The 56,401-nt window shown below is 63.9% G+C and carries 52 protein-coding genes and 1 pseudogene (2 of these 53 cut by a window edge); 31 read left to right on the plus strand and 22 right to left on the minus strand.

Annotated features, from left to right (window positions below; genetic code table 11):
* The 13 genes from CLU87_RS01510 to CLU87_RS01575 all read left to right on the plus strand — a co-directional run.
* Positions 1-178, plus strand: the 3' end of a protein-coding gene (locus tag CLU87_RS01510) for a MarR family winged helix-turn-helix transcriptional regulator (protein ID WP_099729263.1). Its footprint begins 284 nt before the window's first position; the window shows 178 of its 462 coding nt (coding positions 285-462); the start codon falls outside the window, past its left edge; its stop codon occupies positions 176-178.
* Positions 179-351: 173 nt separating this feature from the next.
* Positions 352-876, plus strand: a complete 525-nt coding sequence (locus CLU87_RS01515) for a DUF523 domain-containing protein (protein ID WP_099731985.1) — start codon at positions 352-354, stop codon at positions 874-876.
* A gap of 690 nt (positions 877-1,566) precedes the next feature.
* Positions 1,567-2,184: a TetR/AcrR family transcriptional regulator gene (locus tag CLU87_RS01525; protein ID WP_099729265.1), complete on the plus strand. Its 618-nt coding sequence runs from the start codon at positions 1,567-1,569 to the stop codon at positions 2,182-2,184.
* Between the two features lie 73 nt (positions 2,185-2,257).
* The gene (locus CLU87_RS01530; protein WP_199170778.1) at positions 2,258-3,235 is read left to right on the plus strand and encodes an alpha/beta fold hydrolase; all 978 of its coding nucleotides are present in this window, start codon (positions 2,258-2,260) and stop codon (positions 3,233-3,235) included.
* Between the two features lie 682 nt (positions 3,236-3,917).
* Positions 3,918-5,930: an ATP-binding protein gene (locus CLU87_RS01535; protein ID WP_158236054.1), complete on the plus strand. Its 2,013-nt coding sequence runs from the start codon at positions 3,918-3,920 to the stop codon at positions 5,928-5,930.
* Positions 5,931-5,968: 38 nt separating this feature from the next.
* Entirely contained in the window at positions 5,969-6,727 is a 759-nt protein-coding gene (locus tag CLU87_RS01540) for a response regulator transcription factor (RefSeq protein WP_099729267.1), read from the plus strand.
* Positions 6,728-6,931: 204 nt separating this feature from the next.
* A complete protein-coding gene (locus CLU87_RS01545) occupies positions 6,932-8,137 on the plus strand; it encodes an ABC transporter substrate-binding protein (RefSeq protein WP_099729268.1) in 1,206 nt (401 codons plus the stop codon).
* Positions 8,138-8,255: 118 nt separating this feature from the next.
* Positions 8,256-9,116 carry a branched-chain amino acid ABC transporter permease gene (locus tag CLU87_RS01550; protein ID WP_056058931.1) on the plus strand — a complete coding sequence of 287 codons (861 nt, stop codon included), beginning with the start codon at positions 8,256-8,258 and terminating at the stop codon, positions 9,114-9,116.
* A 5-nt stretch (positions 9,117-9,121) separates the two neighbouring features.
* Positions 9,122-10,132 (plus strand): branched-chain amino acid ABC transporter permease, encoded by a 1,011-nt coding sequence (locus CLU87_RS01555; RefSeq protein WP_056743892.1) that lies wholly within the window; start codon positions 9,122-9,124, stop codon positions 10,130-10,132.
* On the plus strand, positions 10,129-10,905 hold the full coding sequence (locus CLU87_RS01560; protein WP_099729269.1) for an ABC transporter ATP-binding protein: 777 nt from the start codon (positions 10,129-10,131) through the stop codon (positions 10,903-10,905). Before CLU87_RS01555 ends, CLU87_RS01560 begins: the two co-directional genes overlap by 4 nt.
* Complete coding sequence (locus CLU87_RS01565) at positions 10,902-11,603, plus strand: ABC transporter ATP-binding protein (RefSeq protein WP_056058922.1); 702 nt, start codon at positions 10,902-10,904, stop codon at positions 11,601-11,603. Before CLU87_RS01560 ends, CLU87_RS01565 begins: the two co-directional genes overlap by 4 nt.
* Positions 11,604-11,642: 39 nt before the next feature.
* Complete coding sequence (locus CLU87_RS01570; RefSeq protein WP_099729270.1) at positions 11,643-13,127, plus strand: M81 family metallopeptidase; 1,485 nt, start codon at positions 11,643-11,645, stop codon at positions 13,125-13,127.
* A gap of 24 nt (positions 13,128-13,151) precedes the next feature.
* The gene (locus tag CLU87_RS01575; RefSeq protein ID WP_099729271.1) at positions 13,152-14,408 is read left to right on the plus strand and encodes a Zn-dependent hydrolase; all 1,257 of its coding nucleotides are present in this window, start codon (positions 13,152-13,154) and stop codon (positions 14,406-14,408) included.
* Between the two features lie 79 nt (positions 14,409-14,487).
* Here CLU87_RS01575 and CLU87_RS01580 read toward each other — a convergent pair.
* The 3 genes and pseudogenes from CLU87_RS01580 to CLU87_RS01590 all read right to left on the minus strand — a co-directional run.
* Positions 14,488-14,754, minus strand: a pseudogene (locus CLU87_RS01580) (cytidyltransferase); the annotation flags it as partial.
* A gap of 31 nt (positions 14,755-14,785) precedes the next feature.
* Positions 14,786-15,202, minus strand: coding sequence for an SRPBCC family protein (locus CLU87_RS01585; protein ID WP_099729272.1), 417 nt, complete (start codon positions 15,200-15,202; stop codon positions 14,786-14,788).
* Between the two features lie 106 nt (positions 15,203-15,308).
* Positions 15,309-15,896, minus strand: a complete 588-nt coding sequence (locus CLU87_RS01590; protein ID WP_099729273.1) for an NADPH-dependent FMN reductase — start codon at positions 15,894-15,896, stop codon at positions 15,309-15,311.
* 34 nt (positions 15,897-15,930) lie between these two features.
* Here CLU87_RS01590 and CLU87_RS01595 point away from each other — a divergent pair, with 34 nt between their 5' ends.
* From CLU87_RS01595 to CLU87_RS01620, 6 genes are all read left to right on the plus strand, one after another.
* Positions 15,931-16,650 (plus strand): GntR family transcriptional regulator, encoded by a 720-nt coding sequence (locus tag CLU87_RS01595; RefSeq protein ID WP_099731987.1) that lies wholly within the window; start codon positions 15,931-15,933, stop codon positions 16,648-16,650.
* A 357-nt stretch (positions 16,651-17,007) separates the two neighbouring features.
* A complete protein-coding gene (locus CLU87_RS01600) occupies positions 17,008-17,868 on the plus strand; it encodes a fumarylacetoacetate hydrolase family protein (protein ID WP_099729274.1) in 861 nt (286 codons plus the stop codon).
* 97 nt (positions 17,869-17,965) lie between these two features.
* A complete protein-coding gene (locus CLU87_RS01605; RefSeq protein WP_056066526.1) occupies positions 17,966-18,937 on the plus strand; it encodes a tripartite tricarboxylate transporter substrate binding protein in 972 nt (323 codons plus the stop codon).
* A gap of 29 nt (positions 18,938-18,966) precedes the next feature.
* Entirely contained in the window at positions 18,967-19,545 is a 579-nt protein-coding gene (locus tag CLU87_RS01610) for an amino acid synthesis family protein (RefSeq protein WP_056066523.1), read from the plus strand.
* 8 nt (positions 19,546-19,553) lie between these two features.
* The gene (locus CLU87_RS01615; RefSeq protein ID WP_099729275.1) at positions 19,554-20,567 is read left to right on the plus strand and encodes a zinc-dependent alcohol dehydrogenase family protein; all 1,014 of its coding nucleotides are present in this window, start codon (positions 19,554-19,556) and stop codon (positions 20,565-20,567) included.
* A 19-nt stretch (positions 20,568-20,586) separates the two neighbouring features.
* Positions 20,587-21,147 carry a VOC family protein gene (locus tag CLU87_RS01620; protein ID WP_099731988.1) on the plus strand — a complete coding sequence of 187 codons (561 nt, stop codon included), beginning with the start codon at positions 20,587-20,589 and terminating at the stop codon, positions 21,145-21,147.
* A 241-nt stretch (positions 21,148-21,388) separates the two neighbouring features.
* Here the strand turns inward: CLU87_RS01620 and CLU87_RS01625 are convergent, their stop codons facing one another.
* The 9 genes from CLU87_RS01625 to CLU87_RS01665 all read right to left on the minus strand — a co-directional run bounded on the left by CLU87_RS01625 (position 21,389) and on the right by CLU87_RS01665 (position 32,769).
* A complete protein-coding gene (locus CLU87_RS01625) occupies positions 21,389-21,682 on the minus strand; it encodes a DUF4148 domain-containing protein (RefSeq protein WP_056746958.1) in 294 nt (97 codons plus the stop codon).
* Positions 21,683-22,001: 319 nt separating this feature from the next.
* A complete protein-coding gene (locus CLU87_RS01630; RefSeq protein WP_099729276.1) occupies positions 22,002-22,592 on the minus strand; it encodes a DUF2894 domain-containing protein in 591 nt (196 codons plus the stop codon).
* Positions 22,589-23,257, minus strand: a complete 669-nt coding sequence (locus CLU87_RS01635) for an OmpA family protein (RefSeq protein ID WP_099729277.1) — start codon at positions 23,255-23,257, stop codon at positions 22,589-22,591. The genes CLU87_RS01630 and CLU87_RS01635 overlap by 4 nt, the downstream gene beginning before the upstream one ends.
* Positions 23,254-25,923, minus strand: coding sequence for a DUF802 domain-containing protein (locus CLU87_RS01640; RefSeq protein ID WP_099729278.1), 2,670 nt, complete (start codon positions 25,921-25,923; stop codon positions 23,254-23,256). The genes CLU87_RS01635 and CLU87_RS01640 overlap by 4 nt, the downstream gene beginning before the upstream one ends.
* Positions 25,920-26,720, minus strand: coding sequence for a DUF3348 family protein (locus tag CLU87_RS01645; RefSeq protein WP_099729279.1), 801 nt, complete (start codon positions 26,718-26,720; stop codon positions 25,920-25,922). The genes CLU87_RS01640 and CLU87_RS01645 overlap by 4 nt, the downstream gene beginning before the upstream one ends.
* A 257-nt stretch (positions 26,721-26,977) precedes the next feature.
* Positions 26,978-28,255, minus strand: coding sequence for a benzoyl-CoA 2,3-epoxidase subunit BoxA (gene boxA / locus CLU87_RS01650; RefSeq protein ID WP_099729280.1), 1,278 nt, complete (start codon positions 28,253-28,255; stop codon positions 26,978-26,980).
* A gap of 151 nt (positions 28,256-28,406) precedes the next feature.
* A complete protein-coding gene (boxB, locus tag CLU87_RS01655; RefSeq protein ID WP_056746952.1) occupies positions 28,407-29,834 on the minus strand; it encodes a benzoyl-CoA 2,3-epoxidase subunit BoxB in 1,428 nt (475 codons plus the stop codon).
* Between the two features lie 41 nt (positions 29,835-29,875).
* Positions 29,876-31,546, minus strand: a complete 1,671-nt coding sequence (gene boxC / locus CLU87_RS01660) for a 2,3-epoxybenzoyl-CoA dihydrolase (protein WP_099729281.1) — start codon at positions 31,544-31,546, stop codon at positions 29,876-29,878.
* 281 nt (positions 31,547-31,827) lie between these two features.
* On the minus strand, positions 31,828-32,769 hold the full coding sequence (locus CLU87_RS01665) for a helix-turn-helix transcriptional regulator (RefSeq protein WP_099729282.1): 942 nt from the start codon (positions 32,767-32,769) through the stop codon (positions 31,828-31,830).
* 191 nt (positions 32,770-32,960) lie between these two features.
* Here CLU87_RS01665 and CLU87_RS01670 point away from each other — a divergent pair, with 191 nt between their 5' ends.
* Genes CLU87_RS01670 through CLU87_RS01685 form a run of 4 tightly spaced genes read left to right on the plus strand, consistent with a single transcriptional unit; the run spans position 32,961 to position 37,462 of the window.
* On the plus strand, positions 32,961-33,428 hold the full coding sequence (locus CLU87_RS01670) for a DUF4863 family protein (protein ID WP_099729283.1): 468 nt from the start codon (positions 32,961-32,963) through the stop codon (positions 33,426-33,428).
* Between the two features lie 54 nt (positions 33,429-33,482).
* Positions 33,483-35,033: a 3,4-dehydroadipyl-CoA semialdehyde dehydrogenase gene (locus CLU87_RS01675; RefSeq protein WP_099729284.1), complete on the plus strand. Its 1,551-nt coding sequence runs from the start codon at positions 33,483-33,485 to the stop codon at positions 35,031-35,033.
* 48 nt (positions 35,034-35,081) lie between these two features.
* Positions 35,082-36,635 carry a benzoate-CoA ligase family protein gene (locus tag CLU87_RS01680; protein ID WP_099729285.1) on the plus strand — a complete coding sequence of 518 codons (1,554 nt, stop codon included), beginning with the start codon at positions 35,082-35,084 and terminating at the stop codon, positions 36,633-36,635.
* Complete coding sequence (locus CLU87_RS01685; RefSeq protein ID WP_099729286.1) at positions 36,632-37,462, plus strand: alpha/beta fold hydrolase; 831 nt, start codon at positions 36,632-36,634, stop codon at positions 37,460-37,462. The genes CLU87_RS01680 and CLU87_RS01685 overlap by 4 nt, the downstream gene beginning before the upstream one ends.
* A gap of 59 nt (positions 37,463-37,521) precedes the next feature.
* On the opposite strand, the gene CLU87_RS01690 is transcribed toward CLU87_RS01685, so the two are convergent.
* Positions 37,522-38,214 carry a Crp/Fnr family transcriptional regulator gene (locus CLU87_RS01690; protein ID WP_056066474.1) on the minus strand — a complete coding sequence of 231 codons (693 nt, stop codon included), beginning with the start codon at positions 38,212-38,214 and terminating at the stop codon, positions 37,522-37,524.
* Between the two features lie 138 nt (positions 38,215-38,352).
* On the opposite strand from CLU87_RS01690, the gene CLU87_RS01695 reads away from it, so the two are divergent.
* From CLU87_RS01695 to CLU87_RS01705, 3 genes are read left to right on the plus strand one after another with little or no spacing between them, the layout of a single operon-like run.
* Positions 38,353-39,345 carry a Bug family tripartite tricarboxylate transporter substrate binding protein gene (locus CLU87_RS01695; RefSeq protein ID WP_099731989.1) on the plus strand — a complete coding sequence of 331 codons (993 nt, stop codon included), beginning with the start codon at positions 38,353-38,355 and terminating at the stop codon, positions 39,343-39,345.
* A 10-nt stretch (positions 39,346-39,355) separates the two neighbouring features.
* Positions 39,356-40,321, plus strand: a complete 966-nt coding sequence (locus CLU87_RS01700; RefSeq protein WP_099729288.1) for a 3-hydroxyacyl-CoA dehydrogenase NAD-binding domain-containing protein — start codon at positions 39,356-39,358, stop codon at positions 40,319-40,321.
* Positions 40,322-40,369: 48 nt separating this feature from the next.
* Positions 40,370-42,169, plus strand: coding sequence for a feruloyl-CoA synthase (locus CLU87_RS01705; protein ID WP_099729289.1), 1,800 nt, complete (start codon positions 40,370-40,372; stop codon positions 42,167-42,169).
* A 122-nt stretch (positions 42,170-42,291) separates the two neighbouring features.
* Here the strand turns inward: CLU87_RS01705 and CLU87_RS01710 are convergent, their stop codons facing one another.
* From CLU87_RS01710 to CLU87_RS23580, 4 genes are all read right to left on the minus strand, one after another.
* Entirely contained in the window at positions 42,292-42,768 is a 477-nt protein-coding gene (locus CLU87_RS01710) for an HU family DNA-binding protein (RefSeq protein WP_056066465.1), read from the minus strand.
* 207 nt (positions 42,769-42,975) lie between these two features.
* Positions 42,976-43,617 (minus strand): hemolysin III family protein, encoded by a 642-nt coding sequence (locus CLU87_RS01715; RefSeq protein ID WP_099729290.1) that lies wholly within the window; start codon positions 43,615-43,617, stop codon positions 42,976-42,978.
* A 10-nt stretch (positions 43,618-43,627) separates the two neighbouring features.
* Complete coding sequence (locus CLU87_RS23300; RefSeq protein WP_167514362.1) at positions 43,628-43,789, minus strand: hypothetical protein; 162 nt, start codon at positions 43,787-43,789, stop codon at positions 43,628-43,630.
* Positions 43,761-43,892, minus strand: coding sequence for a hypothetical protein (locus tag CLU87_RS23580; RefSeq protein WP_255342784.1), 132 nt, complete (start codon positions 43,890-43,892; stop codon positions 43,761-43,763). Before CLU87_RS23580 ends, CLU87_RS23300 begins: the two co-directional genes overlap by 29 nt.
* A 187-nt stretch (positions 43,893-44,079) precedes the next feature.
* On the opposite strand from CLU87_RS23580, the gene CLU87_RS01720 reads away from it, so the two are divergent.
* Together CLU87_RS01720 and CLU87_RS01725 are read left to right on the plus strand one after the other, a co-directional pair.
* Entirely contained in the window at positions 44,080-45,084 is a 1,005-nt protein-coding gene (locus CLU87_RS01720; RefSeq protein WP_099729291.1) for a M14 family zinc carboxypeptidase, read from the plus strand.
* A gap of 1 nt (position 45,085) precedes the next feature.
* Positions 45,086-45,871, plus strand: a complete 786-nt coding sequence (locus CLU87_RS01725; protein ID WP_099731990.1) for an alpha/beta fold hydrolase — start codon at positions 45,086-45,088, stop codon at positions 45,869-45,871.
* 5 nt (positions 45,872-45,876) lie between these two features.
* Here the strand turns inward: CLU87_RS01725 and CLU87_RS01730 are convergent, their stop codons facing one another.
* The 3 genes from CLU87_RS01730 to CLU87_RS01740 form a co-directional block, all read right to left on the minus strand.
* On the minus strand, positions 45,877-46,629 hold the full coding sequence (locus CLU87_RS01730; RefSeq protein ID WP_099729292.1) for an SGNH/GDSL hydrolase family protein: 753 nt from the start codon (positions 46,627-46,629) through the stop codon (positions 45,877-45,879).
* A 113-nt stretch (positions 46,630-46,742) separates the two neighbouring features.
* Positions 46,743-48,086 carry an SPOR domain-containing protein gene (locus CLU87_RS01735; protein ID WP_099729293.1) on the minus strand — a complete coding sequence of 448 codons (1,344 nt, stop codon included), beginning with the start codon at positions 48,084-48,086 and terminating at the stop codon, positions 46,743-46,745.
* A gap of 203 nt (positions 48,087-48,289) precedes the next feature.
* Positions 48,290-49,264, minus strand: coding sequence for a YcjF family protein (locus CLU87_RS01740; RefSeq protein ID WP_099729294.1), 975 nt, complete (start codon positions 49,262-49,264; stop codon positions 48,290-48,292).
* 263 nt (positions 49,265-49,527) lie between these two features.
* Here CLU87_RS01740 and CLU87_RS01745 point away from each other — a divergent pair, with 263 nt between their 5' ends.
* The 3 genes from CLU87_RS01745 (at position 49,528) to CLU87_RS01755 (ending at position 53,370) form a co-directional block, all read left to right on the plus strand.
* On the plus strand, positions 49,528-50,694 hold the full coding sequence (locus tag CLU87_RS01745; protein ID WP_099731991.1) for an acetyl-CoA acetyltransferase: 1,167 nt from the start codon (positions 49,528-49,530) through the stop codon (positions 50,692-50,694).
* On the plus strand, positions 50,691-52,199 hold the full coding sequence (locus tag CLU87_RS01750; protein WP_099729295.1) for an AMP-binding protein: 1,509 nt from the start codon (positions 50,691-50,693) through the stop codon (positions 52,197-52,199). Before CLU87_RS01745 ends, CLU87_RS01750 begins: the two co-directional genes overlap by 4 nt.
* Before the next feature lie 523 nt (positions 52,200-52,722).
* On the plus strand, positions 52,723-53,370 hold the full coding sequence (locus tag CLU87_RS01755; RefSeq protein ID WP_056066442.1) for a DsbA family oxidoreductase: 648 nt from the start codon (positions 52,723-52,725) through the stop codon (positions 53,368-53,370).
* Between the two features lie 125 nt (positions 53,371-53,495).
* On the opposite strand, the gene CLU87_RS01760 is transcribed toward CLU87_RS01755, so the two are convergent.
* Both CLU87_RS01760 and cphA read right to left on the minus strand, forming a co-directional pair.
* Positions 53,496-53,993, minus strand: a complete 498-nt coding sequence (locus CLU87_RS01760) for a CreA family protein (RefSeq protein ID WP_056746935.1) — start codon at positions 53,991-53,993, stop codon at positions 53,496-53,498.
* Positions 53,990-56,401, minus strand: the 3' portion of a protein-coding gene (cphA, locus tag CLU87_RS01765) for a cyanophycin synthetase (protein ID WP_099729296.1). Its footprint extends 168 nt past the window's final position; 2,412 of the gene's 2,580 nt are visible here — the last part of the coding sequence; the start codon falls outside the window, past its right edge — the gene reads right to left on this strand; the stop codon is at positions 53,990-53,992. Before cphA ends, CLU87_RS01760 begins: the two co-directional genes overlap by 4 nt.

Raw genomic sequence — 56,401 nt, forward strand, 5'->3', positions numbered from 1 at the left:
GGAACTCACGGAAAGGGGTCTTGCCGCCTTGAGCCAAGCCCGGTCTTTCCATCAACGTTACGAAGAGGCGTTGGCGCAGAGGCTTGGAGCGAAGCAGGTAGCGGCTACGCGCGTAGTTCTGGAGGCCGTTGTGGACGCCCATTCCAAACAGAGCGGAAGGCAGCCGCGCCCAGCGTAGTTGCTAAGTAGACAGCCACCCCATAGCTGTCAATAGATTGCGGCCCGATCATCTTTGTACGTCGTGCGCAAGTGGCGCAGCGCATTCCAAGTCCGCGTTCGGATTATTGATGGGGAAATCGGACAAGCGTCCGCGTGAGGGGCCAGCCCTCAAACCAGGTGAACAGGAAGATTATGGAACTCGTTCTCGTCAGCTCGTGCTTGCTCGGCAGTCCTGTCCGCTATGACGGCACACATAAGCGGCCGAGCAGCAACCTGCTGGAGCTTTGGGTGAAGGAAGGGAGAGTCGTCTCTGTATGTCCTGAGTTGGCCGGCGGACTGACTATTCCGCGTAACCCTGCCGAAATCACTGCTGGCTCAGGAGGCGACGCTGTACTTGCTGGACTTGCAAGGGTCATTGATTCGAAGACAGCCGATATCACTGCAGCGTTCACTGCTGGGGCGCGGTATGCACTGCACCAGGCAAGAGTCAAAAATGTTCGCATGGCGGTCCTGAAGGAGGGCAGTCCATCATGTGGTACCCGGCATACCTATGACGGCACATTCAGTGGGACGCGGGTGCCTCGCAGGGGAGTCACGGCGGCCATCCTTGAGAACGCGGGTATTCGTGTATTCAGCGAAGAACAGCTGGAGGAGGCGTCTGAATATTTGCGGGCGCTTGATGCTGGGCGGGCTATGCACATCAGCCCTGGTGAATAGCGAAAGGCACTCAGAGCACTCTGCTCGGACGATACCCGAGTTGCCTCTCGCGATACATCCAAACCTCGGAAGTGGTCCACTAAGCCCCAGTCAGATAACCTTCGACTTCATCCAAGAAATCTGCGGCTACTCTTTCAGCTTCTCGTCTCATTTCCATAGAAGAGTAGCGAAGCTTGCAGTACATCGCCACCGCCCTATTCAGCGCCTGCGCGAGCGAGTACGGGTCCAATGTCCCAACGGTCTCGGCCAACTGGCGAGCTATTGGGTAGGCTTCGACCTGACGAACTACCGCATGGATCGGCACCAAGCTTCTCAAAGCCGAGGTGTCAGCTTACCCGGTTGATGAGAAGTCTTTCGTACGCTTACCTCTCAGAGCGCTGCAGACGCGGTAGGAGCTGCACTAGCGCGTACGGCCCTATCGCGCCGATCCAGGCGCGCTTGACGTGCAGCCCGAATTCGTCCTACTCCACTTCGTGGTGCCACTAAAGGTGCCAGCACCGCGATTAGCACCGATAAACAACGAGCCGAGTCTCCGACTGAGCTTTGCTTTTGCCACGCAAATAGCGATTCCTTACCCAGACTTGGATTAGGCGACCTCTTGCGCAGGACTCCTTGACTCTTCGATAAATGAATTATATATTCACTTATAATTCGCGCTTCGATCAATAGTCTTGAACGAGAAAGAGAGCCGTGGCCCAGCAACTGAAACAGGACGTCTTTGACCGGATCTGCGAGGCTGCGATCGCTTCCTTTTCGACGCACGGCTATGAACAGACGCGACTTGCGGATGTGGCCCTCGCAGCGGGTATATCCGCGGGAAACATCTACCGGTATTTCGCCGACAAAGAAACCTTGTTTGCGGAGGTTGCACCGGCACGGAAGGCAACTCGATTGCGCACTCTGCTCAAAGCTAGGCTCGATACGTTTGCAGCTTCATCTGATTGGGAGTCCGAGCTGGTGCAGAAAAGCGGAGAAGCGAAAGCTCTCCTGGATTTCTTAGTGTGTGAGAAAGATTTCGTATTGATCGCCCTGGGTGATCATGGCGTATCCCCACTTGGCTCGGTGCGAGCGAGTGTCATCGATTCCTTCTCGAAGGCATCTCAGGAGTTAGCCGTTAAGAACGGTGTGGGCGACGTGCCATCCCTAGTGTTGAACCATGTTTTTGCTGGCACTGTGGACGTGATCGTCGCCATCCTTCGAGATGCTTGTGGGCGAGAAGAAATCGAGCAGGCATTCAGGGCGTTCTCTCTGTACCAGCTGGCTGGTTTGCAAGCGCTATTGACGCGAGGACCTGCGGGCGGTCAGTAGCACCAGCGGAATTCTGTCCTGAATTCCCTGCCGCCCATTTGTCTCCTGTGAGTTCTTTATTCGGCGAAAGTTGATGGGAGTTTCGTCTGCAGTTGAAGTCGAAATCAACATTGTTAGCGGCTCCCGCAACTACTTACACCGTCACCACTACCATTTTGAAAGAAGATCGATGATTACCCCACCTAGGACCGCTTACGACCAACTCACAGAAACCTCCCCAGTTCTTTCCGTGGAAGTGCGGGAAGCGAAGCTTGAGTATTGCGATAACAAGGTCGAAGGATCCGTGATCCTCTTCCTTCACGGTGGCCTCACCGATCTTCGGGTGTGGGAGCCTCACAGGGAGATCATCGGGGACCAGTACCGAACGATAGCCTATTCCCAGCGATATCACGGACGGGGTGCTTGGAGTGCAGACTGGCCACCCTACGGTGTTAACACGCACTCCCGCGATCTCATCGATTTTATTGAGGCTGTTGCGGCTCCGGTGCATCTGGTTGCGTGGTCCTATGCTGCACACATAGCGTTCGATGCTGCGCTGCGACGGCCCGATCTTTTTCGCAGCTTGTTTGTCTATGAGCCCGGCTTCGCGACATATGTTTCAGATCAGGCACAGCAAAGCGCAGCGCAAGAGGATGCTATGGCAGCCTTCGGTCCTGCCTTTTTGGCTGCGGGAAGCGGAGATGTAGAAAACGCCCTTAAGCTACTAGTGGACGCTTCAGGACAAATGAGTGGGTATTTCGATTCGCAGCCTTCCGCTGTCAAGGCTTTGCAAATAGACAATGCCAGGACTATCCCGGAACTTCTCTTCCGGCAGGAGCCGCCTCCTCATATCAGCTGTGCGCAGTTGGCCAGCTTAGAAGTGCCCACTCTGGTTGCACACGGTGCCAATAGCCGACCTATGTACAGCATCGTCAGCAAAGCGGCCCAAAGCTGCATCGGGGGTGCCGAGCACTTAGTGATCCCTGGTCGCAATCACATGTGGCCTGACGAAGATCCCCGAGGTTTTGTTGACGCATTATTGCGGTTCATCAACGTTCACGACGCCGATTGAGTTGAAGGCTACATCGTCTGGCGCCTAGCCTCCGCGCCCCGCGGAGTGATTCGCGTTCGACGCAGTTACCTTAGTTCATCTATGACGGTCGGTTTATTCAGAGATTTTTATTAGATTTCCCCGAGGGGAACAACACAAAATTGTTCACGAAACAGCTATTCAGAAAGATTGAAGGGAAGACTGCTTTGGCAACGGGCGCGGCCCCACTGCACCAGCATTCAGTACTCCATATCGCCGAGGACGGCCTGTACACAGCTTCCGAACAAGGCCTCAGTAGCCCGGATGACTTCTTATTGCCTATTAGCAGTCAGATGAGCACTAGTTTCTAGTGTCGGCAACCGCTGCGTAACTGGCATTCCTGATAGCAGTAGGCAGAGTCACTGCTGCACTGACAGAGGGAAGAAACAGACCCCATGTGGTCTATCTAAATGTCTGAGCAATTGCCGTTCTCGGCCAGGCAAGTGACTGAAGACGACTACGGCAGGTTCTACAGTACGTGAACTGAGCTTGGCATCCGAAGACACTGCGCGTAGGCGCACCGTAAGGTTGAGTCGCATGGGGGCGACAAGCAAAGGCTCAAGGCCCCGCGTTGAGTACATGTGATTGAATCCGAGGCAACGCGCCGAACCGCGCGCACAGGCGTGTCTCTGCGATGCATCGCCTGTACACCCTCGATCTCCCAATGTTCACTCGCCGTCTTGCCCTGCGCACTTTTCTGACACTCGCACTATTGGCGGTTTTGCTGCCCCTGGTGCTTGCCAGCAGCAGTTTGTTTTATCGCTCTGCTACGGGTGCCATGGAAGAGTTCGCGCTGCAATTGGCTGACGAGGTCTCGGGCAGAGTCCGCGAAAAGGTGGTCTCCTTCTTTGATGTGCCGCAGCGCGTAGTCGCTTTCAATGTCGAGCAAGTGCGCGCCGGATATCTGATGGTTCAGCAACCTGACGTGTTGATGCGCCAGTTCATGCTGCAGATCGACCAGCAACCCCAACTGACCTTCATATCCATGGGCATGCCTGATGGTCAGTACTACGCCGGCAGCCGTCCCCCTTTGGGGGAGGACCGCGCTTTGCGCATGCTGCGCGCACGGATCAGTGATGGCCGGGCCATGGAGGTTTTGCGTATCGACGCCGTGAGTCGCGAGCCAACGCTGATTTCCCGCAGCGAGGTGGGCTTTGATGCACGTACCCGTCCGTGGTACCAGTCAGCGATTGCCAATGATGGGGTCGCGTGGTACGCGCCTTATCGCTACATGATCAACGATGCGCAAGGCGCATATGCCGCAATTGGTATGGGGATTTCAGCTCCCGTCCGCTCACGCGATGGCAGTTTGATCGGGGTGGTCACCGCCGATGTGGCGCTGTCCCAGCTCAACGAATTTCTGGCCGCGCTGGCCTCCGAGTCCGGGGGCAGGGCGTTTCTGGCCGAGGACTCGGGAGAACTGCTTGCAATGTCCTCGCACCATCCGTCTGCAGGTGTATCGGCTTTGGTGGATGGGCAGCGTGTGCGCATCGACCAAAGCCACGACCCCGTGATGCGTGCGTTGGGGCAGCACATCCTGCAGAGCGGTCAACGCGAGGGAAACCGATTCATGGATGTGGACGGTGTGCGCCACCTGGCGCGTTGGTGGACGCATGCGCTGGATCGCGGTCCTGTGCTGACGATGGCGATCATCCTGCCTGAGAGCCGCTTCAACACGCCGTTGCGGGGAGTGCTACGCAACACGATCTACACCACGCTGGCCGTCTTGCTGGCTTCAGTGCTGTTTTCGGTGTTCGTAGCCAGCCGGTTGGTGAGACCCTTGCAGGTACTCAGTGACTGGGCAGTCAGACTGACCCAGTCCGACTGGAATGCCCAGGCGCCTAAATCCAGCCCTATTCGCGAGTTACGATCTCTGGCGGATTCCATGGGCTACATGGCAGGGCATTTGAAGGAGCATGCCGAAGATCTGGAGCAAATGGTCGCGCAACGCACCCAGGAGTTGGAGAGTGCTGTGGCCTCGATTGAGCAGACGCTGACCGACCAGCGCCATTTCATCGCCATGCTGTCCCATGAGGTACGTTCTCCACTGGCGGTGATCAACACCGCCGGGCAGTTGCTTGCGCTGCGCTCCAAGGATGTGCCTGCGCAGCTGGCATTGGCGCAACGCATCCTGCGGGGCTCGGCGCGATTGAGCTACTTCTTTGACAACTGCCTGACCCAGGACCGCATTGATAGCCACAACTTTGCGGTAGAGCCAGTACCCGTTGACGTGGGAGAGTTGTGCCTGTGGGTAACGGAAAACGGAGGCCAACTGTCTGCCGAGCACCCGCTGTACCTGGCGGTGGAACCCGGGTTGCCATCATTGAATGGCGACCCCGTGCTGTTGCGCGTGATGCTCATGAACGTGCTGTCGAACGCATTCAAGTATTCCGAGGTGGGTGCAACGGTGTCTCTTAGCGTGCACCAGCAAGAGGGCCAGTGCCGTTTTGTCATTGAGGACGAAGGTCCTGGCATTCCGCTGGAAGAGCAAACGCTGGTGTTTGAGAAGTACCGCCGCGGCCGTACGGCAGAGGGCAAACCCGGTGCCGGACTGGGGCTGGCTTTGGTAAAACGGATCGTTGACTTGCATGGTGGGGCTGTCCAGTTACAGGCCGTCCAACCCCAAGGCACTCGCTTTGTGATCGACATCCCGTTGAACGTGACACCGGTGGCCTGAATGTTGCATTCCGGACAGGTGCCGGAGGTATTCGCAACATGACCCAATCCAAGCCCAGCATTGCTATCGTAGAGGACGACTCCGATCAACTGCACAGCATCGAGGAATTCTTGCTCGACTCGGGCTATAGCGTTTGGGGTGCGGGTAGCGCCGAGGCGTTTTACAAAGGTTTCACCGTTCAGCCGGTCGATGTGGTTCTCTTGGACCTGGGGCTTCCCGGTGAGGATGGCCTCAGCGTGGCGTCGCTACTCAAGTCCAGACCCGAGGTGGGGGTGATCATCCTCAGCGCCCGAGATTCACTTGACGATCGTCTGGCGGGAATGCGTGCTGGGGCAGATCGTTACTTGGTCAAGCCGGTCAACCTGCTGGAGTTGGCCGCCAATATTGACGCTACGGCGAGCCGACTTGCCCCCAGGACAGCCATAGACCCCGCAGGATCGCTGGTTGCTGCGACCATACCTGTCGCAAAGGCGGCGTGCTGGGTGCTGGCCATGAAGGACTGGGTACTGTCATCGCCGCAGGGCAAGTGTCTGCAACTGACGACCCACGAGTTCATGTTCTTGCAGCAACTCCTGCGAGCGGATGGTCAGCCCGTGCCCAAGCGCGACCTCAGCACTCACCTGTTTGGTGCTCGTGCCCAAAACGGGGCTGAACGGCTCAACTTGCTTCTCACGAGGCTGCGCAAAAAGGCAGCGGAAGCGTTTTCTGAACCTCTGCCAGTCAAGACGCTGCACCAGATCGGCTACGCCTTTACAGCCTCAGCACAGCTCGTGCAGGACACTCAACGGCTGCATTGACACTCCCGTGATCATGTTGAAGCGGCGCTAAACCCGACGGGGGGTGCGCCGCGGCTTGGCCGCGCCAGCAACGAAAGCGTGCTGGGTTAACCCTGTGCTTGCATGAATCCAAATGAAAGATTTGGAAAGATCAGGAAGGTGGTTTCTTGGACACCATGGAGGTGGCAACTCTTGATCTCCCACTTCTACTCACTGGAGTCCTCCATGCAACGTCGTCATCTTCTGCAAGTCTCGGCACTGAGTGCGCTGTCCGCCTCTATCGGCCTGACCCGCAGCGCCTTTGCGCAGGCCCCGGGCGCCATTCAGTTTGGCTGTCCGGTACCGATGTCCGGTCCTTTTGCGGCCAACGGAAAGTTCGCCGACATGGGGATGCGACTGGCCATTGAGCAATATGGCAAAGCCCTCAATCGCCCGCTGGCCTACACACTCCTGGACACGGAAGGTAAGCCCGCTACAGCCGTGCGCAAGGTGCAGGAAGCAGCGCAGCAGCAAGGGGCTCGATTCTTCGCGGGCGGCATCCTTTCGGGCGAGGCCCTGGCCATGGGCAAGGAGGCCGAGAAGGCTGGCGGCCTGTTTGTGACCACGGCTGGGGCCGATGAAATCACTGGGTCGGACTGCAATGCTGCGACCTTCCGTTGGTCGGTACCCACTTTCGGCGCCATCGAGCAGACGGTGCGTCCGCTGATCGATTCCATGCCTAAGGCCAAGCGCTGGTACACCATCACACCGCAGTACGTGTTTGGCGATGGCCTGCTGTCCGCGGCCAAGAACATCTTCAAGGAAAAGGGGATCGAGCATGTGGGTAACAGCTACCACTCGCTGACCGAGAAGGAGTTCAGCGGCTACATCACCAATGCTCTGGCCGCAAAGCCCGATGTCCTGCTGCTGCTGAACTTTGGCGCGCAATGTGCCGACACGCTCCGCCAGGCCGTGAGCTTTGGTATGCACAAGAATATGACGATCCTGGTGGCCTGGGCCTCTGGTTTGGAGCAGTTCGAATCGCTGGGCGCTGACCTGTGCGACGGTATCTACTTTGGTGCCCAGTACTGGCACACGGTGGATTCCGAACTCAACCGCGATCTTGTCAAACGCACCAATGACAAGCTCAAGATGAACCCCAACTACAGCCTGGCGGGCTCCTATATCTGCACAAAGCTGCTGATCGACGGAATCATCAAGGCCGGGTCCGTGGAGCAAAAAGCCGTGATCGCCGCACTGGAGGGCCACAAATACCAGGGTCTGACCGGTGAGGAGGAGGTGCGAAAGGCGGACCACCAGGTGCTCAAGAACTACTACCTGCTTAAGGGCAAGGCCAAGTCCAAGATGAAGAACAAGGACGACTACGTGGACGTGCTCAGTTCGGGCAAGTCGTTCCTGCCCATCGACCAGACGGGCTGCAAGCGCGCCTGACCCTCGCGGCGTCCGCCGGGCTGGGCATAGCCCCATGCGGGCGCTGTGGCCGCCCCTTTTTTGAGAACCCCAGCGGCACCGACAGGATGCGGCTGGTGGTCGTTCGGCCGAGCACTTTATGAACATTTACCTTCTACAGGTCATCAATGGAATCGGCATTGGCATGCTGTATTTCCTGTTGGCGGTGGGCCTGTCCATTGTTTTTGGTTTGCTGCGATTCGTGAACTTCGCGCATGGGGCGTTCTACCTGATCGGAGCGTATTTTTGCTACCAGATGACGCGATGGGGCATGAGCTTCTGGTTGGCTCTGGTAGTGGTGCCGCTGGTGGTGGGGGCGATTGGCTGGGCCACGGAAAAGCTGGTCCTGCGCCACGTGTATGCCTCGGACCATGAGTTTCACATCCTCGTGACGGTGGGCCTGGCACTCGCAGTCCAGGAGCTGGTGATCCTGCAATGGGGCCCACTGGGTGACAGCGTGGCGGTTCCCGACGCGCTGCAAGGAGTGGTGATGTGGGGCAGTTTCATCTACCCGAAGTACCGCCTGTTCGTGATCGGCTTCACTTCGGTGCTGGCAGTGCTGCTGTGGTGGGTTCTTGAGGGCACGCGACTCGGTAGCGCTGTGCGAGCAGGCAGCGAGTCGACCGAGATGGTCTCGCTGCTCGGCATCAATGTGCTGCGTATTTTCAGCCTGGTATTTGGTTTGGGTGCAGCCACCGCTGCACTGGCCGGCGTGCTTGCATCCCCCATTCGTGGAGCAGAACCCTTCATGGGCATTGAAGCCCTGGCGGTAGCCTTTGTTGTGGTGGTCGTGGGGGGGCTGGGCAGTTTCAGCGGCGCACTGCTGGGCGGATTGATGATCGGCATTGTACAAAGCGTCATGAGCACGCTATGGCCAGAAGGGGCCCGCCTGATGATCTATGTTGCCATGGCCGCCGTGCTGCTACTGCGTCCCCACGGCCTGCTGGGCCGCAAGGAGTGAACCCCATGAAGAAATACACGCATTTTCTGTTTGCAGCAGTGGTGGTGGTGGCCATGCCGTTGCTGATGCAGTCGGGCTCCTTGGCTAGCGAGGTACTCATCTTTGCGCTGGCGGCTATGGGTTGCAATCTGCTGCTCGGCTTCACCGGCTTGCTTTCGTTCGGGCAGGGCATCTTCTTTGGTCTGGGCAGTTACACCGTTGCCTTGCTACTCACCCGCTGGCCTGTTCCCATGCCGCTTGCGTTGCTGCTCGCCACAGTCATGGGAGCGCTCGGGGCGGCCGTGGTGGGCTGGGTGGCCATTCGCCAGCGTGGCACCTACTTTGTGATGCTGACCTTGGCCTTTGCGCAGATGTTCTATTTCATTGCCTATACGGCTACCGGCTTGACGGGGGGGGACAACGGGTTGATGGATATCCCTCGTCCCAATGTGTCCATCCTGGGCTTTGACCTGTGGACGTTGGCGTCGCCTTGGCAGTTCTATGGTTTTGTTTCGCTGATTTTTCTGGTGGTGTTCTGGCTGCTGCTCAAGGTGTCACGCTCGACATTCGGGCGAACCTTGCTGGCAGTGCGAGACAACGAAGAGCGTGCGGCTGCCATTGGCTACAACCTCAGGCTGCTCAAGCTGCAGGCGTTTGTGATCTCGGGTGCTGTCACCGGTCTCGCGGGGGCGCTGCATGCCATGATGACCGGCCTGGCTCCGCTGTCCAACGCGGAGTACCACACCAGTGAAATGATCCTGGTGATGACAGTCATTGGCGGGACGGGCAACCTGTTTGCCTCGCTGCTGGGATCAGCGTTCTATCTGCTGCTGGCCGACTGGCTGTCTCAACTGTGGCCGCGTTGGCTCTTGCTGCTGGGCATTGCATTGATGGCCGTGAGCCTCTGGATGCAGCGCGGGCTGTGGGGCTTGGGTGAAACGGTCTGGAATCGGCTGCAAGGTCATCGCAAGCAGTCGGCTGACACGGTGGTGACGCCATCGGCAGCAGCAGTTCCTGCGAAAGGAGAACAGGCATGAGCCCAAAGACCCCGATCTTGTTGGAAGCCATTGATGTCGAGAAGCACTATGGCAAGTTTGCAGCGCTGGGCGGTGTAAGTCTCCAGGTGCGTGCGAATACCGTGCATTCGGTGATTGGCCCCAACGGTGCTGGCAAGACCACGTTGTTCCACATGCTCACCGGCACCAAGGCAGTCAGTGGAGGCCGGATTTTTTTTGATGGACAGGATGTCACGCATGAGCCAGACCATCGGCGGGTGCAGCGAGGCATTGCGCGTTCATTCCAGGTGACCAGCCTGTTCTTGAGCTTGCCCGTGCGTGAGAACCTGCGCCTCGGCGCACAAGGCGTACAGCCTGCACGCGCCCTGAATCCTTGGCACGAGCCGGTAGGGGCGCGTGCGCAGTCGCAGGTGGTTGACGCCGTTCTTTCCAAGGTGGGACTGGAGAACCTCGCAGACACCCCCGCTGGCAACCTTTCGCATGGCCAGCAGCGCCGGCTGGAAGTGGGCATGGCCCTGGCTGCACGGCCCAAGGCCATCTTCCTGGATGAGCCCACGTCGGGCATGGGCATCGATGACCTGGACGACATGAAGCGCTTGATCAAGAGCCTGCGCGACGAACACACCGTGGTCTTGATCGAGCACAACATGAACATCGTGATGGATATCTCGGACACCGTGACGGTGATGCAGCTGGGGCGTGTGCTGGCCGAAGGCATGCCACACGACATACGCAGCGACGAAAGGGTGCGGACTGCGTACTTGGGCAACATGATCACGGGGGGCAAAGCATGATTCTCGATGTTGACAACCTGCATGCCCACTACGGCAAAAGCCATGTGCTTCAGGGTGTGTGTTTCACGGTGGGTAACGGCGAACTGGTCACCCTGCTGGGGCGCAACGGCGCAGGCAAGACCACCACACTCAAGAGCATTGCCGGGGTAGTCGCTCCCACGCAGGGCCGTGTGGCATTTGCCGGCAAACCGCTGCAGGGTCAGGCTTCGCATGTGATCGCCCGGCAGGGGGTGTGTCTGGTACCGGAGCACCGGGGCATCTTCAAGCTGCTGACGGTGGAAGAGAATCTGATGCTGGGCCTGCGAAAAAGCTCACCCTGGCAACTGGACGACGTGTACCGCATTTTCCCCAGGCTCAAGGAGCGCAAGCGTAACGGCGGCGGGCAGCTCTCCGGCGGCGAGCAGCAGATGCTAGCGATCGGCCGCGCGCTGATGAACGACCCCAAGTTGCTCATGTTGGACGAGCCCGTGGAGGGGCTGGCTCCGGTGATCGTGGAGGAAATCGTGGCCCAGCTCAAGACCATCAAGGCCGCAGGCGTTGCCATCTTGCTGGTGGAGCAGAACCTGGAGGTCTGCACGCAACTGGCCGACCGCCATTGCATCCTGGAACAAGGACGCATCGTCTACACAGCCGACAACGCAAGCTTTCTTGCCGACGAAGAGGTCAAAGACCGTTATCTGGGCGTGGGCTTGGCCTGAGCTCTGGCCCATCCCGCATTGAATCCCGAAGGGCGTTTCATGAAGTTTCTGATTGCTCGTCTTAACCACGAGACCAATACCTTTTCTCCGGTACCCACGCCCTTGAAGGCGTTTGCGCCCGAGTACGACGCGGCGGCCTTCCATGCCAACTTCGGCATGCGAACGGCGATGGCGGCTTTCATTGATGCAGCAAAGCGGGTAGGGGCGCAGTGCGTGACGCCCGTCTCCGCCACGGCAAACCCCAGCGGGCCGGTAGATGCCGACGCCTACCGCCAGTTGACGGACCGCATCGTCGCCGCAGCGGTGGGTTGCGATGCCATCCTGCTCGATTTGCATGGCGCGATGGTGGCGCAGAACACACCGGACGGGGAAGGAGACCTGCTTGCCCGGGTGAGGGCAGCTGCGCCTGGCGTACCTTTGGGCGTAGCTCTGGACCTGCACGGCAACATCACGCAGAAGATGGTCGATAACGCCGATGTGATGGTGGGGTTCAAGACCTACCCGCATGTGGACATGTACGAGACGGGCGAGCACGCGGCACGTCTCGTGTTGCACATGTTGCAGCAAGGGACGAGGTACGCCGTGCGCTGGCGACAGTTGCCGCTGCTCAGTCACACCCTGCGCAGCACGACCTTGGGTGGCGCTATGGCCGCCGCCGTGTCCTCGGCGCGGCAGGCCGAAGGGGAGGGTGTGCCGGCCATGACCATCTTTGCGGGCTTCTCCTTGGCCGACATTGCCGCACCATGCGTGAGCGTAGTGGCCACGGCGGAATGCACTGCCGAGGGTGAAGCGCTGTGCGCCGCTGCGCTGGACCGCGTGGCTGCCCAGATCTGGGCGGAACGTGAAGGCTACGTGTATGCCAGCGAGCCCTTGGCCGAAGCCTTCGTTCGGGCGCAGCGCATGGCCGAAGGGGTGGGCAAGCCCGTACTGCTGCTGGATCACAGCGACAACTGCATGTCCGGAGGAACCTGCGACACCATGGACGTGCTGCAGGCCGCCTGGCGGCATGGCCTGACTGGTATCGCCACGGGGCCGCTGTCTGATCCGGAGGCCGTTGAGCAGCTCGTGGCGGCCGGTGTGGGCGCGCAGGTGTCGGTGCGCCTGGGCAACAAGGTGCCGCTGGCTCGGCTGGGCATTGTCAAAGAGCCCGTGCTGGTGCAGGGCACAGTGCGTGCCATCAGCGACGGCAGCTACACCGTGACGGGCCCGATATACACCGGCCAGCGCTGCTCCATGGGGCGTGCCGTCTGGCTGGATGCCGGCGGCACGCAGATCGTGGTGGTTGAGCAGCCGCACGAACCGTGGGATCTGGGCGTTTTTTCTTGTGTGGGCCTGGACCCCGCGGCATATCGCTACCTGCTGCTCAAGTCGCGCATGTACTGCCGACCGGTCTTTGTGCCGCTCTCTGCTGGATTGGTGGAGTGCGATAGCCCCGGCGTGACCAGCTCGGACTACCAGCTATTCCCGTTCGCAAACCTGCGCCAGCCCGTCTACCCGCTGGGCGACGTGCTCGCATATCCCTGACTGAGCTATATCTCTGGAGCTTCTATGGACACGAAAGTCAAACCCGACATTGAGAACCTGCGCATCAACGGCGAACGCCTGTGGGCGTCACTCATGGAGCTGGCGCAGATCGGCGCCACACCCAAGGGCGGCGTGTGCCGCTTGACCCTCACCGACCTGGACAAACAGGGCCGTGACTTGGTGACCCGCTGGGCACGCGAGGCGGGCATGACGGTCACCATCGACAAGATCGGCAACGGCTTCATGCGCCGCCCCGGGCGCAACAACAACCTGCCGCCCATCATGACCGGCAGCCACATCGACACCCAGCCCACCGGCGGCAAGTTCGACGGCAACTACGGCGTGCTGGCAGGCATCGAAGTGGTGCGCACGCTCAACGACCATGGCATCGAAACCGAGGCCCCCATCGAAGTCGCCTTCTGGACCAACGAAGAAGGATCGCGCTTCGTGCCCGTGATGATGGGCTCCGGCGTGTTCGCCAAAGCCTTCACGCTGGAACACGCCTATGCCGCCACCGACACCGAAGGCAAAACGGTGAAGGGCGAGCTGGAGCGCATCGGCTACATCGGCGACCAGGAACCCGGCGACCACCCCATCGGCGCCTACTTCGAAACCCACATCGAACAAGGCCCCGTGCTGGAAGACAACGACAAGACCATCGGCGTGGTCAGCGGCGTGCTGGGCATCCGCTGGTTCGACTGCACCGTCACCGGCATGGAAGCCCACGCAGGCCCCACCCCCATGGCCCTGCGCAAGGACGCGATGCTGGCCGCCACACGCATCATGCAAGACGTAGTCGCCGCCGCCCACCGCCACCCGCCGCACGGGCGCGGCACCGTGGGCATGGTGCAAGTCTTCCCCAACAGCCGCAACGTCATCCCCGGCCGGGTCAAGTTCAGCATCGACCTGCGCAACAGCACCGACGCGCTGGTGGACGCCATGGCCGCAGAGGTCAAGGCCTTTGCCGACCAGGTGGCCCAAGAACACGGTGTGCAGGTCCACATCGAAATGGTGTCCAGCTACCCCGCACAGCTCTTCCAGCCCGAATGCGTGCAGGCCGTGGGCCGCGCCGCCGCCAAGCTGGGCTACAGCAACATGCCTGCCGTCTCCGGCGCGGGGCACGATGCCGTGTACATGGCCAAGCTCGCACCCAGCGGCATGATCTTCATCCCCTGCAAGGACGGCATCAGCCACAACGAGATCGAGGATGCGAAACCCGAGCACATCGAGGCCGGGTGCAACGTGCTGCTGCATGCCATGCTGGAGCGGGCTGGTACCTAATGCTATATAAAATATAGCGGCAGAGGCATGATTCCGTAGCGCTTGCACCCGTTTGGATGCAAAAAGCGGGTGGAACGGATCAGTCCAGCTTCGTCAGCCCCAGAAAGTGGTCCAGCATGTGGAAGTGGTCTTCAAAGAACTCCTCTTCCAGGCCTGCCAGCTGGTCGATGCGGGTCCACTGCACCAGCGCCGCATCATCGTCCGCCTGCACCACTGGGAAGGGCGCATCGCCCAGGTCAAAGTAGTGTGCATGCGTGATGGTGCGACCGCGCTGGCTGCGGTCGGGGTGGTCGAACACGGCCACTGACTGCAGTGCGGCGCGCATGCGGGCCTCGGGCAGGTCGCATGTACGGGCAAGAGGCTCTGCGAGCTGGCCGCTATTGGGGCGCCAGCTTTGCGGCCACGTGGCGAGAAAAGTTGTCCAGGATAGCCTGCCAGCCGGCTCGCTGCTGCTCTTCGGGGTGCGTTTGCTCCCCGTCGAATGTGACCGTAACTTTGACTCCGTCCGTGCCCTCGTTGAACTCAACGAGTCCTGCTCGATCTCCGAAGGCGTATTCGATGAGCTGGCACGGCACAACCTTGGTGTATTCACCTGCAAAGTCAAACCCGAATGAGCCGTCCTTCGCCTCCATGCGAGAGGAGAACTTGCCACCTGGCCGCAGATCCACCGACGAGGTGGTCGTGTGCCAGTCTGGGGACGCTGTATTCCATTGTTTGATGTCTTCGGGTGTTGTGTATGCCCGCCAGACTTCTTTCAACGGTGCGGCAACCACAGTTGAGACGGTGATCTTCATGAGCGAACTCCATTCGGGTGACCCGGCACATATTCAAAGATTGGATGCCGAGTCCAGCCCTATCGGCACTGGCCGCTAAAGCCCGGTCTTATTAGCGACTTCTGTCTCAGACTTGTTGGCTGCGCGCGGCGATCCACCGGATCTCCTCGACCAGCTCGTGCAATCCTGTTTGGATGATATCCAGAGTAGGCTTGTCCACTAAGTGACCGTCTTGTATGCGCGCGGCGACTCCAGCAATGGCGATGTGCTGCCGCACCAAGGGGCGAGCCAGTGTGGCTGCCAATGCATCTCGAATTTGGGCCTGTGCCCGCACTCCCCCTGCCGTGCCTGGCGACGCCGTCATGATGAGCGCGGGCTTGCCCTTGAGAGGAGATGCAAATCCCGGCCGCGAAGCCCAGTCAATCGCGTTCTTGAGTACCCCGGGAATGCCGTAGTTGTACTCAGGCGAACACAGTACCAGGCCATCTGCACGTTCAATGGCGTTCTTGAGCTGGACGACTGGAGGCGGTGGTTGGTCCCCATCCAGATCTGCGTTGTACATGGGGATCTCGTCGAGAGCGAACAACTCCAGTGTGGTTCCAGAAGGTAGCAGCGGCTGCAGGCTTCGCAGCACGGCAGTGCTGTGCGACGCGCGGCGGAGGCTTCCGGAGATGGCGAGGAGGCGGATAGGACGTGTCATCTGGTTGGTGCTCATTGAGATTCTTTCGTTCTTTCAATGCCTGAAGTTTATGCATAAAATTCAAAACATGTACAAAACAGACACATCCCCTCGCACCCCGCCCCTGGTGGATCAGGCCTTCGCGCAATTGCGCAGGGATGTGTTGAATGGCACCTACAGTCCAGGCGCCAAGCTCAAGCTCGATGAACTGCAAGCTGCCTACGGCTTTTCCAGCAGTCCATTGCGGGAGGCGCTGAGTCGTCTGGCCCAGGAGGGGTTGATCCGGGCAGATGAACGGCGAGGGTTTCGTGTAACGGCGATTTCTGCAGAGGACTTGGGCGACATCACGCGCATGCGTGTGATGCTTGATGTGCAGGCGCTGCGCGAATCGATTGCCCACGGTGACGACGTGTGGGAGGCGCAAGTAGTGGGGGCATTTCACCGCTTGGAGAAGGTAGAAGGCCGACTTAGCGATGGTCCGGTCGTTTTGGACCAAGGGTGGACGGACGTGCACACTGCCTTTCACATGGCACTGATTTCAGCCAGTCCATCAGAGCGCCTGCGGACTTGGAGTGCAAGCCTCTTCGACCAGGCGGAGCGCTACCGGCGGTTTTCAGCGCGCTTTCGCAAGACCTTTAAGCACAAATCCAGCGAGCACCGTAAGCTCATGGACGCTACGCTGCGGCGCGATGCAGATACCGCCTGTGCGCTCTTGCAAGAGCACATCTTGAGTACCGAGCGCAATGTGCTCTCGGTGCTGAGCAAGCTGGAGCACGGTCAGGGAGGCTGACCCTCCACTGCCATTGCGAGCCAGAGCATGGTCTAGGTACAGGCATTTCGCCGGTTCCTGGGCAGCCCTGCCCCTCCTCATTCCTGGTTGCACCCGACTCGCGTGGTGCAGAGCCCGCATGCATCGCGCATGTGGGCTTTTTCGCTTCTGAGTTCCCCATTTCCGTTGTCTGCAAGTGCCTCTTCTTGCGCAAGGGGCCTAGCAAGTTCCCTCAAATCGCTCGGTGTAAACCACTACGCATAATTTGTATTTTGTGCATAAAAATACATTCATGCACCAGATTGGAAAATCCAGAAGTCCAAGTTCTGATCGTTGTGCCTTCGCCGATTCCTCTTTCATCCCTTTTCTAGGAAACCCATGAAACTGATGTCCTACTCAATCGCCGGCCGTGAAACCTGGGGTGCCGTCCTCGGTGACGGTGTTGCCGAACTGGCGATCCGAACCGGCCATGCCACGCTGGCTGGCTTCATCGCAAGCCCGGACTTCGCGCGCCGGGATGCGTTGGTGGCAGATATCAAGGCCGACGCAAAGTTGGCCGAAGTGACGTTTCTGCCGGTGATTCCTCGCCCCGAAAAAATTGTCTGCGCGGTGCGCAACTACATGGATCACCACCAGGAGGTGCTCGCTGCTGGCATGCAGCGCGAGCTGTCCGAGCAGCCGCCGATCTTCTTGCGCGTGTGGCGTTCACAGACGCCACATCAAGGGCCCATCGTCCGCCCCCATGTTTCGGAGTCGCTGGATTGGGAAGGCGAGCTGGCCGTAGTGATTGGCAAGGAAGGTCGTGACATCAGCGAGGCGGACGCCTGGGCGCACATTGCAGGCTATAGCTGCTACAACGATGCCAGTGTGCGAGAGTGGCAGTTCCATGCCAAGCAGATCGCCTCCGGCAAAAACTTCGAATCCACTGGTGCTTTCGGTCCCTGGATGGTGACTGCAGACGAGATCGCGCCTGGTCGCGAACTCAAGCTGGAGACGCGTCTGAACGGCGTTGTGGTGCAGTCCAGCCATACAGGGCACATGATTTTTTCGATCCCCCGCCTGATTGCGTATGCCTCAACCATTTTTACGTTGGTCCCCGGTGACGTGATCATCACTGGCACTCCTGCCGGCGTGGGCTGGAGTAAGAAGCCGCCGCAGTTCATGAAACCTGGCGACGTCGTGGAAGTGGAGATTGAAGCCATCGGCGTGCTGCGCAATCCAGTGGTTGCGCAGGGCTGACCATCGTCTGGCGTCATTTACCCGTTCGATCTTCCATCCAGACCCTGCAAGGGTAGAGCAAGGCCCCACGCGGCCGCCGCCCACGGAGACAAACACCATGCAAAGAAGACACGTCCTGGCCGCCTGCAGCGCGGCCGCTCTTGGATGGTCGGCGCTGCCGGCCCTGGCCCAAGCCTATCCCGAGCGAGCGATCAAGCTCTATCAGGGGTTCGCTCCTGGTGGAAATGCGGACGCCATCGCCCGCGCTGTGGGCGCAGAGATGGCCAAAGCCTTGGGCCAGGCCGTGGTGGTGGAGGCACAGTCTGGAGCTGGCGGCACCATCGCCGCCACCACGGTAGCGCGGGCAAAGCCCGACGGATACACGTTGCTGCTCGCCACCGGGGGGCATGCGGTGGCGGGCGCTCTCTACAACACGCTCCCCTACAAGTCAGTTGCGGACTTCGAGATGGTTTCCACGATCACCTTCTTTCCGTTCCTGGTGGTTGTCAACGCCAATTCGAAAGTCCAGAGCCTGCGTGAAGTCATCGCAAACGCGCAGGCCACACCGGGATCGGTTGGCTACGGGACTGCGGGCGTGGGCTCAACCCACCATCTGGCGGGCGAGCTGCTGGCCAAGATGGCTCGAGTCAATCTTTTGCACGTTCCTTATCGGGGCGATGCTGCATCGATCACGGCGCTGCTGGCAGGCGATGTGCCGTTCATCATCGCTCCGCCGACCGCGGTATTGACCAACATCCAGGCGGGGAAGCTGCGCGCCATCGCAACCACCGGCCCCCAACGGTGGGCAGGCCTGCCAAACGTTCCCACCGTCGTGGAGCAAGGTGTGACGGGCTATGACGTGCGCTCGTGGGCCGGCCTTCTGGCGCCCGCAGGAACACCCCGACCGATCGTTGATCGCCTCAATGCGGAGGTGCTTCGTGCGCTACAGGCGCCTGCAGTACGGCAGCGTTTGGAGGACATGGGCGGCGAAGCGCGTGGCAGCACGCCCGAGGAAATGAAGGTCATGGTGAGCCACGAGATCGAAAAATGGCAGCAGGTAGTGGCTGATGCCAAGATTCCCAAACAATGACTCCAATCACCTTGTCGAAGGACTTTTGAATGAACTTGATCGCTATCCGCAAACGCAGCCTGACCATTGAAACGGTGTACCACGAGGGCGGGCCACCGGTAGACACGCCGCTGCGCATCGCCTCTGCTTGCGCTGTGATTCGCAATCCTTACGCTGGCCGCTATGAGCCAGATCTGCTGCCCTTCATGGCCGAGCTGCGCACCCTCGGTACGATGCTCGCTGAAGAGCTGGTGGCTACGCTGGGCAAGGAAAAAGTACAGGCCTATAGCAAGGCAGCCATCGTCGGCGTGAATGGCGAGTTGGAGCATGGCGCCGTCTGGCATGAAGCGGGGGGCTGGGCAATGCGCCAAGTGCTGGGTGAACCCAAAGCCATCGTGCCGTCGGCGAAGGCCGTGGCCGCTACGGGCTACCGCTTGATGGTGCCACTGCATTACATCCATGCGGCCTATGTCCGCAGCCATTTCAACAGTGCCGAGGTGGGGATTCAGGACGCGCCCCGCCCCGACGAAATCCTTTTCGCACTGGTGATGGCCGATGGCGGACGCGTCCACTCGCGCCTGGGCGGCCTGACGCGCGAGCAGGTGTCCGTACACGACGGCCAGCGCTGAGGTTAGACATGGCGACTTCTTCCACTGGCATGATGAAGGCCGTGCAGCTCCAGGTCACGGGTGGTCCGGAGGTTCTGTCTTTGGTGGACATCTCTGTACCTCATCCCGGACCGGGTGAGGTACGCGTCCGGGCTCATGCCATAGGCGCAGGTGGGCCGGACGTTCTGATTCGCAACGGTACTTACAAATGGATGCCCCCACTGCCCGCGGTGCCCGGCAATGAGCTGTCCGGGGTCATCGATGCCATCGGTGAGGGCGTCACCCGCCTGTCTGTGGGTGACCGCGTGCTGGTCAGTGCACGAGAGTTGCCACAGCGCGGGGGCTGCTACGTGCAGGCGATCTGCGTGCCCGAAGTTGTGCCATTTGTGCTGCCTGAGAGCATTGCGTTCGAGGACGCGGTGAGTCTCGGTAACTTCCAGCTCGCACTGGCGCTACTGGCCAGCAACGGCAATCTACCCGCTAAAGCGATCCTGATTCCCGGTGCAGCAGGTGGGGTTGCCACCGCGCTGGCACAGGTGGCGCGCTCGCGAGGCCTGCGCGTCATCGGTACTGCATCAACCCCGGAAAAACGCCAGTTCGCCTTGGAAAACGGAGTTAGCGATCTTGTTGATGGCGACGTGCAGGCCCTGCCGCAACGCGTCATGGAGCTCACTGGGGGACGTGGCGTCGACCTCGCTTTTGATCATGTGGGTGCGGCGCTGTTTATCGCCTGTCTGCGTTCGCTGGCCCCCTCAGGCATGGCGGTGTCGTACAACATCCTTGCAGGCCCACCATCGAGTGATGTGTTCGATGAGCTTCGCAAACTGCTCGCCAAGAGTCTGGCGATACGCACCTTCTCCATTCACGCGGTGGATGCCGATGTGGCTCAGCGCCGCGGCTTGATGGAGCAAGCCATTGCGCTCATGGCGAGTGGCCAGGTGCGTGCACCGCGTGCCATGCGCATGCCACTGGCAGAGGTTCGTCAGGCCCATGAGCTGTTGGACACCGGCGGCACGCTGGGCAAGCTGGTCCTCATTCCCTGAACCCATGGAGTCTTGCAACGTGAATCCACCCTATACCGCCAATCTCGCTCACTGTGGCATTTTTTGCCGTGACCTGGAGGTGATGAAGGCTTTCTATACCGGAGTGTTCGACATGCAGGAGACGGATCGTGGCGAGGGCGTGACCTTTCGCTTCGAGATCGTGTTTCTGAGCGGGCGTGGTGATCAGCACCACCAGTTGGTGCTGGCTGGAGGGCGGGGTGAAGATGCACCGAGCACCGTGATGCAGCTGTCGTTCAAGGTCCAGACCATTGATCATCTGCGCGAGGCGCGTCGCCGCGCGTTGGCACTGGGCGCGTCGAAGATGCGCGGGCTTAACCACGGGAATGCGATATCCATTTACTGCATGGACCCGGAAGACAACACGGTGGAGGTTTATCTGGACACTCCTTGGTACGTGAGCCAGCCCCACGGTGATCCTTTGGACCTGGATCAGGATGACGAAGCCATCTGGGCCCAGACGGAGCGTGTGGTGCGTTCGGACTCCAGCTTTATGCCGGTATCCGAGTGGGCTGCGCAGTTTGCGGAACGACGCGCGGCATGGAAGGCCGGGACCGCGTAGCGAGCGCTCGTTTTTCGCGATGACGCAGAGGCTTTCGGCTTGGAGATGCAACAGGCGTACGACGTTTTTCTTGTGTTCGCACGCAACAAAAAGGGCTCCCAGAGGGAGCCCTTTTTGCCTGCCCGCCCCTGCGGTTCAGTTAACACTCCCCATAGCGGCAGCACCCGCACCGCGCGAAGTGCCACCGCCATGGGAAGTCCCGCAACTGCTTCAATCCAACCCAAGCAGTTGGTCTGCCAAATTACATGGCGCTGAATTCGCCCGAAGGGATCTGGCCGGTGCGCACGGCTTCGGCAGCCTGTGCACGCACGGCAGCGCGGTCAGCGGTGGATTGGTAGGTCACCACACGCGAGCCTGCGGGTTCCATGTTGTGGGTCTTGGCTTCCACTACAGCTTCGGCTTGCACTTCAGCGCGGGTGCGGTTGGTGTCGAACTTCAGGGCAAATTGCGAGCCATCGGCTTCATCGGCATGGGCGCCAAAAGCGGCGAAAGCGGCAACAGCGGCGACGGAGAGGAAACGGGCGGTCTTGTTCATGATGAAAATCCTTAAAAAAACTTAAAAAGCGTCTCAAAAAAGCCGGGTCAAAAACCATTCCTGAACCGGGTTCGGTGAGTCGCCTTGCGGGTTCGGCTCATCGATGGGATGAACTGTACGCCGATGGTGTTCAGGGAAAAACCACCCAGTCGCAAACTAACTGTTCCAGTTTTGAAAACAATGGCTGGGCCACGTACTGTGACGTTTCGCGTCAGCGGTTGGAGACGCCGAAGCGCCGGTTTCCCTCGCCCCGGGCGTTGGGCCGGGGACTACAAAGCAGTGGCTTGTGCTCTGGTTACAGGCCTGCGGATCTATCGGTCTATGGCTTGTTGCGTGTCTTGCGCACCGAACGCGGAGCGGGGCTTGTGGCTCGATTGCTTGCCTGATCCAGCCACAGTAAGGTGTCCATTTGCGCCATGAAATGGCGCAGATAGTCGGGAGACAGGGAGCGCATCAGGTTCAGTGAGCGCAGCATCAGCTTGTGGGCGTTGAGTGGCCCGGCGTTCTCAGGCCCCCTGTGCAGGGCCTGCACCACCTGCTGCTCGGCGGCGATGTGCGACCAGACCTCGCTGAAATGGCGCACGCTTTTGAGCGCGGGCAATGGAGCGCTGTCCATCGCTAAGGGGTCGTCCCTGGCGATGCTGCGCCGAGGGGTTCCCAGGGTTTGGTTCAGTTGTGCCAGCGCAGATGCTGCAGGGGCGGGGCGTTGGTTGCCCTGTGATGGAGGTGTGTGGGGCGGGCTTTCGGGGTAGCTCGCCAACGCCGTATCGAGCTTGTGCGCCAACAGCCGCTGCACGGCCGCTGATTGGCCGGGCAGGCGGCGCGCCAGGATCTCCAGGTAGTGAAAACGCGCGGGGTCGTTGTGGTGCGCGCCCACTGCACGCAATGCCTCCAGACGGGGATCTGTCATGGTGCGCGGGGAGACTCGGTGGACCGGGGGTTGGCGGCCTTGGGGACTGGGGCCATCTCCACCCGGCGGTTTTGTGCACGGCCTTTTTCGTCGCTGTTGTCAGCCACGGGTTGTTCGGCGCCAAAGGCTGCGGCGAACACCTGGGACGATGGCATGCCTTCGTCAATCAGAGCCCGGGTCACGGTGAGTGCACGCTGGGCTGACAGCTCCAGGTTGTCCGCAAAACGCTTCTGGCTGCCGCGCAGCAGCGCGGTGTTGTCGGTGAAGCCGCTGACCATCAGCATTTCGTCGCGCTCCCGCAAGTAAACCCCCAACGGCTGAACCAGACTCTTCAGCAGTTGCCGTCCCTCGGCACGCAGTTCGTCCGAACCGGTGGCAAACAGCACGCTGCCGCTGATACCAATGCGCCCGTTGTTCACCGTCACGCGCCCGCTGGCCAGCGGAATGGCCAGGGCCTTCTCAAGCGCCATGCGCCGCTGCTCTTCCATCTGGCGCTTTTGCACTTCCTGCTGAAGGCTGGTCACCAGGTCGATCTGCACCACCAGCACGCCCACGAGGATCAGTACAAACGCACCCAGCAGCCCCGCCATCAGATCGCCGAAGACGGCCCACACCGGTGCCGTCTGGTCGGTAGCATCATCCAGGGTGTCGTCCACGCCGGTCACGCGGGCACCCCTTGTTCTGCCGTGGCCTTGCCATGCAGTCGACGCAGGTCTTCCACGATGCCTTGTTGTGCGCTGATGCTCAGGTCAATCACCTCGCGGGCCTGCGCCACGTAGTACGCCAGCTGTTCGTCGCTGCGGCCCATGGACTCGCGAAGGGCGTCCTCCATGCCTTGCAGGCTCTCCACGAGCTTCTCGTTGCTGGCGCTGAACAGGCCGACGCCGTGCTGGAAGGATTCCCCCAGGCTGGACAACTCGATGGCGCTGGCCGCGACCTGCGCTGCCACTTCGTCCACCTTGCCCGCCTGTGCGCCCAGGGCCTGTGCAAACTGCTGGCCCGCCTGTTCGAGCACCTCGGCGGCGGAACCCACCAGTGCGTCAATGGCCGCGCGCTGCTGCACAGCGGCTTCGTTCACGGATTGCAGCAGGCTGCCCAGCTGCTGTGTCATGGCCGCGCGCTCGGCCAGTGCAAGGTTGTCGCGTTCGCCCAGGCGTGTCATTTCCTGCCGCAACTGGGTAATGACTTCGGCCGCCGCTTGCGGCACGTCGGAGGCGGTCTGCAGCAGGCGCGTGAGGGGGGCTTCCAGCGCAGCGCCCAGGGTGGCCAGGTGCTCTGCCACGGCGGCTTGCAGAGTATCCAGGCGGTCCACTGCCGCCTGTCCGCGCGCGGCTTCTGCATCGCGCAGGGTGGTCAGTTCCTCGCGCCACACCAGGGTCAGCGCATCCATGCGTTGACCCTGGGCTTGCACCCATTGCGCTTCGTTGTCGATGCGTGTGCGCAGCAGGGCGTCGGATTGCTCCATCAGCGCGGAGGCGCTGCCCAATGTACGGTCCACCTGGGCGTTCAGTCGCAGACTCACTTGCGTAGCGGTGTCTTCCAGGGTCTGCATCAGGGCGCGCTGTTGTTCCACGGTCTGTGTGGCTGCGCGCTGCCATTCAGCGCTGAGCGTGTGGGCCAGTCTCTCCAGGGACTGGCTCCAGCCTGCCAGCCGTTGCGCATCGGCGTCGCGCTGCGCCTGCTGAGCATCGGTGACGGTGCTTTGCAATGCAGCCAGCAAAGCCTCGGAGCGTTCTTCAAATGCGTTGTTGGCTGACTGCAGGCGGTGCTCCAGCTGCTGGGCTGCTTGGACGAGTGCCGCGCCGGTTGTCTGGTGCTGTTCGGCAGTTTGTGCCCCCGCGCTTTGCCATTCGCCGCTGAGTTTCTGGGCCATCTGGTGCATGGACTGCGTCCAGTCGGCGAGCCGCTGCGCATCCGCAGCGCGCTGCGCACCGTGGGCTTCGGCTACCGTCGCCTGCAGTGTGGTGACCAGGGCTTCGGCCTGTTGTGCAAATGCCTGGGTGGTGGCTTGCAATTGCCGGTCCATCTGCTGTGCGGTGCGCTCCAAGGCCTGGCCCACCTCCTGCTGCTGGGCCAGCGTCTGGTTGCCCGCTTTATGCCATTCGCTGGCCAGGTTGCGAGCCATGTCCTGCATGGAGTGCTCCCAGCCTTGCAGTCGCCGCTGGTCGGACTCCGCCTGGGCAGCCTGTTGCTGTGCAGCCGATACGTGCAGGGAGTCCACCAGCGTTTTCGATCGTTCGTCGAAAGTCTGCGTGAGCTTTTGCACTGCAACCTCAAACTGGGTGATCAGCGTGCCCTGTGTGTTCGACTGCTGGTCGAGCGCCTGGGCCCAGGTGTCGGCCACCTTGCGTGCTGTGTCCTCCCATTGCGCACTGAGGCTTTGCAGCTGCTGGCCTGTGTGCTCTCGCAGCCGCTCGTGGGTGCGCTGGGACTCTTGTGCCAGCGTCGCCATGGCCTGTTCCACCACCGGGCGTATGGCGGCGGTGGCCTGCTGGGCACTGGTGCTCAGGCTGTCTTGCAGCGATGTACCCACGGACTGCGCCAATTGGGTGTACGCGGCAGAGGCCTCTTGATGAAACCCCTGCTGTTGCGCGAGCAGCTGGTCGTTGAGCTGGCTGTGGCGGCGCTCCAGTCCTTCCATCATGGCTTGCAGGCGATCGGCAATCAGCGGCAGGGCCTGGGCCTGCGCTTGCAGGGCCAGCAAGGTGTCCTCACGCCGTTGGGCGGACGAGAAGGCACGGAACAGAGTGGGGATGCGCGCATCCAGCTGGCGCACCGCCTGCAGCCTCTCTCGGCGGCTCAGGGCGGACAACAGGCCCAGTGCGGCCGATGTGGCGACCCCCGCGACGGACGTGCCGAACGACAGGCCCAACCCCTTGAGGGGCGCAGCCAGTGCATTGCGGATGGATTCCAGGTTGCCTGATGCCTCCAGGGCAAACACGGCGCCGTGGAATGTCACCACCATGCCCACGAAGGTGCCCAGCATGCCCAGCATGACCAGCAGCCCCACCAGGTAAGGCGTGAGTGCAGGTCCAGGCAGGGCTACACGCTCCCCTTCGATACGTTGGCGAACCGGGTGGCGCAGTGCGGGGTCCAGGCTTTCCAGCCAGGCATCCAGGGCACGGGGCTCTTGATGTGCCTCTAGCGCACGCGTCAGCGAGGCGGTGGCCGCGCGATAGCGCATCAGCTCCCAGGCTCCCAGCAGGTAGGTGGCGGCGATCATCACCGTCATTGCCAGTGCCAGCGGGCTGTGGCCCACAAAACCCCAGCCCACCCAGCCAGCGGCTGCAAGGCCCGCAGCGAAGATGGCTGTCATCACACTCTTGTTCATTCCTGTTGTCCTGTTGTGTCGTTCTGGGCTGCTTCCAGCAGTCCCGTGATCGGTTCCATGCGCGTTTGCAGCTCTGCGGCAAGTAGGGCCTGCATGTCGCGCTCGAAGGCCCACAGCCAGCCTCCGGCCTGCCGCCAGCGCGCAGGCTCATCGGCCAACCCTTGGGTGGTCAGCCTGTGCTGGTGTTGCCGGTGGCGGTGCGCCATACGGCGCTCCAGGTGCGCGGGTAGCAAGGCCCACAGCCGTTGTTCACGCGGTGCCAACATGCGCTCCATCACGGCGTCCAGCGCCGCCACCTGGCGCAATCTGGGGGCGCCTTGTGCGATCGCCTGGCGCAACTGTGCCCTCAGGGGCTGCAGCCGTAGCTCCATCTGCTTTTGCAGGTCCAGATAGCGTGGCGCGTGGGTGGCGAAATCCGTGTCCACCCTCGGGTCGGGCAGTTCCACGGGGGTGTTGTCCGCCCGGGCCCGCAGTGGCTTGGGTGCAGTGGGCCTCGTGGCCAGCTGCACTTCGAGGTCGGCCCGAACCTTCGCTACCAGGCCGGCGAGTACCGTCATGTTCAGCGCCATTGCCGGGTGCTGTGCAGTCGCCGCCTGCGATGGCAGGTTCTCGATCGCGTGCAGCGCCCGGCTGAGCTGGACGGCGTCCACGGTTCCCAGCCATAGGCTCAGCTGCTCTGCCACATCGGGGGGCTTGGCTGCTGGTAGCGGAGGCGCGGCCCGCTCGCTGGCTTCCCGCGTCCATTGCTGGAGCAGGACCACGAGGCGTGAGCTATTGAGTCGGTGGTGTTGGGTCATCCCGTGAAGGCTGTGCACTGGGTGGGCACGGCCGAGCGGGACGGTCCGGCGGCGCGTGCATCGGGGGAAGGAGTCCTCCCGAAGGCAAAGCCCGCTATTTTCGCAGGAACGACAGACCAGTCTGCCAGTCAGCCTCCGGCGTTGCAGCTGTTACACAAGGGAAAGGGCTCCATGCAGCGCCCCGAGGCCCGGCCAATGGGCCTTTTTTGGGGAGGCGCCATGGATTGAGTTTGGTTCAGGCCGATGCCATGCCCGCCTCAGTACGTCTCCAGATGCAGTCGCCCTTCGCGCTGAAGCGTCCCACCGAGGGCGTCCCAGCTCAGCCCCGCCTCCTGGGCGATGTCACGCAGCGCCATCACCACGCCTTCTTCCATGCCCTTGAGGCCGCAGACGTAGAAGTGGCTGTTGTCATCGCGCAGCAGGGCCAGCAGGTCGGCGGCGCGCTCGCGCATCAGGTCTTGCACATAGCGCTTGGGCTGCCCGGGCGTGCGGGAGAAAGCCAGGTTGATGTCGATGAAATCCTTGGGCAGGCTTTGCAGTGGGCCGAAGTAGGGCAGTTCCTGCTGCGTGCGTGCGCCGAAGAACAGCAGGAGCTTGCCGCCCTCAAACTTGCCGCTGTTGCGTAGCCTGCGTCGCCACTCGGTCATGGCGCGCATGGGAGCGCTGCCGGTGCCGGTGCAGATCATCACGATGTGCGATCGCGGGTGGTTGGGCATGAGGAAGCTGTTGCCGAACGGCCCCACCACCTGCACCTTGTCGCCCAACTTCAGATCGCAAACGTAGTTGGAGGCAACGCCTCGCACAGGGTTGCCATCGTGGTCCACGGTCACGCGCTTCACGGTCAGCGCCAGGTTGTTGTAGCCGGGGCGTTCGCCGTTGCGCGGACTGGCCACCGAGTATTGGCGCGCGTGATGGGGTTTGCCCAGCGCATCGGCGCCCGGCGGGATGATGCCAATCGATTGCCCTTCCAGCACGGGGAACGGCATGCTGCCGAAATCGAGCACCACATGGTGGGTCTCGCTCTCAAAACCCGCCTCGGTGCAATTGAAGTTGCCGACCACGGTGGCTGTGGTCGGGTTTTTGGGCGGAAAAAGATTGGTGTAGGGATGGGCTGCAGACCAGGGCGGTACCGTGGCTCCGTACTGGGCGGAGCGAAACACCTGCGTGCCCGGCTCAGCAGGCGCTTCGGGGGCTTGCTGCAGCGCCGTTACCTCGGTGGCGGGCTCTCCGCCTGCTGCGACCAGTTCATGGGGGGCAAGCTCGCCCGGCAGTTCTTCCCAGCTGAACTGTTCCTCAACGGTGTAGGCGCGGGCCACTGGCACCGCACGCCAGTTGTCGATGGAACCCGTGGGGCAGGGCGAGATGCAGGCCATGCAGCCGTTGCACACATCGGCTCGCACCACGTAGTTGTTGTCGTCGTGCGTGATCGCGTTGACCGGACAGGTGGCCTCGCAGGTGTTGCAGCGAATGCAGATCTCTGGGTCGATCAGATGCTGCTTCAGGATGCCGTTGTCGATCAGCGTGTGGGTGTCCATATTCATTCTTCGAGCAATATCCGGCTACCGGTGCTGGGACCTTGCATACAGTGGAAGCATTCGGTGTGCCACAACGCAGAGCCCGACTCGCCGTGCCGCTCGCGCAGTCTTGCCAGGGGCGGCGAATGCGGCACGGGCAACTCAGCGGCGATCAATTAAAACGCACGTACTCAAAATCCACCGGCTGGCGGTTGATGCCCATGACGGGGGGCGCGATCCAGCCGGCGAACTTGCCCGGCTCGACCACACGGCCCATCAACGACGCCACAAACGCGAAGTCTTCGGGCGTGGGCAGCCATTCGGCCTTGCGCGCGGTCCATTCTGCCTCGCTCACCACGCGGCCGTCGGGCGACATCTTGATGCCCGCCAGCGCGCCGATCTGGCGATTGAAGGCCTTGTGGGGGACCACCAGGCGGGTGGGGACTCCCGCTTTCTCCAGCACCTTGTTCCACCGGCCCACGCCCGCCATGGAGTCCTTGATGAAGTCGTCGCGCAGCACTTCGTTCAGCGCGTTGAGCATGGGCACTTCTTTTTCCAGCAGCTGTCCGTCCTTGACCTCCAGCACCTTGTACGTCTGGCCCTTGAGCACATGATCGTCCGTGCGTTTTCCTTCTTCGTAGCGACCCTTGAGGCCCGAGCTGTAGAACGTGGCGGCGTTGCTGGACTGGTCGGCGCCGAACAGGTCGATGGTCACGCTGTAGTGGAAGTTGAGGTAGCGCTGGACGGTGGGCAGGTCGATGGCGCCAGCCGCACGCACCTTGGCAGGGTCGTCGGTCTTGAGGTCGTTCATCACCTGTGCGGTGCGCGACAGCACACGCGAGATGCCGCTTTCGCCCACAAACATGTGGTGGGCCTCTTCGGTCAGCATGAACTTGGTGGTGCGCGCCAGCGGGTCAAAAGCGCTCTCTGCCAGGGCCGAGAGCTGGAACTTGCCGTCACGGTCAGTGAAGTAGGTGAACATGAAAAACGCCAGCCAATCCGGCGTCTTTTCATTGAACGCGCCCAGGATGCGCGGGTTGTTCTCGTCGCCGGACTGGCGCTGCAGCAGCGCTTCGGCCTCCTCGCGGCCGTCGCGGCCGAAGTGCTTGTGCAGCAGGTACACCATGGCCCACAGGTGGCGGCCCTCTTCCACATTGATCTGAAACAGGTTGCGCAGGTCGTACATGCTGGGCGCTGTCAGGCCCAGGTGGCGCTGCTGCTCGACCGAGGCAGGCTCCGTGTCGCCCTGGGTCACGATGATGCGGCGCAGATTGGCGCGGTGCTCGCCGGGCACGTCCTGCCAGGCTTTTTCGCCCTTGTGGTCGCCAAAGTGGATCTCGCGGTTGCTGTCGCCTGGGTTCAAAAAGATGCCCCAGCGGTAGTCGCGCATCTTCACGTGGCCGAACTGGGCCCAGCCGTTCGGGTCCACGCTCACGGCGGTACGCAGATAGACCTCATGGTTGGTGGAGCCCTCGGGACCCACGTCGTCCCACCAGTTGATGAAGTTGGGCTGCCAGCCCTCTAGCGCGCGCTGCAACGTGCGGTCTTCGCCCAGGTTCACGTTGTTGGGAATCTTCTCGCTGTAGTTGATGCTGCTCATGGGGTGCTCCTCTGGATGGAAATCGAATGCAGGGCAGGGGGTCAGACGCGCGTCTGGTCAAACCCGGCCTTCTGGCCGGTGCCGTAAACCTTGAGCGCGCCCTTCTCGCCCACGGCGTTGGGTCGGTTGAAGATCCAGTTCTGCCACGCGGTCAGGCGCCCGAAGATGCGGGTGTTCATGTTCTCCCTGCTGGCAAAGCGCAGGTTGGCCTCCAGGCCGGTCAGCGCATCGGGCGACATGGCGGCGCGTTCTTCAATGGCGATACGGATTTCGTCGGCCCAGTCGATGTCGTCGGGGGCGGCCGTGACCAGGCCCAGCGCCAGTGCGCTGTCTGCGTCCAGCGGCCGGCCCGCGGCGGCGCGGACCGCTTCCAGCGGGCTCGCCTCTTCATAGAAGCGGCGCTGCAAGCGGCTTTGGTCATTCACCATGGGCAGCAGGCCAAAGTTGAATGCGTTCAGGGTGAGCGTTGGGGCCTGCTCTGGCGCGTCGGGCAGGGCCAGCATGTAAGTGCGGTCTGCCGCTAAGGCCAGTTCTGCGAGGGTGCCGGCAAAAGCCGATCCCGTCTCGATCAGCGCGAAGAGGCTGCGTGAGGACACATCCAGACGGGCAAACGTGCGTCGCAGCGCACCGATGGTCTCGCGCACCAGCCAGTGGTCCTGATGCGCGAGCAAGATGGCATCGCTGGCCAGCACCGCCTGCGCATCCCCTTCGGTCTTCAGCAGCCAGGTGCCAATGTCCAGTTCGTTGGTGCGCAGGTTCAGGATGGCGTCGTCCAGCTCGCGGGCCAGTGCCAGTGGCCACCAGGCGGCGCCCGCTGCTTCAATGGCTGCCGTGTCTGCGGGCTGCGCTCCCTCGGGGGCAGGGATACACAGCGTGGCCGTGCGCCGTGCGCGGTCGATGTCCACCGTCACGTGCTGGTAGCGCATGCCGTCGGCATGGTCCTGCCGTTCCACACGTGGCAGGGCAATGCCTTGTGCTCCGCTGGGGCGGGTGCTGGTCTGTGCATGGGCGGCGGCGCGCTCTTGCACCGTGACGGCAAATTGCGCGGGCTTGGCGATACGGTCCACCAGGCGCCAGTCCACCGCGCGCTGGCCACGCACACCCTCCACGCTGGTGCAGAAGATGTCGGCCAGATCGTGCCGCACGTGGCGCTTGTCCGTGACACGTGTCAGCCCACCGGTGCCGGGCAACACGCCCAGCAAAGGCACTTCGGGCAGCGACACGGCAGACGACCGGTCATCGACCAGGATGATTTCATCGCACGCCAGTGCCAACTCATAGCCACCGCCTGCACAGGCGCCATTCACTGCCGCAATGAACTTGAGACCCGAGTGTTTGGAGGAGTCTTCAATGCCGTTGCGCGTCTCGTTGGTGAACTTGCAGAAGTTGACCTTCCAGGCATGGCTGGACACACCCAGCATGAAGATGTTGGCGCCCGAGCAAAAGATACGGTCCTTGCCACTGGTGACGATGACGCTGCGCACGTTGGGGTGCTCAAAGCGGATGCGGTTGAGCGCGTCATGCAGCTCAATGTCCACCCCCAGGTCGTAGCTGTTGAGCTTGAGCTTGTAGCCAGGACGGATCCCGCCGTCCTCCGCAATGTCAAGGGACAGCCGCGCAATGGCACCCTCGACCGACAAGGTCCAGTGGCGGTATTGCGTGGGATCAGTGCGGTAGTCAACGCGTTCGGGAACGTGGGTGAGGTCTGCCATGAGGTCTCCGTGGAGAATTAATGCAATATAGTGCTTGTGTTCAGCTGTTGATGTGCATCATCATGCATGCCTCTCGGTATGTCAATGCATTTTTTTGCCGATGGCATTCGGGTAAACGGGCAGCGCTGCTGGGCGCTGCTGAGGGCTGCGCAGGGGGTGATCGGGGAGGGGGGTGAGCTGCACAGGCCGCCGTGGTGGCGGGCGCTGTGCTGTGCCGGGATGGGCGTGGGTGCTGCGGCGCCGATGTCCGGGCTGCAGCCGTTCAGACCGGGTGCAGGTTTTTACGCCACGCGGGCCATGGCCTTGCGCACGCTGGCACTCAAGGTCTGCAGGCTCTGCTCGGGGGTTTGGCCGGAGGTATCCACCGTGATTTCGGCCTTGGAATAGAAAGCAGCGCGCCCGTCCAGGATGCGCTTGAGGTCGTCCATGGCCTCCTTGCTGGCGGCCATCGGGCGCATGTCGCCCTGTGCCACCACACGCCCCATGTGTTCCTCGGGCGCGGCCCGTAACCACACGGTGGTGCAGTGGGCCAGCAGCTCGTTGAAAGTGGCGGGGTCCGACACAATGCCACCCGGCGTGGCAATGACCACCTCGCTATGGATCTGGATGGTCTCTTCCAGTGCCCTGCGCTCGTAGCGGCGGTAGGCGGTGGTGCCGTACAGGTCGTGGATTTCGCGCACGCTGCACCCGGCGAGGGCCTCGATGGCGCGGCTCAGTTCAATGAAAGGAACATCCAGCTCGCGCGCCAGCAGTGGCCCCAGGGTGGATTTGCCCGCCCCCCGCAGACCCACCAGCGCAATGCGGCGGTGTCGTGCTGCGTCGTTGTGCCCCCCACTCAGCAGCTCGTGCAACGCCAGGCGGGCACGCCGCAGTTCGGGCTCGCTGCGGTGTTCCAGCAGTTCGCGGATCAGCAGCCATTCGGGCGACTGCGTCGTGAAATCGCCCACGAGCTCCGCCAGCGAGCAGTGCAGCGCATGGGCCACCTGCTGCAGCACCAGGATGGAGGCGTTGCCCGTGCCGTACTCCAGGTTGGCCAGGTGGCGCTCCGACACGTCGGCGGCCACTGCTACCGCCTTGCGGGTCAGGCCCCGCTGTGCACGCAGATTGCGAACGCGCTCGCCCAGCGACACCAGAAGAGGGTTCTTGGGCTCCTCGGCCGATGACTGCGCACCCTCCTGCGGGGAGGCGGGTGCGAGCAGCCCCGCCGTTTCTGTTTCATTCATACCCATCCTTTTCATGGAGCGCCCTGGTCTTCTCAGGGAAAACGCCATTCATGCACTATAGTGCTTGACATGGATCTTTGAGGTAACTATGGTTCATCAATTGGCAAAATACTGCATGTTTTGGATGCGCGCAAGGCGGTGGATCAAAAACGGTGCAGATTGGGCCCCGACTCTAGCTGCACCCACTGCCCATGTCCGACAAAACTGCATTTCACGAAGCCCTGGTTGATGTGACCGCCCAGCTCGCTTGCAAACCCCTGGATGCCGCTCTGGCGCAATGGCTGAACACCATGCACGGCCCCACCAGTGCGACCTACCAGTGCTTGCGGGAGGCGTGCATTCAGGGCGCACGTGAAGGCTGGCTGTGTGAACGCGAAGGCGGCGGCATCCGCTATGGCCGTGTGTTCAAGCCCGAAGATGCCTTGCACCGGTTTTCTGTGGACGTGGTGGACATGCAAAACATTGCTGGCCCCCACCACACCCACCCGCAGGGCGAAATCGATTTGATCATGCCACTGGAGGGGGATGCGTTGTTTGACGGCCACCCTGCCGGCTGGTGCGTCTACCCGCCCGGCAGTGCCCACCACCCTACGGTGGCGCGCGGCAGGGCGCTGGTTTTGTACCTGTTGCCCGATGGGCAGATCCAGTTCACCCGCTAGGGCTGGCGCCAGCGCTGCTCCCTATTGACTTTCCTGCTCTGAAAGATTGACTGCATGACTGAATTGCTCGCCAACCACGTTGCCGGCCGCTGGCAACACGGAACGGGGCCCGGCACTGAGCTGCGCGATCCTGTGCTGGGCACCGCCCTGGTGCGGGTGGACGCCACGGGGTTGAATCTGCCCGAGGCCTTTGCTTTTGCCCGCGAACAGGGGGGAGCTGCGCTACGCGCTGCCACCTATCGTGAGCGGGCCGCCATGCTCGGCGCGGTCGCCAAGGTGCTGCAGGCGCACCGCGACAGCTATTACGACATCGCCACCGCCAATTCCGGCACCGTCAAGACGGACTCTGCGGTGGACATCGACGGCGGCATCTCCACGCTCGGCCAATACGCCAAATGGGATGATGCGCTGGGCGATGTGCGCGTGCTGCGTGACGGGGATGCCGTCAGGCTGGGCAAGGAACCGGTCTTTCAGTCGCAGCACCTGCAGGTGCCGAGGCCAGGGGTGGCGCTGTGCATCAACGCATTCAACTTTCCTGCTTGGGGCCTGTGGGAAAAAGCCGCGCCCGCCTTGTTGTCGGGCATGCCGGTCATCGTCAAGCCCGGCACATCCACGGCGTGGCTGACTCAGCGCATGGTGCAGGACGTGGTGAACGCGGGGGTGTTGCCCGCCGGCGCGCTGTCGATCATCGCGGGAAGCTCGGCGGGCCTGATGGATGCGCTGCAACCCTTTGATGTGGTGTCGTTCACCGGCTCTGCCGAGACGGCGGGCGTTGTCCGCGCGCATCCGGCGGTGGCGCAGCGTTCGGTGCGCGCTAACATCGAGGCGGACAGCCTCAATGCCGCGCTACTGATGCCCGACGCAGAGCCGGGCGGCGCCGCCTTTGACTTGCTGGTGCGCGAAGTCGTTCGTGAGATGACCGTCAAGTCAGGCCAGAAGTGCACCGCGATCCGCCGCATCCTCGTCCCCGCTGCGTCGTACGCTGCGGTGGCAGAGGCTGTCAGCGCCCAGCTGGCCCGCGTGGTAGTGGGCAACCCCCGCAAACCGGAAGTGCGCATGGGCTCGCTGGTCAGCCGCGCCCAGTTCGATGGGGTGCAGGCAGGCATTGCCGCCCTGGGGGCCCATACCGACCTTGTGTATGACGGCCGAACGCGGCCGCTGGTCGATGCCGACCCTGCCGTGGCCGCCTGCGTCGGCCCGGTGCTGCTGGGCGCGCGCGATGCCGACAAGGCCTCCATCGTTCATGACGTGGAGGTGTTTGGACCGGTGGCCACCTTGCTGCCCTATAACGACCTGCCCCATGCGCTGGCCCTTGCGCAGCGTGGCCAGGGCTCACTGGTGACCTCGCTCTATGGCTCCGACGACAAGGCCCTGGCCCAGGCCGCCGTAGCGCTGGCTGCGAGCAATGGCCGTGTGCATGTGGTGACGCCGGCAGTGGCCACTGCGCACACGGGCCACGGCAATGTCATGCCCATGTCGCTGCATGGGGGGCCCGGCCGGGCTGGTGGTGGTGCTGAGCTGGGTGGCTTGCGGGCGCTGGACTTCTACCACCAGCGCAGTGCGGTGCAGGCCAGCCCCGAAGTGCTCGCGGCGCTGGGCTGCTGACCCCCGTAACCACCCACTAAAACAACGCCATCGCGACGGAGACACCCCATGAACAGCCTTCCGGAACAGTTCAATTTTGCAGAGCATCTGTTTGCTCTCAGCCGCGCGCGGGGTGACCGCACCGCCTACATCGACGACCGGGGGACCCTGAGCTACAGCGCGCTGGAAGACCGCGCACGGCGGCTGGCGGCGGTGCTGGCCAACACTGGCGTGCGGCGCGAGGAGCGCGTGCTGCTGCTGATGCTGGACACCAGCGACTGGCCGGTGGCGTTTCTGGGTTGCCTTTACGCGGGTGTGGTGCCCGTGGCGGTCAACACCCTGCTCAAGCCCGACGACTACGCCTACATGCTGACGCACTGCCGGGCGCAGGCGGCACTGGTCTCCGGCGCATTGCTGCCGGTGCTGAACGAGGCGCTGGCCCTGGCACCCCACCATGAGGTGCGTGCTTGCGTGGTGTCGCAGCCGCAAGGCCCGCTGGGTGCGGGGGCAGTGGACATGCAGGCCGCCATCGCCAACACCCCCGCGCTGACTGCGCCCGCCCGCACCGGCCCGGACGAGCCTGGGTTCTGGCTTTATTCCTCGGGCTCCACGGGCAAGCCCAAGGGTACGGTGCACACGCAGGGCAGCCTGTGGTGGACGGCCGAGCTGTATGGCAAGGCGGTGCTGGGCCTGACAGACAAGGATGTGTGCTTTTCGGCTGCCAAGCTCTACTTTGCGTATGGGCTGGGCAACAGCCTGACCTTCCCGTTGTCAGTGGGCGCCACAGTGGTGCTGATGGCCGAGCGACCCACGCCAGACGCCACGTTCGAGCGCTGGACGCGCCACCAGCCCACGGTGTTCTTTGGGGCTCCCACCGGTTTTGCCGGCATGCTGGCCTCGCCCCGCCTGCCTTCCCGAAGTGCGGTGGCGCTGCGCATGTGCTCGTCTGCCGGTGAGGCGCTGCCGGCCGAGATCGCGCAGCGCTTCAAGGACCATTTCGGCTGCGACATCATCGATGGCATTGGCTCGACAGAGATGCTGCACATCTTCCTGTCCAACCGCCCTGGCGATGTGCGCTACGGCACTACTGGCAAACCGGTGCCGGGCTACGAGATATCCCTGCGCGGCGAAGACGGCAGCGAGGTGGCGCAGGGCGAGATTGGCGACCTCTACATCCAGGGCCCCAGCGCTGCGCTGATGTACTGGAACAACCGCGCCAAGACCCGCGAGACCTTCCAGGGCACGTGGACCAAAAGCGGCGACAAATATGTGCGCGATGCCGAGGGCTACTACACCTACGCAGGGCGCAGCGACGACATGCTCAAGGTCAGCGGCATTTACGTGTCCCCCTTCGAGGTGGAGGCCACGCTGATGCAGCACACCTCCGTGCTGGAGGCCGCCGTGGTTGGCACGCAGGATGCCGACGGCCTGACCAAGACCAAGGCGTTTGTCGTGCTCAAGGACGGGCAGGCGGTCACACCGGATGAACTCAAGGCCTTTGTGAAGGAACGCCTGGCGCCCTACAAGTACCCGCGTCTGATCGAATTCTTGCCCGAGCTGCCCAAAACGGCCACCGGCAAGATCCAGCGCTTTCGGCTGCGCGAGCGGGAGCTGCAGGCGTGAGTGCCAACGACGTTGCACCCAGCCCTGCGGGGCGCACTGAGCATGTGCCAGTGCGCTGGCGCAACCGCACGGTCCATATCGAGTACCAGTGGATAGCCCCCGAGCGCAGCACTGCCCCCTTGGTGGTGTTCCTGCACGAGGGCCTAGGCTCCGTGGCGATGTGGAAGGACTTCCCGCGCCAGCTGTGCGATGCGGGTGGGTTTCGGGGGCTGGTGTTCTCACGTCCTGCTTATGGCCGGTCCACCCCCCGGGGCGCGGACGAGGTGTGGGGCGTGGACTTCATGCACCAGCAGGCACACGAGGTGGTGCCCGCATTCCTCGATGCACTGGGCGTGCAGGAAGCCGCGTGGCTCTTCGGCCACAGCGATGGCGCATCGATTTCCCTGTTGCTGGCTGCCCGCTGGCCGCAGCGCGTGCAAGGGCTGGTGGTGATGGCGCCGCACATCTTTGTGGAAGACGTGACGGTGCAAAACATCGAACGCGCGCGGGACGCTTACGAACAGACCGATCTGCGCCACAAGCTGGCGCGTTACCACGACGATGGGGATTCGGCCTTCTGGGGCTGGAACCGCGTCTGGCTGGACCCGGCGTTCCGTGCGTGGAACATCGAGCCGGAGGTCGCCCTGATCCGCGCCCCCGTGCTGGCCATCCAGGGCTGTGATGACGAGTACGGCACCCTGGCCCAGATCCGGGGCATTGCCCAGCGGGTGCCAGGCACCCGGCTGCTGGAATTGCCGGACTGCGCGCACTCTCCGCACCGCGACCAGCCTGGTGCGGTGATGGCCGCTGCGGTCGCCTTCATCCAAGCGCACCACTCGCCCACATAGCGGCAGATGGTGCAGTAGCGGGCGGTAGCCCATACACCCAGCGGCGCCCAAAAAAGGGGCTATTCCACCTGGCGCCGCAGGCCTTCCAGGTCGGTCACGGTGATGCCGCCGTATTCGATCTCCAGCAGGCCAGCGGCCTGCAGCCGCTTCAACGCCGCGTTACAGCGCTGCCGTGATACGCCCGAGAGATTGGCAATTTCTTCTTGCGACACCTGCAGGTGCGTGTCGCTGCCCGGGTGCAGCCAGGGGTGGAACAGGCCTGCCAGCGCGCGGGCCACCTGGCTGTCGGTATCGAGCAAATGGTGGGCCGTAAAGTTGCCCAGAAACCAGTGCATGCGTTCGTTGATCTGGCGCAGCAGAAAGTGGTCAAAGCTGCGCTGCGTGGCGTGCAGCCATTCAAAAGTCTCCATCGGCACCAGCGCAACGCGGCTGGGGCGCAGTGCGATCACGTCGGCCGTGCGGGGCGTGCCGCGCAGCAAGGTGCCCTCGCCGAACCAGCTTCCCGCCGACAGTCCGCCGAGCGTGACCGAGCGGCCATCCCCCGAGGTCACAGTCCACTTCAGCAGCCCCTCGATGGCGCCATACCAGTGCACGGGGGTATGGCCGCGCCGGCACAGCTCGCCGCCCTGGGGCACTTCGACCTCGCGCACATCGTCCATCACCCGCTGCTGGGCGGCGCCGTCCAGGGCCGGGAACCAGGCAGAGTGCAGCAGCAGATCGGTGAGGGTAGGGGGCGCCAGTTTGACCAACATGGTGAGAGTGTCTCCTGCGCCACTGTGTGATGTACAGGCGCGTGCGCGTATTCCCTGAGTCCAAATGTCATCGCGATGACTGAATGTGCAAGGACGTCAAAAAATAATGACGGCTCCATCCACAGGAGACACATGATGATGCACACCCGCCGCCAGTTCATGCACCACGTTGGTTGCGCCTCTGCGCTGGGGGCCTTGTCGCCGCTGGCCGCCTGGGCGCAGACCATCGACCAGGTCAAGATCTTTTACGGCTTTCCCGCAGGCAGCGCGGGCGACAGCGTGGCGCGCAGGGTGGGCGAGAAGCTGGCGGGATCGCCCTACACCCGCAACCCCGCAGTGGTGGAAAACAAGCCCGGCGCGGGCGGCCGCATCGCGCTGGAGTCGCTCAAGGGGGCGCCCGCCGATGGCAGCGTGCTCACGCTGTCGCCGTTTTCGTGCACGTCCATTTACCCGCACATTTACAGCCGCCTGAGCTACGACCCGGCCAAGGACTTTGTGCCGGTGTCCATCGGTGCCGTCATGCACCATGGTCTGGCTGTGGGGCCGCTGGTGCCTGCCTCCGTCAAGACGGTGAAGGACTTTCTGGCCTGGGCCAAGGCCAACCCCGGGCAGGCGAACTACGGCTCACCCGCAGCGGGCTCCACGCCACACTTCATCGGTGCGCTGCTGGGCTTGAACAACGGCGTGGACCTCAAGCATGTGCCGTACCGCGGTTCCATCCCGGGCGTAACCGATGTGGTGGGCGGGCAGATCGCGTCGATGGTCACGCCCAGCGGAGACTTCATTCCCAACCACAAGGCGGGCAAGCTGCGGCTGATCGCCACCTCGGGTCAGGCGCGGTCGCCGTTTTCGCCCGAGGTCGCCACGTTTGCAGAGCAGGGCTTTCCAGAACTCACGACCGAGGAATGGTTTGGCTTTTACGCCCCGGCCCGCACGCCAGCAGCCGTGGTGTCTGCCGCCAACGCCGCCATCAACGCAGCGATCAAGGACAAGGCCGTCATGGACAGCCTGGCCGTGGTGGGGCTCATCGCGAAGGGCTCTACGCCTGCGGAGATGCTGGCCTCGCAACAGGCCGAATATGAGCGCTGGGGCCCGCTGGTGAAGAAGGTCGGCTTCACGGCAGAGTCCTGAAAGGTTCCCCATGGCACACACCGTGAAGCGCGTGGCTGTCGTGGCCACCGGCACCATTGGCGCGAGCTGGGCCGCGTACTTTCTGGCACGGGGTTTGGACGTGCATGCCACCGACCCGTCGCCAGGGGCCGAGCAGCGACTGCGGGACGCCGTCGCCGCGCATTGGGTGGCGCTGGCGCAGCAGGGGCTGACCTCGGGGGCAAGACAGGAGCGCCTGCACTTTCATGTGCGGCTGGAAGATGCTCTGACGCAGGCCGACTTTGTCCAGGAGAACGGGCCCGAGCGACTCGACTTCAAGGTGGACCTGTTCCGCCGCATGGATGCAGCGACCCCGGCGCATGTGGTGCTGGCCTCCAGTTCTTCGGGGCTGGCGGTGACGGATATGCAGAAGGATTGCACGCACCCCGGGCGCGTGGTGCTGGGCCACCCGTTCAATCCGCCGCACATGATCCCGCTGGTCGAAGTGGGCGGCGGCGAGCGCACCACGCCCCAGGCGGTGGCCGATGCCATGGCGTTCTACACCCGCATTGGCAAGCGTCCCATCCAGGTGCGGCGTGAGATCAAGGGGCACATTGCCAACCGCCTGCAGGCGGCGCTCTGGCGCGAGGCCTTTCATCTGGTGGACCAGGGCGTAGCCACTGTGGAAGACATCGACACAGCCATCTCCCAGGGCCCCGGCTTGCGGTGGGCGCTGATGGGGCCGTTCATGAACCTGCACCTGTCGGGTGGCGAAGGTGGCATAGCCCACCTGCTGGCCCACCTGGGCGGTCCCATCGAAAGCTGGTGGCAGGACCTGGGCACTCCGTCCATGACCGAAGCCTTGCAGCGCCAGGTGACCGATGGGGTCGCACAAGCACTAGGCACGCGCCAAGCCAGCGATCTGGCCCGTGCGCGGGATGCCTTGCTCATTGAGTTGCTGCGCGCCAAGCAGGCGTCCGGCTTGTTGAACAAGCCCGATCCCGATCTGCACACCTGAGGCACAGCGTTCCCTGTTTTGAACCTCCATCGTTCCCGAGAACCCACCATGTACCCAGCCTTTCTTGATGACGAGCGCCAGATTGCCCCTGCGCGCGCTGTGCGCACCCAGTTTGACGATGGTTCTTTCACGCTGCGCTCTCCCATGGCGCTGCAACCTTATGCCCGCTGCGTAGGGGAATGGCTCGAACGCTGGGCGCGAGAGACGCCAGATACCCTGGCGCTGGCCGAGCGGGGCGACGGTGCAGAAGGCTGGCGCAGCCTGACCTATGCCCAGCTGCGCCGCCAGGTGGGTGCTGTGGCCCAGTCGCTGCTGGACCTGCGGTTACCAGCCGGGCGGCCCATTGCCATCCTGTCCGACAACGCGGTGGACCATGCGGTGCTCATGCTGGCGGCCATGCATGTGGGCATCACCCCCTGTTCGCTGTCGAGCGCGTATGCGCGCTCCCAGGACCCCAGCCGCCTGCACAGCATGCTGTCGGTGCTGGAGCCCAGCCTGGTCTATGCGTCCGATGCCAGCGTCTATGCGGCAGCCCTGCACGGCTGGGATAGCGATGCCGTGCGTGTGTTCAGCCGCAACGCCTCCACGTGTCCGGGTGCGCTGCCCTGGGAGCATCTGCTCGCTGGGCAGGAAACGCCCCAGGTGCAGCAGGCCATGCAGGCGCTGCTGCCCGATGACCATGCCAAATACCTGCTCACCTCCGGCTCCACCGGTCGGCCCAAGGTGGTCATCAACACCCACCGCATGCTCTGCGCCAACCAGCAGATGATGGCCCAGGCGTGGCGCTTTCTGGAGCACGAGAAGCCGATGCTGGTGGACTGGCTGCCCTGGAGCCATACCTTTGGCGGCAACCACAACCTCAACATGGTGCTGTGCCACGGCGGCACGCTCTACATCGACGAGGGGCGGCCGATGCCGGGGCTCATCGACAAGACGGTGCGCAACCTGCGTGAGGTGCAGCCCACCATGCTGTTCAATGTGCCCCGGGGCTTTGACATGCTGCTGCCGTTTCTGGAGGCCGACGACGGCCTGGCCGCCGATGTGCTGGCGCGCATGCGGCTGGCCTTCTATGCGGCAGCGGCGCTGGCTCCATCGACCTGGCAGCGCCTGCAGGCCGTTGCCCGGCGCGTGCGCCCCGAGCAGCCGCTGTGGCTCACGACATCGTGGGGATCCACAGAGACAGCGCCGGCCGTCACCACCGCGCACTGGCACCTTGAAGGCGCGGGCTGTATTGGTGCACCCTTGCCAGGGCTGGAGCTGAAGCTGGTGCCCAACGGCAGCAAGCTGGAGATGCGGGTTCGTGGCGTGTCGGTGTTTGCGGGCTACCGCAATGCGCCGCGCGAAACGGCGGCCGCGTTCGATCACGAGGGGTTCTACCGCATCGGCGACGCGGGCTATCTGGTGGACGCGGAGCAGCCAGACAAAGGCGTGGTCTTCAACGGGCGCGTGGCGGAGGATTTCAAGCTGTCCAGCGGCAGCTGGGTGTCGGTGGGCACGTTGCGGGTGGAGTTGGTGTCGCAACTGGCGCCGCTGGTCCAGGACATCGTGCTCACCGGGCATGACCGCGATGAGGTGGGCATGCTGGTGTTTCCGTCTGCGGCCGGTGCGGCCGACGCTGTGCGGCTGGAGCAGGCATTGCAGGCTGTGATGCGCGCGCGCCGCGATGCGGGCGCTGGGTCTTCGCAATGCCCCACACGGGCCATGGTGATGGACATGGCGCCTGATGCAGACGCCGGGGAGATCACTGACAAGGGCTACATCAACCAGGGGGCGGTGCTGTCACGCCGCGCGGCGGCGGTGCAGGCGTTGTACGCCCATCCTGCAGTGCCAGGGGTCATCAGGGCCTGATTGCGCGGGGCCCAGGGCGTGTAGGGGAGGCGTCGTCGCGCACCCTTGCGGGTTCCCCCAAAAGCAAAAAGGGGCCTCGCGGCCCCCGGTGCTGAAGCAGGCGCCTTGCGGCGCTGGGTGCATCAGGCGGTTGCGTCCTTGAGCTTCTTCAGGGCGCGGGTCTTGATCTTGACCGAGGCGGGCTTGGCGGGGAACCAGCGCTCTTCACCCGTGAACGGGTCCTTGCCAAAACGCTTTTTCTTGGCAGGCACTTGCTGCAGGCCGATCTTGAGCACGCCAGGCAGCGTGAACTCGCCAGAGCCCTTCTTGTGCACCGAGCCCAGGATGGCGGCTTCCAGCGCAGCCAGCACGGCCTTGGCGGCCTTGGGCTCCACACCCGACTGTTCGGCCAGATGGGCGACCAGCGTGGTCTTGTTGAACGCAGCCTTGATGGGCTTCAGGGCGGCAGCAGCGGCCACGGGCTTGGCGGCGGGAGCGGCTGCTTTCTTGGCGGCTGGAGCCGCCTTTTTGGCTGCAGGTGCTGCCTTCTTGGCGGCGGGTGCTGCGGCCTTGACGGCCACCTTCTTTGCGGGAGCGGGAGTTTTCTTTGCAGTTGCCATGATGTTTTTTCGTTGATTGGAATGACGATGGGCCCTGCCTCTGCGGGCGAGGACCTGCGTGATTTTAGGTGCGATAACGCCAGACGCGATAGGGCCTGCGTGCCGCAGGTGTTTGCAGCCGTCGCATGGGTGCTGTGCCAACGGCTTGCGCAGGGCCCGCGAGGTCGTTGCACGAGCGCGCTTTGCGCCCCGTTGTTGTCTGCGTGGCTAAGCTGCCGCCTGCAGGCCCAGCACCGCGATCACGTGACAGCCCGTGCCTGCGATGACACAGCCATGCCACACGGCGTGGGCGTAGCGCACCACGGCGTCCATCACAAAAAACACCACACCGGCCGTGTACGCGGCCCCGCCGATGACCAGCCAGGCCGCACTCACGGCGGGCACATGGGCCATCAGGGGCAACGCCGCCAGCAGCGCCACCCAGCCCATCGCCACATACAAGGCCGTGGACAGCCAGGGCGCCGTGCGCCTTGTGCTCAGCTGCAGCCAGCAGCCCGCCAGGGCCGCGAGCCAGACGAGGGCCAGGGCGGTGACATGGTGCGTGTGGCCCGGTGCACTCAACGCAAACGGGGTGAAGCTGCCCGCAATGAACAGGTGGATCGCCGCATGGTCCAGCCGCAGCGCCCATTGCTTGGCCCGCCCCGGCGGTAGCGCGTGGTACAGGGTGGACGCGCCATACAGCAGCGCCATGGTGGCCACAAACACCAGCACACCCCCTATTGCTGCGGGATGCGCGGCGGGGGCTGATTGCAGCAGTTGTGGCACGGCAAGGCAGGCGCCCACCAGCGCAGCACCGTGCAGCGCACTGTTGGCCACCTCTTCGTGCAGGTCCTGCGGCCGGTCGCTCATGGCGATCTTGCTAGTGATGGGCAGGCGTGTGCAGCCGCTCGCGCCACAGCTGCCAGCGCGCGCGCTGCAGGGCCAGGAACTCCACCACGCCCCAGGCCAGTGCACAGGCCAGCATCGCCCAGCCCATGGCCCAGCGGTAGGCCTCAGTCTTGCGCGATGGCGGGTACATCATCGTGGTCCCAGCCGGTGGTGCGGGGCAGGTCCAGGCTCAGCCACCCGCGTTCATCGAACAGCTCATCGAGCAGCCGCTGCAGTCCGAACAATTTCCAGAGCATGTTGCGCCTCTTCCAAAGGGTGGTGACTGCAGGCAAGGTAGCGCCCTTGTGTGACGGTTTCGCGTCGGTTCGCGCAAACCCCACAGGTTGGCCGCAGCGCTGTTCGTGCTGGGCCCCGGGCGCTATCCTCACTGCCTGGCACGCGGTCTGGCGCGCCGTAAACACCGACTTACTCCACCCTTTGAACATGCTGCCCGAGCTTGTGGCGCTGGAAAAAATCCTGGACCTGGGGGCGCCCCATCTGCAGGTGCAGGTCGTCCAGCAGGTGTCTGTGGCATCGGGCACGCAATTTCCCATCTATGCCATTGGGTTGGGCAACCCGGCGCTGGACGTGCCCGCCGTCGGATTCTTTGGCGGCGTGCATGGGCTGGAGCGCATTGGTGCCGAGGTGGTCATTGCCTACCTGCAAAACGTGGTCATGCGGCTGCAGTGGGACACTACCTTGCACCAGCAGCTGGAGCGTGTGCGCCTGGTCTTCATGCCCATCGTCAACCCCGGCGGCATGTGGTCTGCCACGCGCGCCAATCCGCGCGGGGTGGACCTGATGCGCAATGCGCCCGTCGACGCGGTGGACCCGGTGCCCTGGGGCATTGGCGGGCAGCGCGTGAGCGCGGGCCTGCCCTGGTACCGGGGCAGGCTGGGCGAGCCCATGGAGGCCGAGAGCCAGGCGCTGTGCGACGTGGTGGCGCAGCAGCTGCTGGCGCGGCCCTTCAGCATTGCGCTGGACTGCCACTCGGGCTTTGGGGTGAAGGACCGGCTGTGGTTCCCGTTTGCCCACACCCGCCGGCCCATTCCGCACCTGGCCGAGCTGCATGCGCTGCAAGACATCTTTCTGCAGGCGCACAGCAACCACCAGTACATCATCGAGCCGCAGAGCGCGCAGTACCTGGCCCATGGCGACCTGTGGGACCACCTGTACCTGCAGGCCTGCCGCGATGTGCCCGCGCACACCTTCTTGCCGCTCACGCTGGAGATGGGCTCTTGGCTGTGGATCAAGAAGAATCCGCGCCAGCTGTTCTCGCGCAACGGCATCTTCAATCCGCTCATCAACCACCGCCAGCAGCGGGTGCTGCGGCGGCACCTCTCGCTGCTGGACTTTCTGTCGCGCGCGGCCTGCAGCCACGCACGCTGGGTGCCAGCGCCCGATCAGCGTGCGCAGCGCCGGGCAGATGCCCTGGCTGCGTGGTACTGAGATGCCAGTGCGCCCACCACGCCAATGGATCTTGCTGCGCGGTCTGACGCGCGAGGCCGCGCACTGGGGCGCCTTTGGCGAGCGCTTTGCGCAAGCGGTGCCGGGCGACCAGGTGCTGGCGCTGGACCTGCCGGGCAATGGCGAGTTCCATGGCCTGGTGTCGCCCCTGTCGGTGCAGGGCATGGTGCAGGCCTGCCGTGCAGAGCTGGCGCAGCGTGCCGTGGCGCCGCCCTACCACCTGCTGGCCATGTCGCTGGGGGCGATGGTGGCCACCGAATGGGCGCGCGTGGCGCCCCACGAGGTGGCGGGCTGCGTGCTCATCAACACCAGCCTGCGCCCGTTCAGCCCGTTCTGGCACCGCCTGCAGCTGCACAACATCGCACCGCTGCTGCGGCTGGCCTGGCGGTGGCGATCTGCGGAAGCTGCGGAGCAGGTGGTGTGGCAGATCACCAGCCGCAGCGTGCCATCCGCTGCCACCGGCGTGTCGGCGCAGTGGGCCGCGGTGCGCAGGCAACGGCCGGTGTCGGCTCGCAATGCCCTGCGCCAGCTGGTGGCGGCCGCGCGGTACCGCGCGCCGGCAGCCGCACCCGTGGACCGTGTGCTGCTGCTGGGCAGCCTGAAAGACCACCTGGTGTCCCGCCAATGCTCGCAGGCCATTGCGCAGGCCTGGGGGCTGCCGCTGCAGTCGCATCCGTGGGCGGGACACGACCTGCCGCTGGATGACCCGCAGTGGGTCATCGATGCCGTGCTGCAGTGGCTGTCCCGTAGCGAGTCAACGGACGGGTAACGGGGCTACGGCGTGAGACTGCTCAACGCACCCTGTGCCACCAGCTCGCGGTACCACTCCGCATAGCCCGCGCTGCTGGGGTGCAGGCCGTCGGCGGCGTTCAGCTCCTGACTGCGGGTCACGAACGGGTCCTGGTCGCGCGGCTTGAGCAAGCGCACGTAGTGCACCTGCTGCGCGCTGGCTGCCTCCCGCGCCAGCGCATGCAGTGCCTCGGACCGGCGCGACATGGCCCATGACAGGGGCGGCACAAAAAAGGGCGCGTGGCCCACGTTGCCACAAGGCATCAGCACCACCTGCTGCCCCTTGCGGCGCGCGAGCGCCACGGCCTGCTGTACCTGGTCGCGCAGCGTGTCTTCAGACGTGAAGCGGATCACATCGTTGCCTCCCGCCAGCACCAGCACCAGGTCGTAGCCGCCGCCAGCGCGCTCCAGTTGCTGCACCACATCGCCAAATTTGGCGCCGTTGGCCGCCAGGTTGTCGATGCGCCATTGGGGATGGTCCTGGCCGATGCGCCCCGGCAGGCTGTCTGCTGCGGTGCTGGCACCAGTGCCCACGGCGGTGCTGTCTCCCACCACCAGCACACGCCGCGTCGGCTGCGGGGGCTGAGCGGTGTAGGGGCGTGCGTCGCGGGCCAGGTCGGCGGCCGCCCACATGCGCCAAGGGGCACAGCCCGTCAGCAGCAGTGCGCCCGCAGCCACCGCGGCCAGGGTGGCCCACCGGCGGGTGGCGTTGTGGTGCGGGGAGGTCTTTCGCGTCATGGTGCATACGCCCAAAGTTGTCTGGGCTCAGCGTACCTGCAGACTCGGCGACCCTGCGTCGGCGTCGGGCATTCACGTGCGTAGGACAGTGCTACGCCCCGCGTCCAGGGGGGCTACTGCTTGAAGACGACGGCGTCCAGCGCCATCGCCCGGATCGCCTCGGCTGCGGCATCGGCCTGGGCGCGGGTGGCGTAAGGCCCCACCCGCACGCGGATGCGGCGACCCTTGGAATTGTTCAGCTCCTGGCGAAACGCGGGCAGGCCTTCGTTGAGCAAGCGCGCCTGCGTCTTGCGGGCGTTGGCTTCTTCGGCGAACAGGCCCACGTTGATGTAGTAGCCCGGGGCAGTGCCCACCGTGGGCAGCGCGGTGTCGGCGGTGGAGGACGCTGCTGCCGCCGGTGTCTTGGGCTTGGTGGGGGCTGCTGCGCGGCTGGCGGCATCACGGCGTGCAGGGGCGGTAGCGGTGGCGCTGGCCGCAGGCGTCGGTGCGCGGGTCGATGCGGCTGGCGTGGCTGGCTTGGGTGTGGACGCTTTGGCGGCTGGGGGGGCGGCCGTGGCCGATGCGGACAGTGCTGGAGCTGGAGGCTCGGCCGATTTTTGAACGGCAGTGGCGGCAGGAGCGGGCGCGACAGCCAAAGGTGCCGACGCCACAGGTGCAGGCGCAAGCGCAGGCTTGGGGGCTGCTGCTGCAGCAGGAGCCTGGGGCGCGGGTGTGGGCGCTGGCGGTGGTTCTGTTGCCACTTCAGGGGCTGGCGTTGGCGGCGTGGGTGCCCCTTCGGCCTCCGGCACCGGCAAGGCACCCACGGGCTTGGTGGCAGATGCCGCCTGGGCCGCTGCCGTGGCCTGCGCCACCGTGACGGCGGGTTCCAGCGCCAGGGGCTTCACGTCCGACGGCGACAGCGCCAGGTAGGCGATCAGTGCGGCCAGGCCCAGCACCACGTTTGCCAGCACCAGCACCTGCAGCCGCTTGCGCGAGCTGGCCTGCTTTTCGAGCAGCGCGCAGGCTTCCGGCACGGTGCGCGACGCGGCCAGCGCGCGCGCAATGCGCTTGCGGATGTCGGCGTACAGGATGGCGTTGCCGTACAGCCCCGGCACGGCAAAGGCCAGCACCGCAAAGGCGCCCAGCACCCCGAGTTCGATGCCCACGGGCCAGTGCAAAAACGAACGGCCCACGCCAAACACGATCAGTGCCAGCCCCTCGGCTGCCGCCACATAGACCAGCGCGGCACCCCACAGCTGGCGAAACAGCATCCAGTTCAGGGTGCACAGGCAGGCGGCCCAGTTCCAGGTAGTGGTCGTGCGGCCCGTGTCGTCAAAGCGCTCGAACACCTTCAGGTAGTAGTCCGTGTTCACGGGCCCCAGGGCCAGCCGCGACATGGCCGCCATGGCATTGTCGGACGGCGAATCGAGCGACATGGCCGGGATGATGGAGGCGACAGGATCCGTGTGGTCGAGCATGGTCGGATTCTGTCATGCACCGGGCGGTGTATTACCTGCCGAATCGCAAGGTGCTGCGCGGCGGCAACGGGTGCGCGCAGCGTGGTGGCGCGCTGCGGGGCGTCCGAGCAGGCCACTGCGTGCCTGTGGGACGGGTTTTGAGTCAAATCGGCTGCAAGCGCTAGTCGAATATTTGCAAGCAGCTATCAATTAGATAGCGTTCGCTATTTGCCCCGTACCAGGGCCATGATCTGGCCCGCGTCCAGCGTCGCTGCCTTCTGCTGAATTTGTGGCAAGTACTGCGTTTGCAGCTGCTTGGCGGGCGTGAGCAGGCCCTGAAAGGTCTCGCGCAGCATGGCCGTGCTCATGACCCGGCCACCGGCGTAATAGCGCTTGGCCACCTGCCCCAGCGCGTAGGTGGTGGCAAACGAAAACGCCATGCCTGTGGCAGCGCCGCCCAGCCCGCCGATGGTGCGGCCCGCCACCTTGCTCAGCAGGCCGCCCAGCAGCTTGCGACCAAACTGCTCCAGATACTGCGACGTCATGCCCACGCCGGCAGCAGCAATGAACTCCTTGATGTGGCCCTGGTCCAGCTCCACCCCGTGCGCCTTGCCAATGCCGTAGACCATCTTCACCTGCAGCGGGATGATGGCCATCGACGCCCATGACTGCGGCAGCAGCTCCAGCGCGCCATTGAGCAGCGCATAGTTCAGGATGGATTGGTCCAGCTCTGCGTCCGAGCCACCTGCACCGACTGCTGCGGCCAGAGGCGCCGCAGCAGCAGTGGCCACCGGCACCGCCATCGGCACGGCCTTTTCGGCCACGTCCACCAGCGCATCGGCTTGCTGGTCAAACGCTGCCGTCTGCGGGTCGCCCAGCTGCAGGGCCGCCTTGAGGCGGGTCAGAAACTCGCGCTCCGCCGCGGTCTGGCGGCCGTCCACATCACACACGCACACAGCCATCTCGTAGGCCAGTTGGCGGTGCATGGGCTCGCTCAGACCCTGCACGGCGGCCTGCGCGCTGGTGCGCTGCAGCAGCACGTCCTGGTAGATGCGCGGCAGGTCGGCCACGCCCCCGTCGCCCGCGAGCGACTGGGCAATGCGGCGGATCTCTTCGCGTTCGGCATCGTCCTTGTTGCCATCGGCAAACGCGGCCAGAAGGGCGATGGTGAGGATGGATTTTTGCTGGTCCAGGGTCATGGTCGTCGTGCGGAAAAAAGGGGTGGGAGGGGTTGCACACTGCTTGCAGTGTGTTGTGCGGTGGCTTGTGAACAGGTTCTTAGGTGCAGTCTAGGCAATGCGGTTTCAACGCCACAGCGTGTGGGGGATTGATGGCGCGGGCTGTGCGGGGCGCCAGGGCTTCGGGTTTTCCCTTGGGTAGTTCGGCGACTGTGCGGAGGGCCATCGCTTGCCTACAGTGCTTGCCATCGCGCCGTTGTGGCGCGCATCAACGGAGGATGGACATGGGTGCAGCGATTGTGGGTTGGGCGCATTTGCCGTTTGGACGGCTGGACGGCATGGGCCTGGAAGACCTCATCACCCGCGCGGGCCGCGAGGCCCTGCAGCACGCGGGCATCGACGGCACAGCGGTGGATGGCGTGTGGCTGGGCAACCTCAACGGCGGCTTCACGCCCGATGTGTTTGCCTCGTCGCTGGCCCTGCAGTGCGACGACGCCCTGCGGTGGAAGCCCGCCACACGGCTGGAGAACGCCTGCGCGTCGGGCTCGGCGGCCCTCTATGCCGCGTGTGACGCGATCGAAGCCGGTCGCGCCCGGGTTGCCCTCGTCATCGGCGCTGAAAAGATGACCGCTGTCTCCGGCGCCGAGACCACGCGCATCCTGGGCGACTGCGGCTACTCCGGCGAGGCGGGCAGTCCGCCCGGTGGCTTTCCGGGCATTTTTGCCTCCATCGCGCAGGATTACTTTGCCGCGCATGGCGACCACTCGGCCACCCTGGCACGCATCGCGGCCAAGAACCACGCCAACGGCGCGCTCAACCCCTGGGCCCACATGCGCAAGGACCTGGGCTTTGAGTTCTGCAACACTGTGTCCGACCGCAACCCGATGATTGCCGCGCCCCTGCGCAAGACGGACTGCTCGCTGGTGTCTGACGGCGCAGCGGCGCTCGTCCTGGCGGCCGATGATGCGGTGGGCGACTTCCCCCGCGCCGTGCGCCTGCGGGCGCGGGTGCAGGTCAACGACTACCTGCCCATGGCGCGCCGCCGTGTGGTGGACTTTGAAGGGCCCCGGCGCGCCTGGCAGCAGGCGCTGCAGCAGGCAGGGTGCGCGGTGCACGACCTGTCGCTGGCCGAGGTGCACGACTGCTTCACCATCGCCGAGCTGCTCACGTACGAGGCCATGGGCCTGGCGCCCGCAGGCCAGGGCCACCGCCTGCTGGAAGACGGCACCGTGCTGCGCAGCGGCCGCCTGCCCGTCAACGCGTCGGGCGGGCTCAAGGCCAAGGGCCACCCGATCGGCGCCACGGGCGTGTCGATGCATGTGGTGTCGGCCATGCAGCTCTTGGGCGAGGCGGGCGACCTGCAGGTGCCGGGTGCCACCCTGGCGGGCGTGTTCAACATGGGCGGCTCGGCCGTGGCCAACTACGTGAGCATTCTGGAGCGCGCCCGATGAACATCGCCCACCTGCTGCGCCGCAGCGCCTTGCTGCACGCCCACCAGCCCGCGCTGCTGCATGGCGACCAGGTGCTGTGGAGCTACGGCACGCTGGCTGCCCGCACCGCCGCGCTGGCCGCCCATCTGCGCACACGCTGTGGCGTGGCCCCGGGCGACCGCGTGGCCATCTACGCCGCCAATGCGCCCGAATACCTGGAGGCCCTGCACGCCATCCTGTGGGCAGGGGCGGTGTCGGTGCCGGTCAACTACAAGCTGCATGCCAAAGAACTCGCCTACGTGCTGACCGACTCTGGCGCGCGTATGGTGCTGACCTCTGAAGCGCTGGCACCCGCCGTGCGCGAGGCCGGGGCGCCGCAGGACGCGGTGCTGGTCTTTGGCTCCGACGCATACCGCGCCGCAGTCGCCCACACGCCCATGGACGTGTGCGACCGCGCGCCGCATGACGTGGCCTCGCTGTTCTACACCTCGGGCACCACCGGCCGACCCAAGGGTGTGATGCAGACCCACCGCAACCTGCTGGCCATGACGGCCTGCTACTTCATCGGTGTGGACGACATCCTGCCCGGTGACGCCATGGTTTACGCCGCACCCATGTCGCACGGGGCGGGGCTTTACAACTACGCCCAGGTGCTGCGCGGCGAGCGGCATGTGGTGCCGCTGTCGGGCGGGTTCGAGCCGGCCGAACTGGTGCAGCTCGCGGCCAGCGTGGGCCAGCTCACGCTGTTTGCAGCCCCCACCATGGTGCACCGCCTGGTGGACCATGTGCGTGCCACGGGTGCCGACGTCTCAGGCTTCAAGACCATCGTCTACGGCGGAGGCCCCATGTACGCCGACGACCTGCGCAACGCCCTGGCCGTGATGGGCAACCGCTTTGCACAGATCTACGGCCAGGGCGAAAGCCCCATGACCATCACCGCCCTGTCGCGCGCCCAGCTGGCCGACCGCGACCACCCGCGCTGGGCCGAGCGCATGGTGTCGGTGGGCGTGGCGCAGTCGCTGGTGGAGGTGCGTGTGGTCGATGCCACGGGCCAGCCCCTGCGCACCGGCGAAACGGGTGAGGTGGTGGTGCGCGGCGACACCGTGATGCCCGGCTACTGGAACAACCCCACCGCCACCGCGCAGACCTTGCAGGGCGGCTGGCTCTACACCGGCGATATGGGCGCGCTGGATGCCGATGGCTTTCTCACGCTCAAGGACCGGTCCAAGGACGTGATCATCTCCGGCGGCAGCAACATCTACCCGCGTGAGGTGGAAGAGGTGCTGCTGCTTCACCCGCAGGTGCGCGAGGTGGCTGTGGTGGGCCAGCGCGATGCGGAATGGGGCGAGGTGGTGGTGGCCTTCCTGGTTGCAGGGGAGGGTGGCGCGGTGGCCGATGCCGTGCTGGATGCGCTGTGCCTGGAGCACATTGCTCGCTTTAAGCGGCCGAAGGAATACCGGTGGGTGGAGGCTTTGCCGAAGAACAGCTATGGGAAGGTGTTGAAGACGGAGCTGCGGCGTATGTGAGCAAGTGGCGGCTTGCTGGGCCGATTGGCTTTGGCCGATAGCAGTCATAAGATTCACTGCGAAAGCACTTCATGAATCACCCGAATCATTCCAACGAAGAAGGAAGCTCCTCTGACAAGAGCAAGAGCGTCAACCATCATTTCAAGAGGGAGTCGAGGCTGATGATCTGGTTTGCTGTTGGCGTGCCAGTCATCTTGCTGCTTGGAGCCTTTCTGCTAGGTCCTGCGCTCCTCACTTTCATAGGTAGGTAAAGGCATGGACGCGTGGGTTGCACCCGTGGCGAAAGTGGCGGGCGGGGCTGCGTGCCTCAATACCGCATTCCTGTCGGCATCTAGCCCGGATGTTCGGCGTAGATTGGGTCAAGCAGCCCATGCGACAGCTTGCCGATAGGTATGCCGACAGGGCCTTGAAGGACTCAAGAGCGCGCTCGTCCAGGCGAGCATGAGTTTCCGGTACACCCATCACAATCGCGGTTTTCAAACCCGTCCTACTATTCGCCATCTCTCATCAGTACACCCCTCCCATGACCACCACCCTCAAGATCGATTTCGTCTCCGATGTCTCCTGCCCCTGGTGCATCATCGGCCTCAAGGCGCTGGAGCAGGCGGCGGACCGGCTGCAGGGCGAGGTCGCGTTGGACCTGCACTTTCAGCCGTTCGAGCTGAACCCGCAGATGGGTCCTGCGGGTCAGGACATTGGCGAGCACCTGCAAGAAAAATACGGCGCCACGCCCGAGCAGAGCCAGAAGAACCGCGAGGCCATCGCGGCGCGCGGTGCGGCGCTGGGGTTCACCTTCAGCATGGACAAGCGCAGCCGCATCTACAACACCTTTGATGCGCACCGCCTGCTGCACTGGGCCGAAGAGAAGGGCGTGCAGCCCGCGCTGAAGAAGGCGCTGTTCACGGCGTATTTCACCGACGGGCAGGACCCGAGCAACCACGAGGTGCTGGTGCGTGTGGCGGGAGAGGTGGGTCTGGATGTGGCCGAGGCGCGTGCGCTGCTCGCCTCAGACCGCTACGCCGACGAAGTGCGCGAGCGCGAGCAGTTCTATCTGCAAAACGGCATCCATTCGGTGCCCGCGATCATCGTCAACGAGCGCCACCTGATCCAGGGTGGGCAGCCGGTGGAGGTGTTTGAGCAGGCGCTGCGGCAGATTGCCGCGCAGGGCTAGGTGCTATTTATTTGATAGCTGCTCAGGTATATTGCACTAGCGCTACTGGCATCTACGATCAAAAAAGGGGCCTGGAGCCCCTTTTTTTGATGTCTGAGCGATGCCCCGGCCACACCGGGCTACCGTCACTTGCGCAGCGGAATGGCGGTGGCGCGGTCCACGGGAACGGCGGTCACGCTGTTCTGGGGGGAGCCGTCGATGAGCTTTTCAGAGTAGGTCAGGTACACCAGCGTGTTGCGGGCCGGGTCCACCATGCGCACGATGCGCAGGCGCTTGAACAGGATGGACATGCGTTCGCTGAACACTTCCTCCTGTTTCTTCAGTGGCTCGGGAATGCTGATGGGGCCGACCTGGCGACAGGCAATGGAGGCCTCGGCGCGGTCCTCGGCCAGGCCCAGCGTGCCCTTGACACCACCGATGCGTGCCCGCGAGACGTAGCAGGTGACGCCCCGTACGCCCGGGTCGTCATAGGCCTCGACGATGATGTCGTGGTCGCGGCCGATCCACTGGAACGCGGTGTCCACGGTGCCGATCTTTTCGCCCGATGCGGCCTGCACTGTGCCGCCCGCGAGGGCCGCAAGCGCCACAACGGCGGCGGTTGCCAACGTGTGCGCAGCGGTCATGCCGCGGTCTCGCCTTCGGTGCAGCGTTGGGCCAGGTGGGCCAGCGCTTCTTCGACCTGGTCCACCAGCACCAGGCACAGGTCGCCGGGTTGCAGGCGCTCCAGGGCGGTGTCAATGGCGATGAACTCGCCACGGATCTCTTCCACGTGCGTGGTGCGCGGCGCACCGGCCAGGCCTTCGCGCAGCAGTGCCATCACTTCGCCGTCGGCGCGGCCGCGCTGGGCAGCGTCCTGGTACAGGATCACGTCGTCAAACGCGGCGCCCAGGATCACGGTCTGCTCGCGGATGTCTTCGTCGCGCCGGTCGCCCGCGCCGCTGATGACCACGCTGCGGCGCTTGCCGGGCAGGGCGTCCACGGCCTGCACCAGGGCGCGCATGGCGTCGGGGTTGTGGCCGTAGTCGGCGATCACCGTCGCACCCCGGTAGTCCATGATGTTGAAGCGGCCGGGGGCGTTGTCGCTGTCGTTCACAAAGCCCGACAGGCCGCGGCGGATGGTCTGCCAGGGCATGCCCACGCCCCAGGCGGCAGCCACGGAGGCCATGACGTTCTCGACCTGAAAACCGATCTTGCCGTTGCGCGTGATGGGCACATCGCGCAGGTGGATGGTTTCGCGCCACGAGCCTTCGGAGGCGACGATGGAGTCACCGTCCACGTAGACGGTGCGGTGGCCCTGGGCGCGGTGCGTGACCATCACGGGGTGGTGGCGGTCGCTGGCAAAGTAGATCACCTTGCCGGGGCAGGCCGAAGCCATGGCCGCCACGATGGGGTCGGCGGCGTTGAGCACCGCGTAGCCCGTGGGGGCCACGTTCTGCACGATCACGCGCTTGAGCACGGCCAGGTCTTCCACCGTGGTGATGTAGTTCAGGCCCAGGTGGTCGCCCGCGCCGATGTTGGTGACCACGGCCACCTGGCAGCGGTCAAAGCCCAGGCCTTCGCGCAAGATGCCGCCACGGGCGGTCTCGAACACGGCGGCGTCCACCTCGGGGTGCAGCAGCACGTTGCGGGCGCTCTTGGGGCCGCTGCAGTCGCCACTGTCGATCTGGCGGCCGTTCACGTACACGCCGTCGGTGTTGGTCATGCCCACGCGCAGGCCCTGGGCGGTGAACAGGTGCGCAATCAGGCGGGCGGTGGTGGTCTTGCCGTTGGTGCCGGTGACGGCCACGGTAGGGATGCGGCCGTCGTCGCCATGGGCAAACAGTTTGTCCACCATGGCCTGGCCCACGTTGCGGGGCTTGCCGTAGCTGGGGGCCAGGTGCATGCGCAGGCCGGGGGCGGCGTTCACTTCCACAAAGCCGCCACCTTGTTCTTCAAGGGGGCGCAGCACGGTCTCGGCCACCATGTCCACACCGCAGATGTGCAGGCCCACCATCTGGGCGGCGGCCACGGCGCGGGCCGCAACCTCGGGGTGCACGTCGTCAGTCACATCGGTGGCGGTGCCGCCGGTGGACAGGTTGGCGTTGTTGCGCAGGATGACGCGCTGGCCTTTCTCCGGCACCGAGTCGGGCGTCAGGCCCTGCATGGCCAGGCGGGCTACTGCGATGTCATCGAGGCGGATCTTGGTCAGCGAGGTGGCATGGCCTTCGCCACGGCGGGGGTCCTGGTTGACCACGTCCACCAGCTGGCGCACGGTGTGCTCGCCATCGCCCAGCACCTGGGGCGGCTCGCGGCGGGCGGCGGCCACCAGCTGGTCGCCCACCACCAGCAGGCGGAAGTCGTGGCCGGGCAAGAAGCGCTCGACCATCACGGTGCCGTAGTCGGCGGCGTTCTTGTAGGCTTCTTCAAGCTGTGCGCGGTCGGTGATGTTGACGGTGACGCCCTTGCCCTGGTTGCCGTCTTGCGGCTTGACCACCACGGGCAGGCCGACCTTGAGGGCGACCTCCCAGGCTTCGTCCACAGTCTCCACCGGCTTGCCCAGCGGGACAGGCACGCCAGCGGCGTGCAGCAGGCGCTTGGTCAGGTCCTTGTCCTGGCCGATGGATTCGGCCACGGCGCTGGTTGAATCGACCTCGGCTGCCTGAATGCGGCGCTGCTTGGAACCCCAGCCAAACTGCACCAGGCTGCCGCGCGTGAGGCGGCGGTAGGGGATGCCCCGGGCTACGGCGGCCTCGACGATGGAGCCCGTGCTGGGGCCCAGGCGCTCGTCTTCGTCCAGCTCGCGCAGGTCGGCGACGGCCTTTTCGGCGTCAAAGCTGCCGTTGCCCAGCGCGGCCTGGATGAGTTGCTGTGCGTCTTCAAACGCCTTGCGGCCCACGGCTTCTTCGCTGTATTCGACAACCACTTGGTACACACCGACATCACTGGTGGCCGTGGTGCGCGCAAAGGTCACGGGGCAGCCGGCCTGCGCTTGCAACGCCAGTGCTGCGGTCTGCAGCACGTGGGCCAGCGACACATCGCCGCCACCGGTTTC

The organism is Acidovorax sp. 59, from assembly GCF_002754175.1.
Classification (GTDB): Bacteria; Pseudomonadota; Gammaproteobacteria; order Burkholderiales; family Burkholderiaceae_C; genus Acidovorax; species Acidovorax delafieldii.

Coding starts and splice junctions, on each gene's coding strand:
- CLU87_RS01730 (WP_099729292.1), bottom strand. CDS start 46,629: ATGACGCGAAAGACCTCCCCGCACCACAACGCCACCCGCCGGTGGGCC.
- CLU87_RS01540 (WP_099729267.1), top strand. CDS start 5,969: ATGACCCAATCCAAGCCCAGCATTGCTATCGTAGAGGACGACTCCGAT.
- CLU87_RS01570 (WP_099729270.1), top strand. CDS start 11,643: ATGAAGTTTCTGATTGCTCGTCTTAACCACGAGACCAATACCTTTTCT.
- CLU87_RS01640 (WP_099729278.1), bottom strand. CDS start 25,923: ATGAACAAGAGTGTGATGACAGCCATCTTCGCTGCGGGCCTTGCAGCC.
- CLU87_RS01535 (WP_158236054.1), top strand. CDS start 3,918: ATGTTCACTCGCCGTCTTGCCCTGCGCACTTTTCTGACACTCGCACTA.
- CLU87_RS01565 (WP_056058922.1), top strand. CDS start 10,902: ATGATTCTCGATGTTGACAACCTGCATGCCCACTACGGCAAAAGCCAT.
- CLU87_RS01690 (WP_056066474.1), bottom strand. CDS start 38,214: ATGTTGGTCAAACTGGCGCCCCCTACCCTCACCGATCTGCTGCTGCAC.
- CLU87_RS01750 (WP_099729295.1), top strand. CDS start 50,691: ATGAACATCGCCCACCTGCTGCGCCGCAGCGCCTTGCTGCACGCCCAC.
- CLU87_RS01615 (WP_099729275.1), top strand. CDS start 19,554: ATGGCGACTTCTTCCACTGGCATGATGAAGGCCGTGCAGCTCCAGGTC.
- CLU87_RS01515 (WP_099731985.1), top strand. CDS start 352: ATGGAACTCGTTCTCGTCAGCTCGTGCTTGCTCGGCAGTCCTGTCCGC.
- CLU87_RS01710 (WP_056066465.1), bottom strand. CDS start 42,768: ATGGCAACTGCAAAGAAAACTCCCGCTCCCGCAAAGAAGGTGGCCGTC.
- CLU87_RS01630 (WP_099729276.1), bottom strand. CDS start 22,592: ATGACAGATCCCCGTCTGGAGGCATTGCGTGCAGTGGGCGCGCACCAC.
- CLU87_RS01555 (WP_056743892.1), top strand. CDS start 9,122: ATGAAGAAATACACGCATTTTCTGTTTGCAGCAGTGGTGGTGGTGGCC.
- CLU87_RS01610 (WP_056066523.1), top strand. CDS start 18,967: ATGAACTTGATCGCTATCCGCAAACGCAGCCTGACCATTGAAACGGTG.
- CLU87_RS01545 (WP_099729268.1), top strand. CDS start 6,932: ATGCAACGTCGTCATCTTCTGCAAGTCTCGGCACTGAGTGCGCTGTCC.
- CLU87_RS01700 (WP_099729288.1), top strand. CDS start 39,356: ATGGCACACACCGTGAAGCGCGTGGCTGTCGTGGCCACCGGCACCATT.
- CLU87_RS01760 (WP_056746935.1), bottom strand. CDS start 53,993: ATGACCGCTGCGCACACGTTGGCAACCGCCGCCGTTGTGGCGCTTGCG.
- CLU87_RS23580 (WP_255342784.1), bottom strand. CDS start 43,892: ATGCTCTGGAAATTGTTCGGACTGCAGCGGCTGCTCGATGAGCTGTTC.
- CLU87_RS01675 (WP_099729284.1), top strand. CDS start 33,483: ATGACTGAATTGCTCGCCAACCACGTTGCCGGCCGCTGGCAACACGGA.
- CLU87_RS23300 (WP_167514362.1), bottom strand. CDS start 43,789: ATGATGTACCCGCCATCGCGCAAGACTGAGGCCTACCGCTGGGCCATG.
- boxB (WP_056746952.1), bottom strand. CDS start 29,834: ATGAGCAGCATCAACTACAGCGAGAAGATTCCCAACAACGTGAACCTG.
- CLU87_RS01715 (WP_099729290.1), bottom strand. CDS start 43,617: ATGAGCGACCGGCCGCAGGACCTGCACGAAGAGGTGGCCAACAGTGCG.
- CLU87_RS01740 (WP_099729294.1), bottom strand. CDS start 49,264: ATGACCCTGGACCAGCAAAAATCCATCCTCACCATCGCCCTTCTGGCC.
- CLU87_RS01745 (WP_099731991.1), top strand. CDS start 49,528: ATGGGTGCAGCGATTGTGGGTTGGGCGCATTTGCCGTTTGGACGGCTG.
- CLU87_RS01735 (WP_099729293.1), bottom strand. CDS start 48,086: ATGCTCGACCACACGGATCCTGTCGCCTCCATCATCCCGGCCATGTCG.
- CLU87_RS01625 (WP_056746958.1), bottom strand. CDS start 21,682: ATGAACAAGACCGCCCGTTTCCTCTCCGTCGCCGCTGTTGCCGCTTTC.
- CLU87_RS01725 (WP_099731990.1), top strand. CDS start 45,086: ATGCCAGTGCGCCCACCACGCCAATGGATCTTGCTGCGCGGTCTGACG.
- CLU87_RS01670 (WP_099729283.1), top strand. CDS start 32,961: ATGTCCGACAAAACTGCATTTCACGAAGCCCTGGTTGATGTGACCGCC.
- CLU87_RS01590 (WP_099729273.1), bottom strand. CDS start 15,896: ATGAGCACCAACCAGATGACACGTCCTATCCGCCTCCTCGCCATCTCC.
- CLU87_RS01560 (WP_099729269.1), top strand. CDS start 10,129: ATGAGCCCAAAGACCCCGATCTTGTTGGAAGCCATTGATGTCGAGAAG.
- boxC (WP_099729281.1), bottom strand. CDS start 31,546: ATGGCAGACCTCACCCACGTTCCCGAACGCGTTGACTACCGCACTGAT.
- CLU87_RS01695 (WP_099731989.1), top strand. CDS start 38,353: ATGCACACCCGCCGCCAGTTCATGCACCACGTTGGTTGCGCCTCTGCG.
- CLU87_RS01595 (WP_099731987.1), top strand. CDS start 15,931: ATGCATAAAATTCAAAACATGTACAAAACAGACACATCCCCTCGCACC.
- CLU87_RS01550 (WP_056058931.1), top strand. CDS start 8,256: ATGAACATTTACCTTCTACAGGTCATCAATGGAATCGGCATTGGCATG.
- CLU87_RS01530 (WP_199170778.1), top strand. CDS start 2,258: ATGGGAGTTTCGTCTGCAGTTGAAGTCGAAATCAACATTGTTAGCGGC.
- CLU87_RS01575 (WP_099729271.1), top strand. CDS start 13,152: ATGGACACGAAAGTCAAACCCGACATTGAGAACCTGCGCATCAACGGC.
- CLU87_RS01600 (WP_099729274.1), top strand. CDS start 17,008: ATGAAACTGATGTCCTACTCAATCGCCGGCCGTGAAACCTGGGGTGCC.
- CLU87_RS01585 (WP_099729272.1), bottom strand. CDS start 15,202: ATGAAGATCACCGTCTCAACTGTGGTTGCCGCACCGTTGAAAGAAGTC.
- CLU87_RS01680 (WP_099729285.1), top strand. CDS start 35,082: ATGAACAGCCTTCCGGAACAGTTCAATTTTGCAGAGCATCTGTTTGCT.
- CLU87_RS01645 (WP_099729279.1), bottom strand. CDS start 26,720: ATGACCCAACACCACCGACTCAATAGCTCACGCCTCGTGGTCCTGCTC.
- CLU87_RS01705 (WP_099729289.1), top strand. CDS start 40,370: ATGTACCCAGCCTTTCTTGATGACGAGCGCCAGATTGCCCCTGCGCGC.
- CLU87_RS01665 (WP_099729282.1), bottom strand. CDS start 32,769: ATGAATGAAACAGAAACGGCGGGGCTGCTCGCACCCGCCTCCCCGCAG.
- CLU87_RS01755 (WP_056066442.1), top strand. CDS start 52,723: ATGACCACCACCCTCAAGATCGATTTCGTCTCCGATGTCTCCTGCCCC.
- CLU87_RS01720 (WP_099729291.1), top strand. CDS start 44,080: ATGCTGCCCGAGCTTGTGGCGCTGGAAAAAATCCTGGACCTGGGGGCG.
- boxA (WP_099729280.1), bottom strand. CDS start 28,255: ATGGACACCCACACGCTGATCGACAACGGCATCCTGAAGCAGCATCTG.
- CLU87_RS01605 (WP_056066526.1), top strand. CDS start 17,966: ATGCAAAGAAGACACGTCCTGGCCGCCTGCAGCGCGGCCGCTCTTGGA.